Raw genomic sequence first — 40,791 nt, 5'->3', positions numbered from 1 at the left:
GCAATTCACAAAAAATTGTTAAAACAATTTTTGTGCGCAAGACCCTGTCTTTGCGTTTTGTGTGCGGAGATTTCTGGCTCACACCTGTTAAAAAATCTTCATTTTAATTTCAGAAACTGCTTTTTGGGGATTTAAGCCGCTTTCCTTATCCAATTAATCAAAAGGATTGATGAATTAACAGCCAATTTCAAAAGATGCCTCAAATCGCTGTTTTTGTCTCAATCCTGTCTCAGTATTGTCTCAATTTTGTCTCAAATGTTCCACAGGAAACAGGGGGGTGTCGTCAATAGGAAATAAGGGGGTGTCTCAGTTAAGTCTCAGGACTGTATGAGACTTGTCTCATTAGAAAGATTTTTATATTAGATGTTTATGCCTTGTTTTCATGGGGGATGTCGAAGAGCTTAAATTTTCTCTGAAGAGCACCTTTGCAAAGGTGAAAGAGGATATTGACAACAGCAACAAGAAGATTGAGCTCCTTGAAAAACAGAACAAACTTCTTCTGAAGGAAATAAAAAAGCTTACATCGGCGCTTGAAAAAAAGAATGAGGAGCCGCTGAAAAAGGAGATTCTTCAGAAATTTAACAGGAACAAGAGAAACCTTGTCAAGGGCAAGATTATGGATTTAATCGGGAGCAGCAGGAACATAAGCATCCCTGAGCTCAAGGAGATTGCTGTTGACCAGATGAGATACTGCTCAAAAGCCACATTCTACAGGTATATAGACGAGCTTAAGAAAAACAGCCTTCTCGAGTCAGCCAAAATAAACAACAGGGAGATTATAGTCCTGTCCAGGCAGATTTAAAAAAAGAAATAGAAAGGGATTAAATCCCTTTTGAAGCGAAGTATTTCTCAAGGGCAGAAACAATCGTCTTCATCTTTTCAGCACGGGAATGGGTTACATCCATCTTCTTGTGCTGCCCTTCTGAAGCTGCATTCTCTGCAAGCACTTCCATGTCCTCAAAGCTCTTTCTCAGGTCGAGGTAGCCTGGCTTTTCAGAATTCCTGACGATGTAGCAGATTGCATCCCTGCACACAAGGATTATGTTGAACCTGTCCTGGGATGTTGTGCCTGAGAGGCTCTGCTTTATTTCTGTGACATATCTCTTCAGTCGCTTCATAAATTTATCACCTTTAACAAAATAATCTTATTATAAAAAAACACAACATATTTAAATACTTTGCGGTTTTATGGATACTAATATGGTAAAATGTATAAAAATAGACATAAAAGGTAAGGGAGTTATCTCGGAAAGGGCATCTTTATGCACAAGCATGTTTTCGCAGGCAAGAGGGCTTATGTTCTCGCTTAAGAGGGATCTCCTGTTTACCTTTAAAAAGGAAGACATTGTGCCGTTGCACATGCTCTTCGTTTTCTTTCCGATATGCGCGATTTTTCTTGACTCAAAATTCAGGATTGTTGAAAAAGCAGTTCTTCTCCCTTTCACGGTTTACTCTCCAAGGAAAAAGGCAAAGCACATACTTGAGATTTCCATCAATATGAATAGTGCCAAGAAAGCAAAAATCGGCGATGTTCTTAGAATAAAATCACTCTGAAAGAGATTATAATTGAAAGAATGAATTTTAATGATTATAAAACCTGGATAATCTAAAAATAGAAATAATTGTAAATAAAAGTTCATAGGAAATTCTAAGAAAAAATAAATGGGGACACGGGGATTTGAACCCCGATCTCAAGGTATCACCAAGTATTGAACTCATACCCTAAGTTCTTCATCGCTTTCGCTCAGCGCTCCAGTTTCTGGAGCCTCACGTTCTAGCCAGGTTATACTATGTCCCCTGAAAAAAACAAACAGAAAATGGATAATGCATTTTGTTTATAAAATTAACCCTTCCTCTGCCGAATTATTTTAATAACTTTAATAATTAAAGTATTTTTATAACTTTAATTATTTATGTCTATTAAGGCACTCTTATCCTTTAGTATACTAAAGAATAGAAAAGTATATAAATTACATAAATAACTATACTAAGTTGGTAATGGGTAGCATTAATTCTGAAGATGCTGCCTTTTCGCATTTTTTAAAAAAAAGCAAGAGAAGGGAAAGATGAAAAAGATAAACATGGATTTGGAAGACGAGCTGCACACAAAAGCGAAGGTTATTGCCTTCCTTAAGGGAACAACTCTTAAGAAATACCTGCAGAAGGCAGTTGAGGACTCAGTCAAAAAAGACAACGGGCTGATTTCAAAGATGAAGGTATGATGAAAAATACTTTTCTGAATGAATATTTGAATTCCGCTTCAGAATTGCAAGCGGAAAAAATAATTCGTTTAAAATGAGAAAAACAACAGCTGGACTGGGAACGGAGACATTATTTCTGGCGCGGGCACTTTTAATTACAATAATTCTTTCCCTCTCTGCAAGCGCGGGAATTGAGATAATAGTGAACTCCAATATTCTCCTGGGAGAGAATGCTGTGCTCTTCTCAATTGATGCAAACAATCCCTTCAACGGCTCAATATCAGTAATATCAAGCGGCAACATTGCTGCACCATCTGAAATCACATTTTCAGATTCTGAATTCTCCTACTCCTCAGGAATCTATTCGATTAGTAAATCCCGGATATTCACTGCAACAGCACAGGGCGACTATTTCATAACAGCAACTCTCTTCAACGGAACATCCTCTCTTGAGAGCGCATTCAAGGCAGGAAAAGTCCTTTTGAGCCTTGACATAAGCCCGCCTGAGATAGTTTCAGTTTATCCATCTAATACCTTGAACAGCACGAAAATCCAGATTGCGATAACTACAAATGAGAACTCAACATGCAGGGGCTCTTTTTCAGACATTGATAAAAGCTATGAATTGATGGAGGCAGAGCTTTTGGGAGCAGGGCAGAAGCATTACTACAACGCAACATTGTCAGAAGGAAGCATGGAGTTCTTTGTGAAATGCGCTGATTCCTACAATAACACAATGCCTCAGTCCTATTCAGTTCCTATAACTATTGACACAACGCCCCCCATAATAACTGATTTTTCGCCAAGGAGCGCAGTTGTATCATCATATGCAACATTGACGGTGATAACAAGCGAGGAATCTGAATGCAGGCAAAGCAGGGAAAATGGAACGTATCTCCTAATGTCACCAATGCATACAGATAACCGGATTACCCATTCCTACCAGATGGAAGGGCTTTCAGAAGGGAACTACAATTACTACATAAGCTGCACAGACCTTTACGGAAACAGGATGGCTGAGAATTACACGATAAGATTTGAGGTAAGCCTTCCGCCCTCTGCCAGAGTTGAAATCTCAAAATCATCTCCCCTGAAAGAGGGCGTCTATGAAGTGACTCTTACAACCTCAAAGAATGTCCAGTCAACCCCAATCCTGAATTACCAGCTGGGAAGCTCATCAGCATATCCCATACCGCTGAGCGGCTCAGGGAACATCTGGAACGGATTCATGATAATAGAGGGCGACAGGGGCAACCAGGTTGGCTCATTCAGCTTCTCTGCAACAGATTACTGGGGGATTACCGGCAGCATAATAAAAGAAGGAAAGGTATTCCTCGTGGACACAATAAAGCCGCCAACCCCTGTTATAGAGGCATTCAGCGCAAGTGACGGAAGCATAAGGCTTTCATGGAGGTATGACGGGGAGGAGGTCAAGGGATTCAGAATATACAGAAGCACCTCTTCAGGAGTTTCCCTGCTCAACTTTTACGCCAACTCATCAGGAAACAGCTATGCTGACACAAATGTGGCTTCAGGAACAACTTATTACTATGCTGTTTCAGCAGTTGACAAGGCGGATAATGAGGGTGCTCTTTCAGCTGAATCATATGCAATCTCCACAAAGAGCAGCAATAAGGGAAACTCAACTCTTTCGCCAACAATTCTGAAAAAGATTGATGATGCGATAAATCTTGCTGACTCATCAATGCAGAAGATTTTAGCGAGGGAGAAGAACCTTCTGGAAAAGGGAGACAAAGCCCTTATGGAAAAAATAGGGCTCCTTAAGGATGTTGAAGATGCCAAATCAAGGCTTGAAAGCATATATTCTGAGCTTAATCAGCTTAAGTCAAAAAGCGCAAATGAGGAGGAACTTAAGTCAAACCTTGCAAGGCAGGAGCTCTCAATAAAATCAATTGAAAAATCAGTCCCGATTGACATAAGGACAGAGAATATGAATGAGTTCGGGGTTCAGGCAGGCTCAGAGGACATAGCAGAAGCCATTTCAAAAGCAAGGAGCGAATACGCCTCTGACCTTGAATACATGTCTGAAACATCAGAACTTCAGGGAATATTTTTCACAAGGATAAAGCCAGTCAGTTTAAGCGTAATATATGAATCCTCAACAGAGGAATACACCCTTGTTTCTGAAACCCTCTCTTTCAGCAGAGCAGTAAACAACAGCGAAATTGTGGTGATAATACCAAAATCAGTTGCAGAGGATTCCTCAATGCTGGAATTCCTCACTCCGGGATACCAGATTATAGAAAACGATCCGATAATAAGCTGGAAATACAGTTCAATATCCGAGGGAGAAAAACTGGAAATAGCATTTTATATCAAGGAAAAGACAGGAGAATCAGAGCTTTCGGGGATAAAGACAATCCTCCTGACAGAAGGAAAGGATAAAAAAACAAGCCCGCTCACTGGAAATTCGGTTTTCAACAGCATAAAGGGAAATGCAAAATACGCGGGAATAATAATTGGCGTGATAATTGTTGGGCTTCTCCTTGCCTATTACTTCAGGATTGGAAGGAACAGGGAAGATGACATAGATGACATAATAGAAAGTACACTCCCAAAAAGCTCAGAGCTTGAAAAGGGCTTAAATGAAGAAAGCCGCCCTTATTCCTATGCTTCAGATTATAGTTTTTCAGGGAAAAATCTGATAGGACAGGCAGACGAGCGTGCATTGATAATAAGCTCGCTTCCCCTTGACGGACTTAATGAAGATTCTAAGAAAATAGTAAGGGACAAGAGTGAGCTCCTGAAAAAAAACAGCGCAAGGGCATTGCCAAGAGAACCTAAAGAAAAAATTTCAGATGATGAGCCCCTGAATGAAAAGGATTTCCTTAGGCTTTACAATGGAATGGTTCTGAAAAATGTAAGTGAACTTGAGAATGCCCTTGAAAGCATGGATTCTGAGACCTTTAATTATCACGTGAATTTTGAGAAAAATGACTTTTCAATCTGGCTGAAAAAAAGCCTCAATGACAGAAGGCTTGCAGCAGAAATGGAAAGAGTCAGGAGCAGGGAAGAAGCCCTTTCTGTTCTCAGGAATAGAGGCGAGTGTTAAGATGGCTGGCTTTGGACGCTTGGGCGCCCTTAACAAGAGCGCGCTTTCATTTGCCCTGCTGATTGGCTTTCTTTCTGCAGTATTCCTGTTTGCAGTATTCTTCAATTCCGAAAGCAGATTTAAAATAACGGGATTTGCATCATCCGGAGTGAATGTTATAGATGTCCCGCCTTTAAAGCCGAATATTTATCTTCCTGAAAACGACTCCCTAACATACAATGAGAGCATAAATTTCTTCTGGAACAACACAATTGACCCAAACGGGGATTCTGTTACATATGAATTCATTCTTGCAAACAATCTTAATTTCTCGCCTGAAGGGACTCTTGTGAACCAGACGGGAATATCTGAAACCCCTGAAAAGACAAACACGAACCCGATAGTGTCATACTCTTTTATCAATTATTACTGGAGAGTCCGGGCTTTTGACAGCGCCAATTACAGCAACTGGAGCGATGCCGGGCAGTTTCGGTACTGCTTCGGGAACAGCCCTCCTAGCCCTCCGCTGATAAACCCAATCAGTTCATTCACGATAAACAAGGGTGATTATTTCATCTATAAGGTGATAGCAAGCGACCCTGACGGGGATTCCCTTTCATTCACTGACAACAGCGCACTTTTCACAATAGACAATTCAAGCGGGCTTATCAGCTTTCAGGCAAATGATACTGGAACATTCATAATTACAATAGTAATAAGCGATGCCTGCTCAGCAATCCATGAGATATTCACTCTTAATGTGATTCCTCTGGAAGTGATTGAAACAGGAGATGAGGGAGGAGGAACGGGAGGAGTTGCAGGAACAACAAACGAATCTCAGGGCAGCATGGGGAATGAGACAGGGGGGGAGGGAGATGCAGCAAAGGGAAGCGTCTTCATCTCGAAATACATAAGAGAAAATAAAAATGAAAGCGGGATTACAAATAAGCCAGTTGAGGAGCTTACCCCTAAAGAAGCGGCAAGGTTTACCCGGGCAGAGATAATTTACATCGGAAACTTCAAGCTCCAAAACATCTTCAATGTCACAACGTATGAAGGCCCAATATGGTTCTTCATCTACAATGACAAGAATTATTTCCTCACCTTAACAAACATGTCAGGAGATTCAATATTCATAGGATTCTTCAGCGGTCCCGGATTCCTTTTCAGAAAGCCCGCTGAAACGCTTGTGGATTTGGACAAGGATGAACAGCAGGACATAAGGATTTCATATGAAAGAAGACTCGGCGGGAAGTATGAGATAATTCTTGAGTCAGTTAAAACGCCGAGAACAGAGCTTCCGAAATTTATACCCCCTACATCTGTAATTTCGCTTATTGCAATAAATTTAATCATTCTTATTCTGCTCCTATTATTCATATGGATTAAAGCATGGCTTGCAGAAAAGAGAAGGAGCAGGGACCCCCTTGAAATCTCAAAGCGCATTTTCCCCTGCAAGGACTCAAAGTTCAGGATTCAGATAAGCGTGCTTAATTTAGGAAGTGCAATGCTTGAAAACCTTGCCCTTTCTGAGGTAATTCCTGAAAACTCGGAGATTGTCGGAGAGGTAAGCATTTCAAAGAAAGCATCTGGAGACATAAAAAATGAGATTAGCGGGAACATGCTTATGATAAGCGCCACTGAATTGTCAAAAGGGGAGAGTTTCATTGCAGAATACACAATAAAACGCTCAACCAAGCCCGAGCTTACAACTGTAAAGGTGAATTATCAGATAAAAATAATGGACGCCTATTATATTGACTTCTCAAAAAAGTATCCTTAAATGCCTGTAAAATTCTTTAGAACCTTCTCACCCTTTTCTTCCTCCTCTTCTTGAAAATGATGAAAAGCAGGAAAAGGCTTATTGCAATTATCGCAATGTATGCAATTGTTATCCCGCTTATGCCTTTTTTCCCTTCAATCACATTAAGAATTGAGGAAAGCTCGTATGTGACCTTCCTGTCATAGTAAACCTTGCCTGATATCACATACCTTCCCATGGCTTCGGGCTTGAAAAAAGTGTTTAAGTCAACTGTTTCTCCAACGGGAATGTTTAACTGCTCTGACTCAAGAACTTTTATAATCTGCCCGTCAATTGATACAATCCCCTTAAACCTGGCTGAAACATCCTTTTTCCCGTCATTCTTGAATATCGCGCTGATTTTTGCAGTAGCGCCTAAATTCAGCCATGGCAAATTTTTTATCTGGATAAGCTTTCCGCTTGTGGTAAGCGAGCCTTTCTTCAAGATGTCAAATGTCAAGAGTTCGGAATTCCTGCATTCCGGAACAGACATTTGAGCCCAGTACTGCCCGACAGGAAGCTCCTGCAGGGGCATTGAAAATTCAAACTGCTGCTCAACGCTTGGAAGAATCTCATCTGCATTGAATTCAAGGAATTCCAATGCATTCTCTTTTTCCTGGTCCCAGATGTCTGCCCTTATAACCGGGCTCATCCTGACATTGCCCGAATTTATTATTGAAACTGCTAATTTGGGCTGGCTTCCCTCTTCAGCATCAGAGATTAAAAATGAGTTTGCAGTGCAGTCAATTGTTTCAATGTCAGTTATAACAACATCAACAGGGATATTCACGCTCATTATGACTAAATTTCCAATGCCTGTTGAGAGAGCCTGCGTTTCAAGGGGCTTCCTTGTTACAACAATATACCCGCTGTAGTTGCCGTTTGGGACGTCAATAGGCGGCTTTACAAAAACCTTAATCGGCTTTGAATTCCCTGCTGAAACATTAATTGTGTAATTTGAAAAGCTGAGCCATGATGATATATTGCCCTCTGCATGAATATCCACTTTCATTGCATCTGACATTGTGCTTATGAGAATGCTTCTCTGGGAAAATCCGCCCCTGAGAAGGTTTGGAAACCTCAATGTTGCGGGGCTCACTCCCAAACTTGCAAATGTGTTATATGAAAAAAGGATAAGCGCAAGCGCTAAAAAAATCATTGCCGCATTTTTTTTATTCATTGTCTCACTCTTTTCCTCAGCAGTTATTTATACGAGAAGACTTTAATATTTGTATGGAATTTGTTAAAGTCTTCTGGATATAGGCAAGGTAAATAATAACGAACATTAATGTCCTTGCCTATAAATCTTAGCCCTGCTGAGCTGAAAGGCTTATTACTCCTGTGCATTTTCCTTTTACTCCCGAAGGAACCTGAATTCTCCAGTATGTTGTCCTGTCGGAATCAGCTGTGATTCTCTTATTAAGGTCAAAGTTCGAGGAAAGGAAGGGTGAATTTGAAAGCGCTTTCATCTGGGAATATGCCTGGTCTGTCCCGGTTATGTTGTAATGCTGATATGATGCGCCTATTGCACCTATTGCGCAGCTCATGTTTGTTCCGTTTAATGAAAGGTCAATTTTTGTGTTTCCAAGGTTCGTTATGTAAAAAACAACTGAAGATGCAGACTCGCCTCCTGCTGCGAGATTTCCATAATTAATTTCAAGCGAGGATACATTGAGGGCAATGAGATTGTTTACGTTTGAAGTTGCTATAGATGATGAAGCTTCTGATTTTGTATCATTAACAGTTGCATTGCATGTCCAGGTCCCATTCTGGGCATAGTAGAAAAGCGAAAATGAGCAGTTGAAGTCCTTTTTTGTTGTGTCATATCCTGCAGATAGTGAGCAGGAATTGTTTTGGTAAAGGGTGTTGTTGTTTTCTGGGTCTGTGGGCAATGTTCCGTTTCCGCTCGCATAAAATACTGCTGTTACATTGTCAATGTCAGAGAAGCCATCTGGGTCATCAGCAGTCCCGTTGCAGAGCACCTGCCTTAAATCTCCTGCAATAAGGTCTATCTCGCCTGCAGGGGAAAATGTTTCGTCATCCACAAATATTGAAGTGATATTGGGCAGCGAATTTATGTCAACAATCGTTATTTCTGTTGAATTGAGCGCTGAGGAATTAACGATTCCGTCATAAGCAGTGCACTCAAGAGTCCAATTCTGCCCGATTGAAAGTTTATCTGAGGTTATGTTTGCAATATTTACTAATATTTCTGGAGGGTAATATGCGGTCTGCCCTGTGCTGTTAAGGATTCCATTCAAATACCATTTGTAATAGTAACTGACATTCTGCATGTCCGGCTGGGTCGCATTGCACCAGCCGAGAAGGGTTGCGTTGTAGTAAAAATTATTTTCTGAACTTGTGATGTTTGAAAAATTTATCGCTAGGGGAATTTCTGGTTCAGCATATCCAATAATATAATAATCCTGGGTATTTGCTTCTATCTTCTGCTGAAAGCACTGTGTCCCATTAAGTCCGCTAAATTCCCAATGAGCCATATAATTTCTTATATCTGAAGACGAATACCAGTTATTAGTGCTTCCCACAGTTCTTGACTGCCCTGCCTTAACAGAGTTTGCCGTATTCTTTCTTACCAGGATTGCCCCATCTGCAATAGTGCTTGTATAACCTCCAACATCAGTATTTACCCAACTGCCTGCAGTGCCTGTTGAAACATCATAAGGGTCTGTAAACATTGTTACAGGAGCTGTCCCATTTATATATCCTATAAGAAAAAAGCGTCCATTTGCTGAATTGCGATAACCTTCAACAACCTGATTGTTGTTTTTTATTATTATTGTGTACCAGCCCTGTGCAATAACCTGAGAATCATTCCAGTTTGTAGTGCTCCCATCAGCTCTTGCAACAATTACGTTTGCAGCTGTTGAAGAATAAACCCTAAGTATTATTCCCTTTGCATCTGCCGGAACATAACTGCTCACATTCATATCCTGCCAGGTTCCTGTTCCTGAATAAAGACTTGTAATGTTAACCATATTTGTAAACAGGCCAAATTCTTCATCAGTGTATCCCAAGAGGTATATATTACAAGCGCTATTTTCTCTGGCTGCTTCAAAAATTCTGCTGCTATTTATTGAAGTTACAGTGTATATTTGCGATGTTATCCTTACATCAGTGGTGCTTGCAGTGTAAAAATTATCCGTGCTGTCAGGATGCCTTGCAACAATCATGTAGTTTGCAGCCCCATTATTAACAAAAGCGAGAAGAACTCCTGTTGCCCCGCTTGGAACATAAGAAGAAACATCAACAGCGGTCCAGCTTCCAACTGTGGAGGGAGTAACATTTATTGCATCAGTAAAGAATTCAAAACCGGAACTTCCCACAGTCCCAACAACACTTTTTGCTTGAAACAGGGTGAGAAGAACAAATATTTCAATTAGAACTAATCCAAAAAAGAAATTCGTTTTGATTTTCAGTTAAACCACCTTTGACACTATACTGTTCAAGGCTGCTCAAAGCATCATTCTTCTTATTTTATATCTTATTTTATCACATTATCTTATCAATTTGTTTTGTTCTATCACTTCTTTATGCTTTTACAATTTATAAAAAAGCAGCGAGTATAAAAAATTATGCTTTAATAAATAAATAATTTAAAAAGGAAAATAAAAAAAAGAAGATAGTTAAAGAAAACAAACAAAATAACAGAAAAAAACAATTGCAAACAGAATATGAAATGCTAATAAAATATGAGATGAGAGAGCACAAGACAAGAAGATAATCATAAAAATCCGCTGAGAGCATCCTACTCCGCACTAAAGCACAAAGAAATCTCTGAGATTTCTTGTGCGCAGAAAACTTGAAGAGTTTTCTTGCGCCCAGAGAAACAAAGAAATTCCAAAGGAATTTCTTGTTCAAGAAATGTCATAGCATTTCTTTGTGCCAAAAACGGCGCTGTATCTCCAAACTAAAGTATTGAGTTTTAGCGCCGTTTTTCAGCATAAAAAAAATTGATGCTGCAAAAAATGAGATAGAAGGACAGGGTTAAAGAAAGGCAATTAATTAAAAAAAAGAATTGGAAATAAAAAAAATTTATCCTGCAATCGCCGCAAATGTCACATTGCCGTCGCACCTGCCTTTTACACCGAGAGGAACCTGAATTCTCCAGTATGTAACCCTCTTGCTGTCCTGCCCCAGTGCATCTGTTCTCTTCACCAGATCAAATGTGGTGGTTGTTGCTGCTGTTCCAGTGAGGTTTTTCAGTGTGGCATATGCCTCATCTGTTCCGGTAACATTGTATCTCTGCCTTTCCACATTTATGCTTCCTACGCTGCTGCACGCCATATTAGTGCCGTTCAATTTGAGGTCAATCTGGGTGTTGCCATGGTTTGTGATGTTCTCTGTCGCGCCTGATGCTGAAGTTTCATCTGGCGCAAGGTTCCCATAGTTAATTATGTTGTTTGATATATTCAGCGCGAGGAGCAAATTGACAGCTGTTCCATCAACTCCTGAGCTAGATGCGCTGTCTAAATCAAGTGCGGTTATATTGCATATCCAGCTTTGGTTGTTTGAGTAGTAGAGCAGGCTAAATGCGCACACTGCATTCCTCGTTATCCCTGAACCAACGTCAAGCGAGCAGCTTCCATTAGTGTAATGTGTTTCGTTGTTGTCAGCGCTTGTTGCAGTTGCACTAACATTATCATAAAGCTTGGCTGATGCTGAGGCTATGTCTGCATATCCGTTTGTGTCATTTATTGTGCCGTTGCAGTATACTGTAGTTGTCCCTCCTGCAGTGAGGTCTATCTGGTTGGGCGGTGATGGGGTATTGTCATCAACTGTCACTAAAGTGACATTTGAAGCCACATTTGTCACATTGACAGTTGCGTTTACATCCCAATACGTGGCGGCAATAGCCCCTCCTGAAAAGAGCAGGAAGGACGCCAGCCAGAAATATAATATGAAAGCCACAGGGATTAATACTGCTAATGCCTTCATTGCTTGCTTGGTTTTCAAATTAATCACCCCTCGCTTGCTTGTGTTCAATTGAAATTATCCTGTCCTTTCTTATGAGGACTTCCTTGTAATCGCCCTTTACCCTCACAAAGTCGCCTTCCTCTGAATAAATCCCCTGGATAACCCTCACTGACTGGGGGGTTTCCTGCCAGACAATCTTTTTGTAGGGCATTTGTTGAATTTTTAGCGCATTCATGACCATCACTCCCTGCCTTTTATTTTTATTTGGGAATTTTTAAAAATTAAAAAAAAGGAAAGGATTCCCCTTTTATTGCGTCTCGAAATAAGAACGGAAAAGATGGGTAATGCCATTAAAGCAGATGCCAGAAAACTTATTTTCTTCATGCCAACACCTCTTCTTACTTGCTTGTTTTGAGTTTGTATTTTTGCTTGAATTGTTTTTACGCAATCTGTATATTGGTTGATGTAGTATCAACAAATTATACTTCAATATATAAAAAGATATACTCATATATAAATCTTTCCCTTGTTTTGGGGGTTTACCTGTGAAAACTTTTATTTTATTGGCGGTGTCAGGGGATTTCTTTTGCCTTTTCCTGCCAGCTGCTTTCTTTCGCTTTCCTTGTATTTTCCATAAAAACATATAAATATCAATCAGGATAAGAATGGATTAAATGCCAAAACACACTTTTGAAGCAATAGCAACGCTTGTCGGCTGCACAATAGGCGCAGGCATTCTCGGAATACCCTATGTTGTCTCAAGGGCAGGGTTCCTGACTGGACTCTTTGTGATAATTATCATCGGGATTGTTATGCTCACTCTTAACCTCTGTGCTGGTGAGATTGTCCTAAGGACAAACGGCGACCACCAGCTTGCAGGGTATGTAAACAAGTACCTTGGAAAAGGCGCAAAGAAGATTATGGGAATCTCAATGGTGCTAAGCATATACGGGGCAATGCTTGCATACCTGATAAAAGAGGGGGAATTCCTTACATTTCTATTCGGAGGAGTCCCTTTTGTAAACAGCCTTCTTTTTTTCGGGGTAATCTCTTTTTTGATTTATTCAGGATTGAAGATGATTGAGCGCTCAGAGAAGATAATCGTGACAATTGTTATAGCAATGATTGCGGTAATATTCTTCCTCGCAGTCCCGAAAATAAGCGCAAATAACCTCAGCGGATTTGATGCAAAAAGGCTTCTTGTGCCCTACGGAGTTGTTCTCTTTGCTTTCATGGGGACAACCTGCATCCCTGAACTCAGGGAGGAGCTCAGGGCAAACAGGAAAGAATTCAGGAAGGCAGTGGTAATAGGAACTCTTATTCCCCTTGCAGTATATTCTGTGTTTGCATTAAGCGTTGTTGGGGCAGCAGGCATATGGACAAGCGAGGGCGCAGTTGAGTCAATAATGGAATATGTTGGAAAATCGGCGGGAGTATTTGCGGCAAGCTTTGCTGTGCTTTCAATGACAACAGCATCCCTTGCATTAGGGCTTGCGCTGAAAAACATGTACATATATGATTATCACAAGAACAGGCTTTGGGCGTGGTTTTTAACATGCTTTGTTCCCCTGGGGCTTTTCCTATTTGTTAAGAACTTCATAAAAGTGCTTTCAGTAACAGGCGCATTTACAGGAGGAATCACTGGAATTCTCCTGATACTTTCCTATGTAAAGGCAAAAACCCACGGAGACCACGAGCCGGAATATTCAGTCAATCTCCCTAACTGGGGCTGCGCAATCCTTATCCTGATATTTGCAATAGGGATAATCTATGAAACCCTCAGCGAACTTGGGATAATAAGAATTTAAGAAACATTTCAAAATTAAAATTTAAAATATTAAATGTTATTTCTCAAAGGATTATTTAAAAAATATTAAAAAGCAAAAAAATTATAGTTTACTTTTTCTTTGCCCTGTTCTCTGAAACATTCATGAATATTATGAAAACTATTGTCAGGGCGACTCCAAGAACTATGTAATTAAGGTAGAGCTTTACATACTCCCATGCAGACGTTATGAAATCCTTTGCCTTTGAATTAGTTTTTGGCAGTTGCGTCTTGTTTGCTGCAGGGCTTTCCTTCTGAACCGGGCTTGGAATTGGACTCTCCTTTGCTGCTGTTCCATTCTGTTTTGGAGCAGTTGAAGCGTTTGGAGTTGCACTTTCAGTTGCATTTCCTGCGCCAGTGTTGTTTATTGTGAGCATTGGCTTTATTCCGCCGCTTTTATTGGATGATTCAACTGGCTTTGGCGCAGTTGCATTTTCAGCAGGAACAATTATACCACCAGAGGCATTTTTCCCTGAAAGGTTCTGGCTAATTGCCTCTTTCTCAGGGCTTTTGACTGCCTTTGCAAAAACATTTGCAAAGAAAAGCTTGAGGCTCTTGAAAATTTCTGCAAAGAAATTCTTTACAGATTCTGCTGCATCGGAGATTCCTGCCTTGACATTGGAAAATCCCACAAAGTAGAGAATGGCAAAAACAATCAGCGCTATCCAAAGGAATACCACAATCCATTTCAGCCAGTCAATCCTCATTTTTTCAGCTGGCTTTTCCTTTATTGGCTTTTCTGATACCTTTGGCTTAGCAGCCTTTGGCTTAAGCGTCTTTTCTGCCTTGGCGACTGATTTCGCCTTTAGGACGTTCTTTTCTTTCTTTCCCACAATCGGCTTGTAATAAGGCTCCTGCGCTTTTTCCTCTGCCTTTTTCATTTTCCTTTCTGCAAGCTTATTCCTTAAGAAGGGAATGAATTTCCTGATTAAAAGGACAAGCAGGATTATAACAGCTATCAGTATGAGAAGCGCAATAATTATTATTTTAAGTAATTTTGCGATTCCCTTAAGCATCTCTCCTATTCTTGTAATAATGCTTTTCTGGACTCCGCATTTATTGAGAGTTATCTTTAATGGGATTTCAGAAGAAAGCCCTGAATTTTCAGATTTTGCAATGAAAGTTGACTCATATTTCCCTGCCTTTCCTATGGTGAAATTAAGGGCTATCTTTGCAGTTTCATTTGGCATGAGCCATGCCTCTTTCCTGTCAAGGGATGACTTGCCGAAAAGCCCTCTTGTCCCAAAGGTGTAATGCTCCTTGAATGTTCCTGTGTTTCTTAATGTGAATTCAAAGACTGCACTCTCATTTGAGCAGGACTCAATTGAGCTTTCAGCAACAGAGAGCTCCAGGTTGGATGGCTTTGTGACAATTATCTCCTGGCTCAATTCCTTGGTGCCGAAGTTAGTATCAATAATTACTTTAAGAGAGTATTTTCCTGCATTCTCGCAGCCCGGGCTTATGAAGGAGTATACCTCCTTTGATTCTCCTGGAAGGAGGAAGAAGTCTCCTGGCGTAAGCACTGAAAATCCCGATGCTGAACCAGACAGCCCAAGCTTGAATGTAACTATCTCATTTCCGTTGTTTCGGAATTTTATTGTGTCTGTGAAAACACTGCAGGAATTTATCCTTATCTCTGCGTTGCTTGAATATGCTGAGAAATCAGACAGGGCTGCAGATGCGATTGATGAAAAGAATATAAGAATCATGACGATAAGCGGAATCAAAATAAGACTTTTCTTGCTGGATTTTTCACTTGAAATTTTGCCCATAAAAGCACCCCCATCTCAAAATATGCAAAAGTTATCTTAAACTATTTCAACTTTTTCCGTCTGGTGAAAAAGCGCACATTTAAATTATTTACTACTGGAGAGAGAAGTCAGAATATATAAATCTTTTGGTTTTAAGGCGTGCTGAAAAATGGCTTTTCAGGGCGCAATAAAAAAGGAGAATAAATGAAGGCAATAGATGTCCGGAATATTTTTGGGCTTTTGTTATCCATTATGTAAAAGCCCTGCAAGCCAAAAATAAGCGGGATTTATTATATACTAAACTAAATCAGTTCATAACAATACGCAAAGAAAACAGGCATTTAATTAGAAAAATTTAATGAGAAAAAATAAAAAAAATAATAATTAAAAAATATAAATAATTTAATAGTAGGTCTGGTTCTCTTCTTCCTTGTGCTCTTTGCCGCCAAGCCTGTTTAAGGCAAGTATGATGCCCAATATTACAAGCAAAACAACCAAGACGATCCCAGCAATTTCAAGCCCTCTCTTGACATTTGTCCAAGAGTTGGCTGGCTTTCCTGAGACCACTACACTGACCGGAATCTGCTTCTCCTCGCCTGCTGATCCAACCTTTATGCTAAACACGTGTTCGCCTTCAGCTGCGTTCTCTCTAGGGGATAGGTAGACATAAGCTGATTTCAGCTCGCCTGGCTGAACGATGAACACAGCGCTAGGTGATATCTGGACTGATGCCCAGTCATCTACTCCTGCAACTGACACTATATATGTCTGTGCTGAGTTTCCTGCGTTCTTTATTGTGATTGGATAGACTGCTCCTGCTCCTCCTCTCTTGACAGACTGGCTTACTGCGCCTATCATTATTTCTGTCTTCTCTTCAACAGTTGTAGCCTTTGCCTTGCAGACATCCTCTTCAACTATGTCAATTTCAGTTGTGTATGTTGATTCTTCATAAGATTCATCATACTCAATTGATGCCTTTACTGCATAACTTCCTGATGCAACGCATGTTGGTATCTTGAGGTATATCTCTTCTGAGGATGTTGACTCTCCTGCCTTGAGCTCGTCAATGTATTCAGAGCCTGAGATTCCAAGGTCTGGTATTGAAACCTTGATCTTTATTCCGTCTTCGTCCTTTGCGCCCATGTTCTTCACTCTTACAATTGCGAGCAAAGCTCTTCCGGACTTTACTGTTCCTTCTGGGCTCAAAACGACGTCTTTTATGACAACATCATGTCTTGATTCAACAATGTGAAGCCTGTATCTTCCTTCAAATGCGTCTTCTGTCCTTGTGCCGAACCTGATTCTCAAGTCGTAGAAGTCCTTTTCTGTCTTCTCTGGCACCTTTATCTGCATAGTCTTGTAGACAGTATCGCCTGCTTCCATGTCGAATAGGTGAGTTGAGTCTGAGATTGATTCATGGTCATTGTATTCATAACCAAGAATAACTGCATCTCCTTCTATATTCTTCTCAACATTTTCTGCCTGAAGCTTAACCTTGATGTCAAGTGTCTCTCCTCTTTCAACAACTAATGTGTCTCCAGTCTCAAAGACATCGCCGTTTATCTTCAGCTGTTCTACTGTTGGCAGTGCGCTAACAAATACTGTTGTTATAATTCCAACAACAAACAAAATTAACCAAAAATTTTTCATTTTTTCCTACCCCCATTGTTTTAATTTAACTTTATCGGTTTATTGTTTTTGACCTTTTGTCTCTTACTGTTGATAATTTCTCCGCAAATTCAAAAATCAGCGTCGAATATTTTATTTGTTGCTGTGTAGTAATCACAACCCCTATATAAAACTTTCGGTTTTTTTAGCATTATATAGTGATTACACTTGCCTACATTTCGGTAGTCATCTGATTTTTACCTGCGACGAAAAATTCATCGGTGAATTTTGCTTCCGTCGGAAATTTGCGGATTTATCCTTTTGAGCTGAAATCATAAATCAATCAGCAGCTGCTGCATGAGCAACTTCTGCAGCAGGTTTTTTTCACTATGATGCTTCTGTGCTTTACCCTTCTTATGTCGTCATTGATAGTGAATCTAACGTCATAAACTCCCTCGGGCGTGTCCTCTGGGAGAGTCAGGAGCAAAACCCTTGAGATTTCGCCGTCTGCCTCAACATCAATCGGACCTATCCTGCTTCTTAAGGAAAGGTCTGGTATGACTGCTGTTATCTTGACTTCCTGCTCATGGTATCCAAGCATGCTGAAGTCAACAAGCGCAGTCAAATCCTCTCCTGGCTGGATGCAGTCCTCATTTATTATCTGAAGCTGGTTTATTGCAATGTCCCCTCTTGGGAAAGTGCAGGAACTCCATGAGCCCCAGTAATAGTTTGATTGGCATATCCTTTTCCTTACCCCAAAGATAAGGCATTTTTCCTCTTCAATTGTTCCTGGATAGCACTCCTTTTCATCTGTGCAGTTGCTGAATGCGCCCCAGTAGCATGAATCATCGCATGTCCTGAATCTTGAGCCGCCTTTTCCGCACATTTCATAGTCAACTAATCCTGAAACGCATACTCCTGCGCCTGAGCATGAGCCCCATAAGCCCCACTGGTAATTTTCAAGGCATACCCGTTCAGATGTGCCGCAGTAGCCGCATTCCCTGCTTTCCTTTGTTCCTGGTGTGCATACGCCCTCATTTTCGCAATTGCTCCAGATTCCCCAGATGCAGCTGTCTGTGCAGCTCCTGCTCTGGATTCCCCCGTATGTGCAGCTCCTTACTTCAACCTGCCCGTTTGAGCACTCTGCTCCGCAGGAATCAACGCTGCACGAATGGCTTATTGCAGAACTTCCTGCTGTGCAGGAGTCAGTTGCCTCGTTGCATGTTGAATCAAAAGAAGCCCTATAATCCCAAGTCAAAGAATTGCCATCAGGAACATTATTACAAGAAGAAACCCCAAAAACATCATTACCCGAACAATCAACAGAACTTCCAGCAACACAGTTCCCAGCACTGCAGGACTCAACCCCATTGCAGAAAAGCCCATCATTGCAGTTCATTAGAATTGATGTGGTTATCCTGCACTCTGCATTTGCGCAGTAGCCAGTATCCTCCTTGACAATGCTTCCTTCGCAGAAGTTCCTGTCAAGCAGTGTGCAGTCCCCTACAAGAGATGGAGTGCTGCTTGAGCAGATTCCGCTTATGCACATTCCATCAATGTGCATTACAGAATCGCTGCTGCAGAAATCTGAATCAAGGTAATTGCAGTCATTGTCATTAAGGCAATGGTCGCTGCATCTTTCATCATCATAATATATTGTTGGAGCCCTGCATACGTTGTTTTCGCATGCGCAGCCAGAAAGGCATGAATTCTCTACTCCGGAATAATCGTAATAGTCCTTTCCAACGCAACCGTCCTTCCAGTCGCAGTATGTGTCTGCGCATCCATGAACCACATCGCACTCTGCTCCGCAGGAATTAACACTGCATGAATGACTTATTGAATAAATACCAGCAGTGCACGAATCACTTGCCTCATTACAAGTTGAATCAAAAGAAACCCTATAATCCCAAGTCAAAGAATTACCATCAGGAACATTATTGCAAGATGAAATTCCAAAAATATCATTTGATGAGCAATCAACAGAACTTCCAGAAACACAGTTTCCAGCACTACAGGACTCAACCCCATTGCAGAAAAGCCCATCATTACAATTCATAACAGTAGATGTAGAAACATAACAAGCCCCTGAAGCGCAATAACCATCATCATTCTTTATTGATGTTCCCTCGCAGAAATTCCTGTCAAGGGAATTGCAGTTCTGCACCAAAGCAGCTGTCCCTGAAACACAATCATAATTTATGCATTTCCCCTCAACATGAAAAACAGAATCCCCGCTGCAAAAATCAGAATCCAAATAATCACACTGAGAATCAGAAACACACTCACCACACCTGGCATCATTATATGAAATCACCGGAGCAGCACACACATTATCAGTGCAAGAACAACCACCCAAGCAACTATTAGAAACATCTGAATAATCATAATAATCCTTCCCAACACAACCATCCTTCCAATCACAATCAGTAGCACTACATCCATGGGCAGCATCACACTCTGCTCCGCAGGAATTAACACTGCACGAATGGCTTATTGAATAAATACCAGCAGTGCACGAATCACTTGCTTCGTTGCATGTTGAATCAAAAGAAGCCCGGTAATCCCAAGTCAAAGAATTGCCATCAGGAACATTATTGCAAGATGAAATTCCAAAAATATCATTTGCTGAGCAATCAACAGAACTTCCAGAAACACAGTTTCCCGCACTGCAGGACTCAACTCCATTGCAGAAAAGCCCATCATTACAATTAAGCACATTTGTCTTTGTTACCTTGCATTCGCCAAATGAGCAGTATCCGTCATCATTCTTTATTGATGTTCCCTCGCAGTAATCTCTGTCAAGGGAATTGCAGTTCTCAACAATTGATGGTGAAGAATCTGTGCACTTGTGGCTCACACACTTTCCCTCTACGCTCACAACAGAATCTCCTGAGCAGTAAGTTTTGTCCCTGCTGTCGCAGTCCGAATCAACATTGCACTCAACGCATCTTGGATCGTTTACCGTGGCAGTGTAAGCTGTGCATGAATTTTCTGTGCAGCCGCAGTCTCCTGTGCAGCTGTTTGAAACATCATGGTAATCATAATAATAATTTCCCTGGCATCCGTCAAGGTAGTCGCAGTCAGTTGAGGCGCAGGAATGGGCTGCATCACACTCTGAGCCGCAGTTCCCGAAAGAACAGGAATATGTGAATGCATCATTGGAGCATCCGCATGCTGAGTTGCAGTTTCCGTACATGTCCCTGCTTCCGTATTTATTCCCTGAGCACTGATGCATTGACTGGACGCAGTAATTATTGTTTGATGTTCCAGGCATCTCGCACTGCTCCCCTGTGTTTATTACTCCGTTTCCGCAAAGCACAATAGGCGTTGGAGTTGGCGTTGGGGTGGGTGTTGGATAGCATCCTATGCATGGCGGCTCAATTGGGTCATCCCCGCAGTCGGGGTCAACTAATGGATCGCATGCTGAAGATGCAAATCCTGCTGAAAGCAGCAAAACTGCTGCAAACATGAATATGAAGAGTAATGATTTTGAGATTTTGCTTTTCATTTTTTCGCCTCACTGCCTCACTCGTTCTTTTTTAAATAATCTGTCAGTTCTGAATATTGGATTAGTGCTTCAAACTTACCTTCATACTTGCCTTTTATCGTGCTGGCTTTTATGTATTCCTCAACGAAATTTCTTAGTATGCTTACCGAAGCCATACCAACACGCCAATCAATCTTATCATCAATACTCATTTTTTTCGCCTCACTCTGCCTTGGGGCTGTTTGTTGTAAAGTCCTCTGTAGGATGCCTTTCAAGGTATTCCTGAGTTGCGCATTCCATAATGTCCTTTGCCAGATTGAAATGGATTTGCCCCTCCTGCCCTGTATAAGTGTAATTTGCAGCGCTTATCTTCTGCTTGAATTTATTTGTGTTGTCTGTCTTGTTGTAAAATGATATGTGCCCGCAGAAAACTTTCTTTTGAGCATCAAAATATCCTGTATCCATCCTCATTGCAATGTTAACATCATCGCCGGTGTAAAGCCGGAATGTCCTTTCATCATTGATTTCATAATTAGCCGGGTATGAGTAAATTCCGTCAGAAAGCTTCAGAAGTGCATTTTTCCTCTGTAGTCCTGTTGCGTCAGTTGTGGCAAGCTCAATTGCAGAAACAATTGAGTCAAGGCGCGGCTTGTACAGCCCTTCGCCGTTGATTAGCGCCCTTGCAAAATTGTAATTGAAATTCACTCCGCCGTTGCATGCGCATTCAAGCTTCGAGAATTCCTCCTCTGTCTTTCTTGATGCTGTGTCATGAACCTGCTTCTCAATGCCATCTGAAAGGCATTTTGAAAGGTTTGAGAATCCGTAATAGAAATTGCCCTTGTCATCCTCAATCTTGCACACAAGAGGGGACTCTTTGCCGTTGTTTATGAAATAAACCGTTTCCTTTCCGTTGATGAATTCTCCGTTTTTCTTGTCGCCGTCTGAAAGGGTGAGGTTAAGCTTCTCCATATCAGAATAATTCTTTGTAAGTTCAATTAAGAGTTCAGGAGTCATGAATGTCTCAAATGCCTTTGTGTATCTTCCAAAGCTCTCCTTTTCCTCAGGAGTCATCTCAGATTCATTGCTCCATCCGCCTGTGAATCCGCCAAGAGTCTCTTCAATTGTCTCATACGGAACATCCTGCTGCTCGCTTTTTATTGTGTGTGCTGGCTGGGAAAAAACTCCTCCGGCGCATATTGTTGCAGCTGCAATGAGTGAAACTAATCCTTTCTTGAACTTATTCATTAAGACACCCCCACATTACCATAATTAAACGACAATATAATACACTTGAATTTTAGCTGAAAAGGAGTGTGACATATATAAATCTTTCGTTTTGTCACCATTCGGTAGGGAATACAGAAAAGGAGCATTTAAAAATGGCAATTTAAATGGAGAATAAGCAAAAAGATATAAAAGAGGGATTAGTTTGCCGGAAAAGAAATGATATCCATAATCGGCGCAGGGCCTTGCGGAAGCCAGCTTGCATACCTTCTCTCAAGGGAAGGGGAGAAGGTCTCTGTTTTTGAGGAGCATCAGAGAATAGGCAGCCCAGTTCAGTGCACAGGGATAATCTCCGAAGAGATATACAGGATAGCAAAACCCGATGAGAACTCAATAATAAACAAGTCAGGCAAGGCAAGGGTTTTTTCTGAAAGCGGAAATTATGCATCTCTTTCTGTCAATGAGAATATCATTGTCGACAGGAGAAAATTTGACAGAAGCATTGCTGAAAAGGCAGAATCAGAAGGCGCCAAATTCCACTTAAACTCAAGGTTTGAGGGAATGACATTTGAAAAGAGCGGGCTTGAGATGAAAATAAGGAATAAAAAAGGAATTAAAGCAATAAACACTGAAATGCTGGTTGGGGCAGACGGCCCTTCATCAAGCGTTGCACGCGCTTTCGGGCTTTTCCGGAGAAGCGGTTTTTTAACTGGAACGCAGATTGTCACAAAATACAAAAATGAGAACTTCATTGACTTTTTCCTTCTTAAAAAAGGAATAGGGTGGATTGTCCCCCTGGATGAAAAAACAGCAAGGATTGGAGTTGCATTTGAGCGCGATTCCGGAATAAAATTTAATGCATTTCTGCGGAGAGTGTTTGGAAAATCCTGGAGGAATTCAGTTTTAACAAGCACTGAAAAGAATGCCGGATTGATACCCCTTTTCAGCCCTTTCCAGAAAATACAGAAGGGGAATGTTTTCCTTTTGGGCGATTCTGCAAGGCAGGTAAAGGCAACAACTTTCGGCGGCATTGTTCCCGGGCTTAAGGCAGCGAAAATACTCTCGCGCTCAATCCTTGAAAAGAAAAGCTATTCCCTCATGTGCGCAAAAGAGCTTTTTCCCGACTTATACGCTTCTCTTGTTGTTAGAAAAATCCTCAACAGGTGCAATGAACAGGAGACAGAAGAGATAATAAAGATTCTTGGAAGCAGAAGGATGAATAAACTTATTGGGGAAAAAAGCAGGGACAGGATGTTTTCCCTCGGATTAAACGCCCTCCTTGAAGAGCCGCGCCTGATTTATTTCCTGAAAAATGCGTTCTAAAACCGCATTCTGTCCCTGCAAGGAAAATCTTTATAAATAATGAATAAACCATGAATTGAAGCATAACACTTTAGGATACTATTTTTAAGAGGGGTGCTTTAATGGAAGATAATGCTGGAAAAAATGATGCCATAGATGCAGAAATAATTGAGAATAAAACTGAATCTGAAAAAACAAAAGAAGAGAGCCCAAAAGATGATGAGTTCTCATTTGACCTGAGAAAAGCATTCAGAAGAGGAAAATCTGAAGAAGAGGCAAAAGCGCGCCCGGAAAAAGCCAAAAGGAAAAACTGGAATTTCAGGGCAAAAAAACCAGGAAATGAAGAGCAGGAAAATGAGGAAAATTTCAGCCGGAAGGGCGCATTCAAATTTCTTAAAAATGAAAAGATTTCCTATCTCCTGCTTTTGATACCCATAATTCTTACTATTTTCATAAGGATACAGCCAAATGTGCTTTCAATTACAAATGACTGGGCAGAGAGCAGCGTTTACGGATATTACCGGAACACGATATCTGCGCAGGTTAACTCGCTTTACCCGAACCTTCCTGAGGAGAACAGACAGCTCCTGGTTGAGAAGCAGTTCAGCGAGCTTTTGAAAACGCAGGGAAGCGTGATTTCAGGGCAGGTTAAGGAGACAGCCAATTTTTTCAAGGCAAAGCTCCAGTATGATGTTAACGGAAAGAGCTATACTTACCTTGGGGATTTGGACTCATACTTCTTCCTGAGATATGCGGATAATATTGTAAAATACGGGAGGCAGGGCGACATTCTTGTGAATGACACAATTGAATGGGACAACCACATGACTGCTCCGCTGGGCGCTCCGGTTTATTTTTCACTTCATCCATATTCAATTGCCTGGCTTTATCGTGTGCTTAAGGCATTCAACAGGAACATGACTACAATGCAGGCGTCTTTCTATACTCCTCTCGTTTTTGCATTAATAGGCGCAGTTGCAGCATTCTTCATAGGGAAGAAGCTTGCCGGAAACACAGGCGCGGTAATAACTTCAGTCCTGGTTTCAGTAAACCCAATGTTCATCACAAGGACAATTGGCTCTGACACAGATGTATACAATGTTGTTTTCCCAATTCTTATAGTGTGGAGCATCATTGAGGGATTTGAAGCCAAGAACAACAAGGCAAGGTTCGCTTTTATGGGGCTCACCGGGCTTTTCATGGGGATTTTCAGCGTTGCCTGGCCTGGCTGGTGGTACATATTTGACTTTGTGATGGGCGCGATGGGAATATACCTTGCATACCTTGTCTTTGCAAATTACAAAAGGGAAAAAAGCATTGGAAAGGCAATCAGAAGCAAGTCGTTTAAGAATGCAATTTTTATGACTGCTGCTCTTATACTATCCTCATGCGTGTTTGTAAGCATATTCTCTGGATTTTCAACATTTTACATGGCGCCAATTGAGCCGCTGAATTTCCTGCTGATAAAAGAAGTTGTTCATGAAGCTCTCTGGCCGAACATTTATCTTACTGTTGCAGAAATGAATCCGGGGACATTTGACACTATACTCACAATAGTCGGAGGGTGGCTGTTTTTTGTGCTTTCAATTTTAGGGATAATAATCGCATTTTTCAAGAAAGATTCCCACGGGCATTTTGACATAAAGATAGGAATCCTTCTCATAATATGGTTTTTTGGAACATATTATGCAACACTTACCGGAAGCAGGTTCAGCATGCTCCTTGTTCCTGCATTTGCAGTTGCAGTGGGAATAGCAATTGGAAGCTTCCACAAGTGGCTCAATGATTTTGCCTCAAAGGAATTCAAAATTGAAAAGGGAATTGCCGGAGCAATAATCTTTTTGCTTTTCATGGTTATGCTGATAAACCCAATTAAAGCAGGATATGAGTCAGGAAGGGGATACATTCCAAATATGAATGATGCATGGTATGATGCTCTCACAAAAATAAAGAACAATTCATCCCAGGATGCAATAATAAACTCATGGTGGGATTTCGGGCACTGGTTCAAATATGTCGGAGACAGGGCTGTATCAGCAGATGGGGCAACTCAGAACAGGCCCCAGGCATACTGGCTTGGAAGGATACTTGCAACAGAAAATGAGGATGAGGCAATTGCAGTCCTCAGAATGCTTGACTGCGGCGCCACAGACTCATTTGACATAGTAGACAGCACACTGAATGACACTGAAAAGTCAGTCAAGCTGCTGAGAAGCATAATAATGATGGACAGAAGCAGCGCAGAAAAAGAACTTCTAAAGCACATAACAAAAGAGGATGCTGAAAGAGTCCTTAAAGAGACGCACTGCAACCCGCCTGAGGATTACCTTATCACAAGCGGAGACATGATTGGAAAATCAGGGGTGTGGGCTCATTTCGGGCTATGGGATTTTGAAAAGGCAAAGATACTTTTGAGCATAAAAAATTCAAAAGTTGAGGAAGCCAAGAAATTCATGAAAGAGGAGTTCAACTACTCAGATGAGCAGATTGAGAGGGCAGTATATGATGTTCAGTCGCTTTCAACAAGCAGGGATGATGAAAACTGGATTTCACCCTGGCCAGCTTACATATCAATAGGGGGAAGCTGCAGCTCTGACAACTTAACAATAACCTGCCTGAACAACATTCAGGGGCAGACAATAAGCATTGTGATAAACCTGACAACAAGGGATGCAGGAATAGAGGTTCCGCAGGGAAGGCTTCTGCCCCACTCGTTTGTGTATGTGACAAGCACAGGGGATGTGGATGAGAAACATTATGAAAATCCGGATTTCCCATACTCAATAGTGCTCTCTTCAAACAACGGCTACAGCACAACAGTCTCATCTCCGGAACTTTCAAAGAGCATTTTCACACGGCTGTTCTTCCTTAACGGCGCAGGGCTTTCGCATTTTGAGCTTTTTGACCAGCAGAAAGAGCTTACCGGAGAGGACATCTACACCTGGAAGGTTCTTTGGGACGGAAAAAAGTAGGGAATTATTCGGCGAAGAAACAGATAAGACCAAAATGCCAGAGAAAAAAATCAGCGGGAAAGGAAGGAAGGGAAAAAGGCTTTTCATAGTCATGCCTGCTTATAATGAGGAAAAGGCAATAGCCGGCGTGATTAGGAGCCTTAAGCATTCCGGATACAACAATATAATTGTTGTTGATGACGGAAGCAGGGATAAAACTTCCGCCATTGCCGAAAAAGAGGGAGTTATCCTCATCCGGCATTTCATAAACCGCGGATTGGGGGGCGCTCTCGGAACAGGGATTTCAGCTGCTCTTAAGATGGGCGCTGAAATCATAGTTACATTTGACTCAGACGGACAGCATGATGTTTCTGACATAAAAAAAGTGGCTGCTCCGATAAGAAGGGGAGAGGCTGATGTTGCAATAGGCTCAAGGCTTGTTAATTCAAAAGGCATGCCATTTGTAAGAAGAGTTGGAAACTGGGGGCTTAATTTTTTCACATACCTGCTTTTCGGGGTGTTTGTGACAGACTCGCAGTCAGGGCTAAGGGCATTCTCAAAAAATGCTGCAGAGAAAATGGATATAAGGACAAATGCAATGGAAGTAAGTTCAGAAATAATCCGGGAGATTGGGGACAAGAAGCTTAGGCTGAAAGAGGTTCCGATAAAAGCAATATACAGCGAATACTCCCTGCGAAAGGGGCAGAGCACAATAAACGGCTTCCGCATAATGATGAAGCTTTTCATAAACTGGTGGATGAGATAATAATTTAGCAAGAGATTTTGTAGGAGGGTGATAAAATGATGCATTTCCTGAAAATAGCTGCTTTTGTTTTCATTCTTTTTGCGTGGACAAGGGCGCTTCTGAGATTTAGGGAGAAAAAGATAAATGTCAAGCAGCTTCTGCTTTGGACTCTCATATGGGCGGGAATTGGGATAGCTGTTTTTTTCCAGAAGCTGACTTTCATGGCATCTGAATTCCTGGGAATCTCAAGGGGCTCTGACCTTGTAGTTTATGTGAGCGTTGTCCTTCTTTTGTACATGGTATTTCGAATTTATGTCAAGATGGAGAAAATTGAGCAGGACATAACAAGGATAATAAGAAAGCTTGCGCTTGAAAAAATTGATGAAGGCAAAGGAAAAAAGAAATAGTCATTAATACTTTTTAGAAATGATTTTTTAGAGGGAATATTGTGAAAAAGAGAGGAAAAAATTCGTGGTTTTCAATAGCAGTAAAGATTGCAGTATCTGCTCTCATAATATTCTTCCTCTTTAGGATTGCGGACTTTAAGGCTCTTTCAGAAAGCATAAAAGGAATGAACATCTGGCTTTTTCTCTTGTCAGCTGCCCTCATCTATCCGGGAATGCTCCTTCGCGCAATAAGGTTCAAATTAATAATCAACAAGGAGGGCTTCTCAATATCCACAAACGACTCATTCAAACTTGCCCTGATAGGCTCTGCCCTGAATATCTTTATGCCTGCAAGCACAGGCGACTTTGCAAAGGCTTATTACGGATACAAAAGGCATAGGATAAAAGAGGAGATGATTTCCGCAAGCATTGTGGACAAGATAATAGCGCTTCTCTCCCTTTTCATAATATCAGGAATCTCTTCTCTTATTTTCAGGATGACAAGCTTTTTTCTTATATCACTATTCTGCCTCTTGATGTGCAGCGCAGTTGTTTTTTTCCCAAGGATTCTCCCATGGAAGATTTTGAATAAATTTCTGGCAGCATTAAAGAGGAATAAGCTGGATGAAAAAAAGCTTGTTAAAACATTCACCCTTGATTCAGGGCTGAAATTAAGAACAATTCTGCTTTCAATTGCCGGGTGGATTGTAACATACTCTCAGCTTTACCTGATATGCATTGCATATTCGGCAGATGTCAGCTTTTTTTACCTCCTTGCAGTTTCCTCTCTTTTCATGCTTGCACGGCTTTTCCCGCTTACGCTTAACGGAATCGGCTCAACAGAAGCAATGGTTGCATACCTTTTCGGGCTCATAGGAATAGGATTTGAGGCTGCTGTTGCAATCTCACTTACAAACACAATTGTAAGCCTGATAATTCCGGGAATCGCGGGATTCTTTGTAATACTCGCTGAGAAATAAAAAGACAGAGAGATAATAAAAAAATTATAATTTCTTAAATAATCAATTAATCACTTGCCCTTTCTAATCTTCAGGAGATTACCTTCCATTCTGAAAATCTCGTTTCTCAGCTCCCTGTTCTGGTATGCAAGGAATGAGAAAACAAGAGTCTGCACCCCCAGGCTGAGCATTATAAGAGTGAACATCACAATTGGAATGTGGTTTGAAAGGGACTCTGTAAGCCAGAGGTGGAATGAGTAAAATGCTGCAATTATCCCTATCAGCATAAAGGACATCCCGATTGAGCCGAGAATAATCAGCGGGCCTTCATTGAAGCCCAGCATGAGATGGGAAAACATGAGCTTCTTTGCATCAAATGTTGACCTTCTCCCTGTTCTTTTTCCGGTCCACTTAAGAATCGCGGGAATCTCGGTTGCCCTGAATCCTAAAGCATATGCCTTTGAGATTATCTCTGGGTGAATCTCCTTGCCGTCTGAAATAAGCTCCAATGAATCAATAACTTCCCTCTTGTATGCCCTTGTCATCCCGCTAAGCATGGTTAAGTTTCCTGGAAATGCGCGCCCGAGAATCTTATTCCCAACTGTTGTAAGGAGAACCCTGAAAAACGGGACATTGACAAACCCGCCGCCTTTCTTGTGGGGGCTTGCAATCACAATGTCATAATTTGATTTATTGATTGCATAAAAAAGCTTCCTAACAATGTCAGCGCCCCAGCTCAGGTCTGACTCTGTGGTGATTATTATGTCGCCCTTTGCATGGGAGAATCCCTGCCTTAACGCGTATCCCCGCCCTCGATTCGGCTTGTATGAGAGAATCCTTATGTTCTTCTTTTCCTTCATTGCGGATTTTGCATACTCAAGAGATTTGTCTGTGCTGCCATCATCAACAATAATTAATTCCCAATCCTCTCCAATTCCATCTATTGCTGCTGAAAGCTTCCTTATATTTGCGCTAATGCACTCTTCCTCATTGAACATGGGGGTTATTACTGTTATCATAAAGGCAAAAAATGCGAAATATGTTTAAATAATTTGCTAAAATCCCGCTTTAAAGAGGGAATAACCTGCATTTAATGAATTTTCCAGAAAAAATCAGGGAATAAACAGTCAGGAATAACATATTGTTCGCAGCAGGATATGATTATTTGCAGTCAAGAATTGCATCAATTATTTTCCTTGCGCTCTTCCCTTTTCCAAGAGGGTTCTTCCAGTCGCGCCTGGCTGCGAGCATCTTTCCTGCGCATTCAACTATCTTTTCAGGATTTATTCCTGAAAGCATGTTTGCGCCTGCTTCTATTGTCTCAGGGCGCTCGGTATTGTCTCTCAAAGTAACGCAGGGAACTTTAAGGATGCATGCCTCTTCCTGCAATCCGCCTGAATCAGTTAGGATTAAGGCGGAATCAGATTCAAGCCTCAGGAATTCAAGGAAGCCCAGGGGCTCTGCAATTATTATTTCCTTTGGAATGGAAAGATTGAATTCCTCAATCTTCTTTTTTGTCCTTGGATGGAGCGGATAGATTATCTGAAGCCCGAACTTGTCATAAAGCATTTTTATCCCATTAAGAATGCCTTCAAGGCGCGTTTTGTCTTCAACATTCTCCTGCCTGTGAGCTGTAATCAGGAAATAATTTCCCTTTTTCAGCCCGAACTTTTCAAGGATTTTTCCATCGCTGAATTTTATATTCTCACGCACTGAATCAACTATTGTGTTTCCGGTTACAAATATCCTTTCTTTCGGAATCCCTTCTTTTATCAGGATTTTCCTCTGGAGCTTTGTAGGGGCAAAGAGCAGGTCAGAGCAGTGGTCAGTTAGAATTCTGTTGATTTCCTCAGGCATGCTTCTGTCATAGCTCCTTAATCCTGCTTCCACATGGGCAACCCTTATTCCCATCTTGGACGCTGTTATTGCTCCTGCAAAAACAGTGTTTGTATCGCCTTGGACAATAAGAACATCCGGCTTTTCTTTTGAAAAAACCTCTCCAATCCTCTCAAGAATCAGCGCTGTCTGGGCGTAGTGGGCGCCTGAGCCAACCTCAAGGTTGTATTTCGGCTCAGGAAGCTTCAGCTCCTCAAAGAAAATTTTGTCCATATTGTAGGAATAGTGCTGCCCTGAATGGACAATAAAGAAGTCAAGCTTCCTTCTTTCGCACTCCCTTATTACCGGCGCCATCTTTATTATTTCAGGGCGCGTTCCTACAAGGATACATATTTTCATTTTTTTATTCCTTCATACTATTTCCTGCTGCTCAATTCATATGTTAATATGTCATGCTTTTATGCTATGCTCTTTCCGTTTCCGAGGACAAAAACCTTAAACCCTTCCTTTCTGAGCTTTTCATGGTTAAGGAAGTTTCTTGTGTCAAGGATGTTCTTATTCCTCATTCCGAATTTTGAAAAGTCAATGTCAAGGAATTCCTTGTGGTTTGCAACAATGATTGCGCAGTCAGAGCCAGAAAGTGCGCTTTCAAGGTCAGTCATCCTGTATTCAAACCGCTTTGCAATCGGGTCATGAATCTTTACCTTCCATCCCTTCCTCTTTGCAAGCTTTATCACTCCTATTGCAGGGCTTTCCCTTGTGTCATCCACATCTGCCTTGTATGAAACTCCCAGCACTGAAACAACTGGATTTTCAATTCCTGAAAGCATCTTCTCTGCAAGTTCAACAACATGAGAAGGCATCCTGTCATTTATCTTCCTCGCAAGGGGGATTATTTTTGCCCTGTCAGTAACCTCAGTCATGAACCAGGGGTCAACTGCGATGCAGTGCCCACCAACACCCGGGCCTGGAGACAATATCTTAACTCGGGGATGCCTGTTTGCAAGCGCTATTGCCTCATGGGAATCCACTCCTATCTGCTCGCATATCAGCGCGAATTCATTAGCAAGGGCAATGTTTATGTCCCTGAATGTGTTCTCAGAAAGCTTTACAAATTCAGCTGTTGTAGTGTCTGTTGTTGAGATTTTTGCCTTGACAAAAGAGGAGTAAAGCTCTTTTGCAAGAGCGCATGATTTCTCATCAATGCCCCCGATAACCCTGTCATTATTCACAAGCTCATAAAGGGTCTGCCCCGGAAAAGCCCGCTCAGGGCAGTGCGCAACAGAAAAATCAGCTCCTGCCGAAAGATGCGAGCGCTCAAGTATTGGGATAAGAAAGTTCCTGCATGTGAGAGGTGGAACAGTTGATTCCAGTATCACAAGATTTCCCTTTTTAAGATATGGAACAATCATCTCTGCAGCCGATTTCACATATTTCAGCTCCGCCTTCTTTTCCTTAATGCCAACTGGGGTTGGAACCTCAATTATGAAAACATCAGCATCCTCAACTTCTGACTTTGCGATAAAGCCGTTCTTCCTTGCATTTTCAAATATTTCGGGAAGCCCGTTTTCCTCAAAAGGCAGAATTCCCTTGTTGAGAAGCTCAACCCTTTTTTTGTCAATGTCAATCCCTATTACCTTGTGCCCGGAATTTGAGATGATGCAGGAGGTGGGAAGCCCCATGTATCCCATTCCAAGAACGCATACTTTCATTAAATCACCCTTGATTGAAAATGATAATTCCTTTTTTTCTGATTATGTTTTTTCTGATTACGCTATCACATCATAATAATTCATTGTAAACTTGCCTGTTGTGTATTCATACTCCTTTGACTTTATTGAAGAGGCAAGGCTCTTCTGAAGTATTGCGTTGAGCTGATTTGAAACTTCCTCCATGTTTGAGGCATTGAAAGAGCCCCCTTTTTTCAGGAGTATGTAGATTAAGCCAGTATTCTGCTGGAAGCCGAACTGCGCAAGGGAATAGTGCTCCTTTATGTAATCCCAAACCGGCTTGTTGTCAAGTATTGAAAAGCCCCACTGGTAAACAAAAACCCATGACACATTTGCCTCTTCTTCCATAAGAGGAATTATGCTTGCGTTTTCAGGGAACATATATGCCTTCATCCCGCTGTTCCAGATTACGCCGTAGCTTTGGTGGCTCGGGAAAAGCATTCTCTCTCCGGGAAGCATATGCTTCTTTATGTAATCTCCTGCAACATCCTGCCCTATGAACTGGGTGTTGAACTGCCTGTTCTTTGCATCAACAGAGGGCTTCATAAGGAGGGCTATGAAAATTATTATCACAAACCAGGAAAGGAATTTCACATTGAAAAACTTCTCAAGGGTAGTCCCGACGAATGTGAATAAGTACGCCATGAGAAATATTATCAGGGGAGCAATAGGATACTGGTGGTAGCTGTGCCCCCGCAATGTGTCAGAGCCGACGACAATAAAAAGAATGAATGCTATGAAGTATGCTGACATAAACTTGTTCCCAAAGCCCTTTTTCCAGAAAATCAAAAGGAGGACAAACCCGAGCGCTGCAAATGTGAAACCGATTTTTGAGTAGTTGTCAGCAACATAGGAATTTGGGCTCAGAAGAACTGGCACGAGAAAATCCTGCGAAAACAGGAGGGGGATGTTTCCCCAGGTAACCTTCATTTTAACAATCTCAACTGCGCTGTAGGACATTCCCTGATGAATCTTGTTCATGTAAGACGCATATGGAATCCAGCTCAGGCAGACTAAAATCATCAATGCTGATACTGCAAGGGATTTCCAGTATTTTTTAAGCGCAGAAAACACCTTTTTGTAAGGGAAAGTGATGAGGATTGGAACAGCAATTATCCCAAAAGTGTATTTCAGGACAGTTGCAAATCCGCCGAATAACGCTGCAAGCGCAAGCTGCCATCCCTTTTGCTCATCAACCCATTTTGCATAAAGAAATGCGCACCCCAGCATGAAAAACAATGCGGGGTTTATGTCGTCAAAATTGTGGCTGAAGAAAACAAGAAGGGGATTTATTGCAGCAAGAAACGCGCATGTAAGCGAGAGCTCTTCCTTTTTGTCATATTTTTTGAAGAGCTGTTTTATCAGCAGATAAAACATAAGGACAGCGCCGAGATTGAAAATAATGCTTATCATCCTTGCCATCCAGAGCTTGTAGCCGAAAATCCTGAAAATCACAGCGCCCATTATCTGCACAAGAGGAAAAGTGTCTGAATGGAGCCCGTAGGGATTTTCCCCGAATGTGTTGTCATCATAGTGAGGCATGAAAAGCCCGTCTTTTGAGAATCCGTCAAGAACATAATTCCTTGCCTCTGAAAGGTGATGGACTTCCTTCCAGTTATGGTATCCTATGACGGGGTAATCAATGTGATAAGCCCTGAAATAAAACCCTAAAAGAAGGATGAGAGCAAGGACAACCCAGCTCCATTTGATATTGAAAATTCTTTTGCTGAAGATAGATTCTTCTTTCCCCACAACCTCTTTTTGCGACATGCCTTTCTATAAGCGGCAGTCATTTTATAAATCTTACTGAAAAATAATATGCATAAAAAGCGCGAAAAACAGTTAAATATTAATAATAAAAGCAGATGACAACAATGGTTAAAGCAGATTGCATATAATATCAAATAAAATTTGGATAAAAAAGATTAAAAAAAATTTGATTAAAAATAGTTAAATAAATCCGCATTATGCCTTATTTATTAAAAGAAATCAATTATAATCGTGGGGTGATTAATTCATGAAACAGAAAAGCGCTCTTATAACAGGAATAACCGGGCAGGACGGAAGCTACCTTGCAGAGTTCCTGCTTTCAAAGGATTATAAGGTTTACGGGTTTATCAGAAGGACAAGCACTGAAAGCACAGAAAGAATAAAGCACATTCTAAGTAAGATTGAGCTGATTGAGGGGGACTTGACAGACCTTTCCTCAATAATACGGGCTGTGGAATATTCAAAGCCAGACGAAGTTTACAATCTTGCCTCAATGTCTTTTGTTGCGCACTCATGGAAAAGCCCGATAACAACAGCAGAGATAACCGGGCTTGGAGTGCTGAATGTTCTTGAGGCATTAAGAATCAGCGGATGCAAGGCAAAATTCTACCAGGCATCCAGCAGCGAGCTTTTTGGAAAGGCAGCTGAAACTCCCCAGTCTGAAAAAACCCCTTTTTACCCAAGAAGCCCTTACGGCGTTTCAAAGCTCTTCGGATACTGGACGGCAGTAAATTACAGAGAGAGCTACGGAATGTTTGCGTGCAACGGAATACTGTTCAATCATGAATCCCCAAGAAGGGGAATTGAGTTTGTAACAAGAAAAATAACTGACGGAGTCGCAAGGATAAAGCTTGGGCTTCAGGATGAGCTAAGGCTTGGAAACCTTGATGCCAAGAGGGACTGGGGATTTGCAGGGGACTATGTTGAAGCGATGTGGCTTATGCTCCAGAAGGAAAAACCGGAAGACTATGTCATAGGAACAGGCGAAACCCATACTGTAAGGGAGTTTGTTGAAGAGGCATTCAAGGCAGCGGGAATAAAGGATTACCAGAAATATGTGAAGGTTGATGAGAAATTCATGCGCCCCGCTGATGTGAACCTGCTTCTTGCAGACACGGCAAAGGCAAAAAAAGAGCTTGGCTGGAAGCCCAAGATGAGCTTTTCCGCGCTTGTTAAGACGATGGTTGAATCTGACATTGAAAGAATAAAAAAACTATAAAAAACACATCATTCAATTATTCTGCTGCTGTTCCAGAGTGCGCTTAATGGAAGAAAAGCCGCCTGCGCTTCCTTAAAGAAGTGTATTCCCTCAAATACCTTTTTACTGCATATAACATGAATGTTTCCTCTTTGCTTCTTGTCTGGCTTCGCTCCAGCGCTGTGTAATATGCGTTTCTGTTCGTGTATTCTATGTTCAGCATAGGATATCCTAAACTGTTCAGCGTGTGATTCATCATCAGCCTAGATATTCTTCCGTTGCCGTCGCTGAACGGGTGTATGGATACAAACTTCAAATGCACAAGCGCTGCCATTAATACCGGATTTATCTTTCCATAGTATTTATTATACCATGTAAAGAATTCTTTTAATAATATATTCAATTCTACAGGCAAGGGCAATTCCACTTTACTTCTCGCTATCGCTACAGGGTGCTTTCTTATTTTTCCCGCAATTTCAGGGTCTGATTCTCTGAATAATTCTTTATGCCAATAAAGAACAGCTGCTAAGTTCAGCTTATTTTTATTCTTCAGCATCTGGTAGAATATGGTCTTATGTGCTTCTGCTTCCCTGACAAATTTCAATGCCTTATTTCTTGGGGTAACCTGTTCCTGGAGAAGATCTGCTGTTTCTTTTAATGTCAGCGTGCTTCCCTCTATTTTGCTGGTGTTGTAGGTGAATTTAATCATAAAAGATTCTATGTACTTTTCCTTGGCGGACGCAGGATAATTCTTGTATTCTTTATTCCAGAGCTCTTTTACGGCTTCTAATTCCTTGCCGTATAATTCTTCAAATAAATCATAGAGAAATTTTTCTTTTATTTTACCGATAGTTTTTGGCAGGGTATTGCCCAGATATAATCTTTTGTTAGAAAAACCATCCTTTGTTCTTATTGTGTGCTCTAAGTAGTAATACTTCTTAGTTCCTTTATTGACTGTTCTCACATTGACCATAAAAGAAGTATACGTCACAAATATATAAATTTAACTATTTTTAACAAAATGTGACGTATACTGGATTTGAGAAAACAGAGCCGGTAGGCGTTCATGGCGACTGCGTTATTCAGATTTAAAACCCTTTCTGTAAACCGAAATAACCGGAAATTCGCACAGGACAAAAGACAAGTGCGGAAAAGAAATATAAATAGAAATGAAAAAAAGAAGCTATTATGAATATTTAAAAAAAAGAAAGATTTATATATTTGTATATCTATTAGATATATATTTATATCAATTAGATATATAAAAATTATGGAACACACAAAAATGAAACAAAAAATGCGAGATAAAGTAACATCAAATCATTCGCCTACTCTGAACACCGTTCTTATGGTTGAAGAAGTGCTGAACAAAAGCGGAGAACTGATGAGCTTAGCGGAATTGAAAAGAAAACTGCCAAGAAAGGTTATGCATCAAACACAGCTTCAGATACTGGACTATCTGCAGGTAAGCGGAAAGATAATGATAGGAACAAAGGGGATTCTTTGGATTTTTACAGAAAGAAAAGAGCTGAACGAGTTAATAAAAAAAGGAACTGAAATATGAATAAGGCAGTCAAAATAGTTCTCTTAGATGAAGCAGAAGAAGAATACACAAAATTGAATGATATTGCTGAAAAACAGAAGTCAGAAGGAAAAGAAAACACAGAAGAAATTCAACTGATAAAGTCAATAAAGCAAAAATCTGAATTCTTAAGGGCAAATCCTTTTTACGGCGACAATATTCAGAAAAATCTGATTCCAAAGGAATATCTTAAAAGATATAATACAAAAAACCTGTGGAGAGTTGAACTCACTAACTTTTGGAGAATGCTCTACACAATAAAAGGAGATGAGATTGAGATAATCTGCTTTGTTCTGGATATTCTGAGCCATAAAGTATATAATAAGAAGTTGGGATACAAGAAAAAATAAATCAGGAAACTCATTCAATTTTTCTTAATTTCGGGAACAGCTTCCATATTGCAAGTGCACCCAAGAATGCGAGCCCTGAACTCATAATAACTGCTGTTTTCTCCCCAAAAAATCCTGCTGCAGTTCCAATCCAGAGCGAGCCAAAAGGCAGGAATCCTGAAAAGACAAGGTTGTAGATGCTTAAAACACGCCCGCGAAATTCATCTGCAGTTATATTCTGCAAGAGAGTCATGCACATATTTGAAACAAGCATGCCCGAAATTCCGACAAGAATTATAACTGCAATAGACATCGGCGCATATTTTATTAATGAAAAAAGAAGAACTGAAAAGGGAACAAGAAAAGTGCCTGAGGTAAGAAGCTTTCCCTTAATTCTGATTACTCCAATTGATGCAACTGAAAGCGCAACAAGAAGGGCTCCAAAGCCCCTTGCTGCCTGAAGAAGCCCGTTTGTCTCAGAATTCCCGTGAAGAACATTAACAGACCACGCCGGGAGAAGATTGATGAATGCAAGCCCAAAAAGGCTGAAACAGGCAATTGCGCTAAAAATTCCGATTATTGAGGGATTTTTACTCACATACAAAAGCCCGTTTCTTATTTCTGAAAAAGCAGAGAACTTGCTCTTGCGTATTTTTTGATATTCTATCCTCATAAGAAGAAGCCCTCCTATAACTGCAGTAAAGGAAAATGCATTAATTATGAAGCACCAGCCTGGCCCGACAAGAGCGTAGACAAGCCCTCCAAGAGCAGGCCCCACAACAACAGAAGCATTGAACATCGTGCCGTTAAGGGCAATTGCGTTATTCAGGTCTTCCCTTGGGACAAGGTCAACTACAAAGGACTGCCTTGCAGGAGCATCAAAGGCATTTGCTGTTCCCAAGAGAAAGGAAAGCACAAGTATGTGCCAGGGTTGAATCCATCCTGTGAAATAGAGCCCCGCAAGGATTAATGCAAGAAGCATCATTGAAAATTGGGTTATAAGAAGAATTTTCTTTCGGGAAAACCTGTCTGAAACAACTCCTCCGTAAAGCATGAAGAGCCAGGTTGGAAGCCCTAAAAAAAATCCAACAAGCCCGAGGTAGAAAACAGAGTGAGTAAGCTCAAAAATAAAGAAGCCCTGCGCAGCGCTCTGCATCCAGGTTCCGAAAAGGGAAACCATCTGCCCGAAAAACCAGAGCCTGTAGTTCCTGTGGTTTAATGCCTTGAATGTTTTTCCAAGATGAGATTTTATGCGAACAAATCTATTTTCAGATTGTTTGGAATCCATTTTGATAATTGGATAAATCTAAAGGGGGGATATTTAAACTTTGCCGATTTTAGAGAATCTATATTTCTAAAGAAAACTTTAAATAGAATCCAGAATAAAGGGAAAGTATGGCAAAAGCGCTCATAACCGGAATTGACGGATTTGCTGCACCATACCTGGCAGAAGAGCTTCTGAAAAAGGGATATTCAATTATTGGCTCCTATCTTGTTTCTCCAGGAAGGATTGTAAAAGGGGTTGATTATGAAAAGCTTGACATTCTCAACAAGGATGATGTAAAAAAGCTTGTTTCAGACTTCAAGCCGGAATATGTTTTTCATCTTGCAGGATTCAGCTCAGTTGCAAAATCATGGGAAAACCCTGAACTCTGCAGAAAAATAAATGTGGAAGGGACAAGAAACCTCCTCGATGCCCTTGTTGAGGAAAACATAAAGGCAAAGCTGCTTTTCATATCATCGGCAGAAGTTTATGGCAAGCCAAAGTTCTTCCCAATAACAGAGGAGCATCCGCTGAATCCGGAAAATCCCTATGCAGAGTCAAAGCTTGAGGCAGAGGGAATATGCCTCCTTCCAAAATACAAATCGCTTTCAATAGTAATCTCAAGAAGCTTCAACCACACAGGAACCGGGCAGAGCCCTGACTTTGTGTGCTCTGACTTTGCAAAGCAGATTGCAGAAATTGAGAAAGGGAAAAGAGAGCCTGTAATCAAAGTCGGAAACCTTGAAGCGAAAAGGGACTTCTCAGATGTCAGGGACATTTCAATTGCATACTCTCTTTTTGACAAATGCAAGCCGGGAATATACAACATCGGCTCAGGAAGGGCATATGCGATAAGAGAAATTCTGGACATATTAATTTCCATGAGCAGGGCAAAGATAAAGGAGGAATCAGACCCAAAAAAATTCAGGAAAATTGATGTTCCTGTTATGTTTGGCTCGCACGAAAAGTTCAGTGCAGAAACCGGCTGGCAGCCCAGGATAAGCATAGAGAAAACACTTGAAAGCATCCTTGATTACTGGAGAGAAAAAATTTAATTAACATTTAATTAAATTAATAGTTAATTATTTTAAAAAAAAGTATTTCCCTAAAAATTTCCCTTTCTATGGAATATTATGTCAATAAACCCTGCCAATACCCCAAGAGTCCATGCAAAGAAGCGGGAAAGCTGAACTGGAATTGAGATTAGTGCAACTGAATAATCCCTTTTTTTCAGGCAGTAGAAGAAAAGGGGAAGGGCAAGGATAAAAAGCGCAGCAAAAAATGCAGAAGGGATGATTGGAAGAACAGGATTGATTTTCCCTAAAAAGAAAAGGGGGAATGTTGCAATGAAAAGGAAGCTAAGCGGCGCTGTTATTATTGTGGAAAGAGGTGTATATGACTCGCCTTTCACGCGCCCTGTGAATTTTTTGTACATGTATGCCCTTGCCCTTGCATGCCTCATCTGCTCTCTCATAAAATTTGAGAAATGCTCAGGATGGTAATGGTAAACTATTGCCTTCGGCTCAAATATTATCTTCTTACCAAGATTTCTAACTGCAAAGCAGAGGTCAAAATCCTCTGCAGTAGGCTTTCTGTATGTCTCATCAAAGCCCCCTGTCCTTTCAAGAAGATTTTTGCGGAATGCAATTGAGAAGCTTCCTGTTCCCTCAATTTCCCTCTTGAACCTGGAATGCCTGAGTTCAATATCAAGCCCGATGTATCTTGCAAGAATCTTGTCCCTGTTTTCAGTCCTGTAGGTTCCGCCAACGCCGCCCACATTCCTGTCTGAGAAGGGCTTTGTGATTGAGGAAAGCCAGTCCTGAACAGGGCGGCAGTCAGAATCAGTAAAAGCCACAATCTTTCCTCTAGCTTTTTTCCATCCGGCATTCCTTGCTGATGCAGGCCCTGCATTTTTCTGTGTTATAACCCTTATCCCGCGCTTCCTGTATTCTGAAAGAATTTTAGGAGTTTCATCCCTGCTTCCGTCATCAACAGCAATTATTTCATAGCTCCTGCCGATTTTCTGGGAGAGAAGGGAATCAAGGGTTTTTCTTATTGTCCTTTTTCCATTGTAGACCGGAACAACAACTGATATTTCAACCGTTGAAACCACCTTTATTCATAGCGGAAGATCCTTTCCCTTTTTTGATTTCTTTTTTCCATTCAGGTAATCCAGAAACCTGAAAAACCCGCCTGCCTTCCTCTTGAAATCTGAAAAGTCGCGTATTGTGAAAAGATGGTATAAAATCTTTCCCGGCTGAAAATAGAACTCCTTCAAGCCCTTGTCTATGAGCTCGTTCATCTCTGCTGTTGAAAGCTGCGGATAATTGAGGATTGTCGCCTGCTCATAATTGTCATTAACCCATTCTGTCCAGTCCTTTGGGACAAGGTAGCCCTTTTCCTTGGCCCAGGTGTAAAACTCAGTTCCGGGATATGCAACAACTCCTGAAAACTGGACTGTATCCAATGGAAGGCTCTTTGCAAACCTTATTGTCGCAAGGGCACTCTCCCTTGTCTCATTTGGGGCGCCTATCATAAAGCACCCATGGACTTTTATTCCCGCTTTCTTTGCGCCGAGCACAAAATCCCTTGTGAGCTTCGGCGTTATGTCCTTTTTAACATCATTCAATGCGCACTGTGTTCCGAATTCTGCGCCTATCAGAAGCATACGGCATCCTGCCCTTTTCATCAGATTAAAGGTGTCCTCGTGCCTAATTGTGTCAACCCTTGAATTTGCTGACCATGTAAATTTCAGTTTTTTCTTAATGATGAGGTTGCATATAGCCCTAACCTGCTCCTCTGAAGCAGTAAAGGTGTCTGTCTCAAACATAATCTCCTTAATCTGGGGAAAT

General features: G+C 41.1%; 34 protein-coding genes and 1 tRNA gene. 15 read left to right on the top strand and 20 right to left on the bottom strand.

Going from position 1 to position 40,791, the window contains the following annotated elements; translation table 11 throughout:
* Nucleotides 1–382 precede the first annotated feature (382 nt).
* A complete protein-coding gene (locus tag NTV63_04175; GenBank protein ID MCX6710116.1) occupies nt 383–802 on the top strand; it encodes a hypothetical protein in 420 nt (139 codons plus the stop codon).
* Nucleotides 803–821: 19 nt separating this feature from the next.
* On the opposite strand, the gene NTV63_04170 is transcribed toward NTV63_04175, so the two are convergent.
* Nucleotides 822–1,118 carry a hypothetical protein gene (locus tag NTV63_04170; GenBank protein MCX6710115.1) on the bottom strand — a complete coding sequence of 99 codons (297 nt, stop codon included), beginning with the start codon at nt 1,116–1,118 and terminating at the stop codon, nt 822–824.
* A gap of 82 nt (nt 1,119–1,200) precedes the next feature.
* Here NTV63_04170 and NTV63_04165 point away from each other — a divergent pair, with 82 nt between their 5' ends.
* The gene (locus NTV63_04165) at nt 1,201–1,554 is read left to right on the top strand and encodes a DUF192 domain-containing protein (protein MCX6710114.1); all 354 of its coding nucleotides are present in this window, start codon (nt 1,201–1,203) and stop codon (nt 1,552–1,554) included.
* A gap of 109 nt (nt 1,555–1,663) precedes the next feature.
* Here the strand turns inward: NTV63_04165 and NTV63_04160 are convergent.
* Nucleotides 1,664–1,798: transfer RNA gene (locus tag NTV63_04160), tRNA-Trp, on the bottom strand.
* A gap of 268 nt (nt 1,799–2,066) precedes the next feature.
* Here NTV63_04160 and NTV63_04155 point away from each other — a divergent pair.
* The 3 genes from NTV63_04155 (at nt 2,067) to NTV63_04145 (ending at nt 7,036) form a co-directional block, all read left to right on the top strand.
* The gene (locus NTV63_04155) at nt 2,067–2,222 is read left to right on the top strand and encodes a hypothetical protein (GenBank protein ID MCX6710113.1); all 156 of its coding nucleotides are present in this window, start codon (nt 2,067–2,069) and stop codon (nt 2,220–2,222) included.
* A gap of 73 nt (nt 2,223–2,295) precedes the next feature.
* A complete protein-coding gene (locus NTV63_04150; protein ID MCX6710112.1) occupies nt 2,296–5,274 on the top strand; it encodes a hypothetical protein in 2,979 nt (992 codons plus the stop codon).
* Nucleotides 5,189–7,036: a hypothetical protein gene (locus NTV63_04145; protein MCX6710111.1), complete on the top strand. Its 1,848-nt coding sequence runs from the start codon at nt 5,189–5,191 to the stop codon at nt 7,034–7,036. The genes NTV63_04150 and NTV63_04145 overlap by 86 nt, the downstream gene beginning before the upstream one ends.
* A 16-nt stretch (nt 7,037–7,052) precedes the next feature.
* Here NTV63_04145 and NTV63_04140 read toward each other — a convergent pair whose 3' ends face one another.
* From NTV63_04140 to NTV63_04120, 5 genes are all read right to left on the bottom strand, one after another.
* On the bottom strand, nt 7,053–8,234 hold the full coding sequence (locus NTV63_04140; GenBank protein ID MCX6710110.1) for a hypothetical protein: 1,182 nt from the start codon (nt 8,232–8,234) through the stop codon (nt 7,053–7,055).
* Between the two features lie 127 nt (nt 8,235–8,361).
* The gene (locus NTV63_04135) at nt 8,362–10,398 is read right to left on the bottom strand and encodes a hypothetical protein (GenBank protein ID MCX6710109.1); all 2,037 of its coding nucleotides are present in this window, start codon (nt 10,396–10,398) and stop codon (nt 8,362–8,364) included.
* 709 nt (nt 10,399–11,107) lie between these two features.
* Nucleotides 11,108–12,028, bottom strand: a complete 921-nt coding sequence (locus tag NTV63_04130) for a hypothetical protein (GenBank protein MCX6710108.1) — start codon at nt 12,026–12,028, stop codon at nt 11,108–11,110.
* A gap of 1 nt (nt 12,029) precedes the next feature.
* A complete protein-coding gene (locus tag NTV63_04125; GenBank protein MCX6710107.1) occupies nt 12,030–12,224 on the bottom strand; it encodes a hypothetical protein in 195 nt (64 codons plus the stop codon).
* Nucleotides 12,225–12,229: 5 nt separating this feature from the next.
* Nucleotides 12,230–12,373 (bottom strand): hypothetical protein, encoded by a 144-nt coding sequence (locus NTV63_04120; protein MCX6710106.1) that lies wholly within the window; start codon nt 12,371–12,373, stop codon nt 12,230–12,232.
* A 290-nt stretch (nt 12,374–12,663) separates the two neighbouring features.
* On the opposite strand from NTV63_04120, the gene NTV63_04115 reads away from it, so the two are divergent.
* On the top strand, nt 12,664–13,797 hold the full coding sequence (locus tag NTV63_04115) for a hypothetical protein (GenBank protein ID MCX6710105.1): 1,134 nt from the start codon (nt 12,664–12,666) through the stop codon (nt 13,795–13,797).
* An 88-nt stretch (nt 13,798–13,885) separates the two neighbouring features.
* Here the strand turns inward: NTV63_04115 and NTV63_04110 are convergent, their stop codons facing one another.
* From NTV63_04110 to NTV63_04090, 5 genes are all read right to left on the bottom strand, one after another.
* Nucleotides 13,886–15,586, bottom strand: coding sequence for a hypothetical protein (locus tag NTV63_04110; protein ID MCX6710104.1), 1,701 nt, complete (start codon nt 15,584–15,586; stop codon nt 13,886–13,888).
* A gap of 381 nt (nt 15,587–15,967) precedes the next feature.
* On the bottom strand, nt 15,968–17,215 hold the full coding sequence (locus NTV63_04105; GenBank protein MCX6710103.1) for a hypothetical protein: 1,248 nt from the start codon (nt 17,213–17,215) through the stop codon (nt 15,968–15,970).
* Between the two features lie 301 nt (nt 17,216–17,516).
* A complete protein-coding gene (locus NTV63_04100; GenBank protein ID MCX6710102.1) occupies nt 17,517–20,684 on the bottom strand; it encodes a hypothetical protein in 3,168 nt (1,055 codons plus the stop codon).
* Nucleotides 20,685–20,701: 17 nt separating this feature from the next.
* Entirely contained in the window at nt 20,702–20,875 is a 174-nt protein-coding gene (locus NTV63_04095; protein ID MCX6710101.1) for a hypothetical protein, read from the bottom strand.
* Nucleotides 20,876–20,885: 10 nt separating this feature from the next.
* Entirely contained in the window at nt 20,886–21,908 is a 1,023-nt protein-coding gene (locus tag NTV63_04090) for a hypothetical protein (protein ID MCX6710100.1), read from the bottom strand.
* Nucleotides 21,909–22,106: 198 nt separating this feature from the next.
* Here NTV63_04090 and NTV63_04085 point away from each other — a divergent pair, with 198 nt between their 5' ends.
* The 5 genes from NTV63_04085 to NTV63_04065 all read left to right on the top strand — a co-directional run bounded on the left by NTV63_04085 (nt 22,107) and on the right by NTV63_04065 (nt 28,251).
* Nucleotides 22,107–23,210, top strand: a complete 1,104-nt coding sequence (locus tag NTV63_04085) for an NAD(P)/FAD-dependent oxidoreductase (protein ID MCX6710099.1) — start codon at nt 22,107–22,109, stop codon at nt 23,208–23,210.
* Between the two features lie 101 nt (nt 23,211–23,311).
* Nucleotides 23,312–26,161: a hypothetical protein gene (locus NTV63_04080; protein MCX6710098.1), complete on the top strand. Its 2,850-nt coding sequence runs from the start codon at nt 23,312–23,314 to the stop codon at nt 26,159–26,161.
* A gap of 34 nt (nt 26,162–26,195) precedes the next feature.
* The gene (locus NTV63_04075) at nt 26,196–26,906 is read left to right on the top strand and encodes a glycosyltransferase family 2 protein (protein ID MCX6710097.1); all 711 of its coding nucleotides are present in this window, start codon (nt 26,196–26,198) and stop codon (nt 26,904–26,906) included.
* A gap of 35 nt (nt 26,907–26,941) precedes the next feature.
* Nucleotides 26,942–27,292, top strand: a complete 351-nt coding sequence (locus NTV63_04070) for a DUF2304 family protein (protein MCX6710096.1) — start codon at nt 26,942–26,944, stop codon at nt 27,290–27,292.
* Between the two features lie 41 nt (nt 27,293–27,333).
* The gene (locus NTV63_04065; protein MCX6710095.1) at nt 27,334–28,251 is read left to right on the top strand and encodes a lysylphosphatidylglycerol synthase transmembrane domain-containing protein; all 918 of its coding nucleotides are present in this window, start codon (nt 27,334–27,336) and stop codon (nt 28,249–28,251) included.
* Between the two features lie 50 nt (nt 28,252–28,301).
* Here the strand turns inward: NTV63_04065 and NTV63_04060 are convergent, their stop codons facing one another.
* The 4 genes from NTV63_04060 to NTV63_04045 all read right to left on the bottom strand — a co-directional run bounded on the left by NTV63_04060 (nt 28,302) and on the right by NTV63_04045 (nt 33,566).
* Nucleotides 28,302–29,249 carry a glycosyltransferase family 2 protein gene (locus NTV63_04060; GenBank protein ID MCX6710094.1) on the bottom strand — a complete coding sequence of 316 codons (948 nt, stop codon included), beginning with the start codon at nt 29,247–29,249 and terminating at the stop codon, nt 28,302–28,304.
* 142 nt (nt 29,250–29,391) lie between these two features.
* Nucleotides 29,392–30,465 (bottom strand): UDP-N-acetylglucosamine 2-epimerase (non-hydrolyzing), encoded by a 1,074-nt coding sequence (gene wecB, locus NTV63_04055; protein MCX6710093.1) that lies wholly within the window; start codon nt 30,463–30,465, stop codon nt 29,392–29,394.
* Between the two features lie 59 nt (nt 30,466–30,524).
* Nucleotides 30,525–31,778, bottom strand: a complete 1,254-nt coding sequence (locus tag NTV63_04050) for a nucleotide sugar dehydrogenase (protein MCX6710092.1) — start codon at nt 31,776–31,778, stop codon at nt 30,525–30,527.
* A gap of 57 nt (nt 31,779–31,835) precedes the next feature.
* On the bottom strand, nt 31,836–33,566 hold the full coding sequence (locus tag NTV63_04045) for a glycosyltransferase family 39 protein (GenBank protein ID MCX6710091.1): 1,731 nt from the start codon (nt 33,564–33,566) through the stop codon (nt 31,836–31,838).
* A gap of 247 nt (nt 33,567–33,813) precedes the next feature.
* Between NTV63_04045 and gmd the strand changes: the two genes are divergently transcribed.
* On the top strand, nt 33,814–34,785 hold the full coding sequence (gmd, locus tag NTV63_04040) for a GDP-mannose 4,6-dehydratase (GenBank protein ID MCX6710090.1): 972 nt from the start codon (nt 33,814–33,816) through the stop codon (nt 34,783–34,785).
* Nucleotides 34,786–34,828: 43 nt separating this feature from the next.
* Here the strand turns inward: gmd and NTV63_04035 are convergent, their stop codons facing one another.
* On the bottom strand, nt 34,829–35,737 hold the full coding sequence (locus NTV63_04035) for a Fic family protein (GenBank protein ID MCX6710089.1): 909 nt from the start codon (nt 35,735–35,737) through the stop codon (nt 34,829–34,831).
* Nucleotides 35,738–36,061: 324 nt separating this feature from the next.
* Between NTV63_04035 and NTV63_04030 the strand changes: the two genes are divergently transcribed.
* A complete protein-coding gene (locus NTV63_04030) occupies nt 36,062–36,328 on the top strand; it encodes a hypothetical protein (protein MCX6710088.1) in 267 nt (88 codons plus the stop codon).
* Nucleotides 36,325–36,696, top strand: coding sequence for a hypothetical protein (locus tag NTV63_04025; protein MCX6710087.1), 372 nt, complete (start codon nt 36,325–36,327; stop codon nt 36,694–36,696). The genes NTV63_04030 and NTV63_04025 overlap by 4 nt, the downstream gene beginning before the upstream one ends.
* A 10-nt stretch (nt 36,697–36,706) precedes the next feature.
* On the opposite strand, the gene NTV63_04020 is transcribed toward NTV63_04025, so the two are convergent.
* A complete protein-coding gene (locus NTV63_04020) occupies nt 36,707–37,963 on the bottom strand; it encodes an MFS transporter (protein ID MCX6710086.1) in 1,257 nt (418 codons plus the stop codon).
* 107 nt (nt 37,964–38,070) lie between these two features.
* Between NTV63_04020 and NTV63_04015 the strand changes: the two genes are divergently transcribed.
* Nucleotides 38,071–38,994 carry a GDP-mannose 4,6-dehydratase gene (locus tag NTV63_04015; protein ID MCX6710085.1) on the top strand — a complete coding sequence of 308 codons (924 nt, stop codon included), beginning with the start codon at nt 38,071–38,073 and terminating at the stop codon, nt 38,992–38,994.
* 50 nt (nt 38,995–39,044) lie between these two features.
* On the opposite strand, the gene NTV63_04010 is transcribed toward NTV63_04015, so the two are convergent.
* Both NTV63_04010 and NTV63_04005 read right to left on the bottom strand, forming a co-directional pair.
* Nucleotides 39,045–40,052 (bottom strand): glycosyltransferase, encoded by a 1,008-nt coding sequence (locus NTV63_04010; GenBank protein ID MCX6710084.1) that lies wholly within the window; start codon nt 40,050–40,052, stop codon nt 39,045–39,047.
* 6 nt (nt 40,053–40,058) lie between these two features.
* On the bottom strand, nt 40,059–40,791 hold a 733-nt coding region (locus NTV63_04005), incomplete at its 5' end, for a B12-binding domain-containing radical SAM protein (GenBank protein ID MCX6710083.1).

This window comes from Candidatus Woesearchaeota archaeon (assembly GCA_026394965.1).
Taxonomy (GTDB): Archaea; Nanobdellota; Nanobdellia; order Woesearchaeales; family 0-14-0-80-44-23; genus JAPLZQ01.
This window is presented reverse-complemented; position numbering and strand designations above follow the sequence as displayed.

What these genes read in the sequence shown, in the direction of transcription:
- NTV63_04175 (MCX6710116.1), top strand. Translation starts at nt 383, where the DNA reads ATGGGGGATGTCGAAGAGCTTAAATTTTCTCTGAAGAGCACCTTTGCA.
- NTV63_04170 (MCX6710115.1), bottom strand. Translation starts at nt 1,118, where the DNA reads ATGAAGCGACTGAAGAGATATGTCACAGAAATAAAGCAGAGCCTCTCA.
- NTV63_04165 (MCX6710114.1), top strand. Translation starts at nt 1,201, where the DNA reads ATGGTAAAATGTATAAAAATAGACATAAAAGGTAAGGGAGTTATCTCG.
- NTV63_04155 (MCX6710113.1), top strand. Translation starts at nt 2,067, where the DNA reads ATGAAAAAGATAAACATGGATTTGGAAGACGAGCTGCACACAAAAGCG.
- NTV63_04150 (MCX6710112.1), top strand. Translation starts at nt 2,296, where the DNA reads ATGAGAAAAACAACAGCTGGACTGGGAACGGAGACATTATTTCTGGCG.
- NTV63_04145 (MCX6710111.1), top strand. Translation starts at nt 5,189, where the DNA reads ATGACAGAAGGCTTGCAGCAGAAATGGAAAGAGTCAGGAGCAGGGAAG.
- NTV63_04140 (MCX6710110.1), bottom strand. Translation starts at nt 8,234, where the DNA reads ATGAATAAAAAAAATGCGGCAATGATTTTTTTAGCGCTTGCGCTTATC.
- NTV63_04125 (MCX6710107.1), bottom strand. Translation starts at nt 12,224, where the DNA reads ATGAATGCGCTAAAAATTCAACAAATGCCCTACAAAAAGATTGTCTGG.
- NTV63_04120 (MCX6710106.1), bottom strand. Translation starts at nt 12,373, where the DNA reads ATGAAGAAAATAAGTTTTCTGGCATCTGCTTTAATGGCATTACCCATC.
- NTV63_04115 (MCX6710105.1), top strand. Translation starts at nt 12,664, where the DNA reads ATGCCAAAACACACTTTTGAAGCAATAGCAACGCTTGTCGGCTGCACA.
- NTV63_04110 (MCX6710104.1), bottom strand. Translation starts at nt 15,586, where the DNA reads ATGGGCAAAATTTCAAGTGAAAAATCCAGCAAGAAAAGTCTTATTTTG.
- NTV63_04105 (MCX6710103.1), bottom strand. Translation starts at nt 17,215, where the DNA reads ATGAAAAATTTTTGGTTAATTTTGTTTGTTGTTGGAATTATAACAACA.
- NTV63_04100 (MCX6710102.1), bottom strand. Translation starts at nt 20,684, where the DNA reads ATGAAAAGCAAAATCTCAAAATCATTACTCTTCATATTCATGTTTGCA.
- NTV63_04095 (MCX6710101.1), bottom strand. Translation starts at nt 20,875, where the DNA reads ATGAGTATTGATGATAAGATTGATTGGCGTGTTGGTATGGCTTCGGTA.
- NTV63_04090 (MCX6710100.1), bottom strand. Translation starts at nt 21,908, where the DNA reads ATGAATAAGTTCAAGAAAGGATTAGTTTCACTCATTGCAGCTGCAACA.
- NTV63_04085 (MCX6710099.1), top strand. Translation starts at nt 22,107, where the DNA reads ATGATATCCATAATCGGCGCAGGGCCTTGCGGAAGCCAGCTTGCATAC.
- NTV63_04080 (MCX6710098.1), top strand. Translation starts at nt 23,312, where the DNA reads ATGGAAGATAATGCTGGAAAAAATGATGCCATAGATGCAGAAATAATT.
- NTV63_04075 (MCX6710097.1), top strand. Translation starts at nt 26,196, where the DNA reads ATGCCAGAGAAAAAAATCAGCGGGAAAGGAAGGAAGGGAAAAAGGCTT.
- NTV63_04070 (MCX6710096.1), top strand. Translation starts at nt 26,942, where the DNA reads ATGATGCATTTCCTGAAAATAGCTGCTTTTGTTTTCATTCTTTTTGCG.
- NTV63_04060 (MCX6710094.1), bottom strand. Translation starts at nt 29,249, where the DNA reads ATGATAACAGTAATAACCCCCATGTTCAATGAGGAAGAGTGCATTAGC.
- wecB (MCX6710093.1), bottom strand. Translation starts at nt 30,465, where the DNA reads ATGAAAATATGTATCCTTGTAGGAACGCGCCCTGAAATAATAAAGATG.
- NTV63_04050 (MCX6710092.1), bottom strand. Translation starts at nt 31,778, where the DNA reads ATGAAAGTATGCGTTCTTGGAATGGGATACATGGGGCTTCCCACCTCC.
- NTV63_04045 (MCX6710091.1), bottom strand. Translation starts at nt 33,566, where the DNA reads ATGTCGCAAAAAGAGGTTGTGGGGAAAGAAGAATCTATCTTCAGCAAA.
- gmd (MCX6710090.1), top strand. Translation starts at nt 33,814, where the DNA reads ATGAAACAGAAAAGCGCTCTTATAACAGGAATAACCGGGCAGGACGGA.
- NTV63_04035 (MCX6710089.1), bottom strand. Translation starts at nt 35,737, where the DNA reads ATGGTCAATGTGAGAACAGTCAATAAAGGAACTAAGAAGTATTACTAC.
- NTV63_04030 (MCX6710088.1), top strand. Translation starts at nt 36,062, where the DNA reads ATGCGAGATAAAGTAACATCAAATCATTCGCCTACTCTGAACACCGTT.
- NTV63_04025 (MCX6710087.1), top strand. Translation starts at nt 36,325, where the DNA reads ATGAATAAGGCAGTCAAAATAGTTCTCTTAGATGAAGCAGAAGAAGAA.
- NTV63_04020 (MCX6710086.1), bottom strand. Translation starts at nt 37,963, where the DNA reads ATGGATTCCAAACAATCTGAAAATAGATTTGTTCGCATAAAATCTCAT.
- NTV63_04015 (MCX6710085.1), top strand. Translation starts at nt 38,071, where the DNA reads ATGGCAAAAGCGCTCATAACCGGAATTGACGGATTTGCTGCACCATAC.